The organism is Pseudarthrobacter sp. NCCP-2145 (assembly GCF_023708005.1).
Classification (GTDB): Bacteria; Actinomycetota; Actinomycetes; order Actinomycetales; family Micrococcaceae; genus Arthrobacter; species Arthrobacter oxydans.
Genome location: NZ_BRCG01000003.1, coordinates 113,824 through 168,889 on the forward strand (window position 1 = coordinate 113,824; position 55,066 = coordinate 168,889).

The 55,066-nt window shown below is 67.5% G+C and carries 57 protein-coding genes (2 of these 57 running past the window's edge); 34 read left to right on the top strand and 23 right to left on the bottom strand.

What is annotated here, in order from left to right; translation table 11 throughout:
* Together NFU08_RS03475 and NFU08_RS03480 are read right to left on the bottom strand one after the other, a co-directional pair.
* On the bottom strand, positions 1–339 hold the 5' portion of the coding sequence (locus NFU08_RS03475; protein ID WP_251420769.1) for an MBL fold metallo-hydrolase. Its footprint begins 279 nt before the window's first position; 339 of the gene's 618 nt are visible here — the first part of the coding sequence; its start codon is at positions 337–339; its stop codon lies beyond the left edge, outside the window.
* Entirely contained in the window at positions 339–1,424 is a 1,086-nt protein-coding gene (locus NFU08_RS03480) for an S-(hydroxymethyl)mycothiol dehydrogenase (protein WP_251420772.1), read from the bottom strand. Before NFU08_RS03480 ends, NFU08_RS03475 begins: the two co-directional genes overlap by 1 nt.
* Before the next feature lie 497 nt (positions 1,425–1,921).
* Between NFU08_RS03480 and NFU08_RS03485 the strand changes: the two genes are divergently transcribed.
* The 3 genes from NFU08_RS03485 (at position 1,922) to NFU08_RS03495 (ending at position 5,513) form a co-directional block, all read left to right on the top strand.
* Positions 1,922–3,265 carry an MFS transporter gene (locus tag NFU08_RS03485; RefSeq protein WP_174179017.1) on the top strand — a complete coding sequence of 448 codons (1,344 nt, stop codon included), beginning with the start codon at positions 1,922–1,924 and terminating at the stop codon, positions 3,263–3,265.
* 63 nt (positions 3,266–3,328) lie between these two features.
* A complete protein-coding gene (locus NFU08_RS03490) occupies positions 3,329–4,582 on the top strand; it encodes an aminopeptidase P family protein (RefSeq protein WP_174179015.1) in 1,254 nt (417 codons plus the stop codon).
* Between the two features lie 100 nt (positions 4,583–4,682).
* A complete protein-coding gene (locus NFU08_RS03495) occupies positions 4,683–5,513 on the top strand; it encodes an IclR family transcriptional regulator (protein WP_251420775.1) in 831 nt (276 codons plus the stop codon).
* A gap of 54 nt (positions 5,514–5,567) precedes the next feature.
* On the opposite strand, the gene NFU08_RS03500 is transcribed toward NFU08_RS03495, so the two are convergent.
* Positions 5,568–6,434 carry an AraC family transcriptional regulator gene (locus tag NFU08_RS03500; protein ID WP_251420777.1) on the bottom strand — a complete coding sequence of 289 codons (867 nt, stop codon included), beginning with the start codon at positions 6,432–6,434 and terminating at the stop codon, positions 5,568–5,570.
* A 142-nt stretch (positions 6,435–6,576) separates the two neighbouring features.
* Between NFU08_RS03500 and NFU08_RS03505 the strand changes: the two genes are divergently transcribed.
* The 3 genes from NFU08_RS03505 to NFU08_RS03515 all read left to right on the top strand — a co-directional run bounded on the left by NFU08_RS03505 (position 6,577) and on the right by NFU08_RS03515 (position 8,665).
* A complete protein-coding gene (locus tag NFU08_RS03505; RefSeq protein WP_174179010.1) occupies positions 6,577–7,395 on the top strand; it encodes an HAD family hydrolase in 819 nt (272 codons plus the stop codon).
* Between the two features lie 154 nt (positions 7,396–7,549).
* A complete protein-coding gene (locus tag NFU08_RS03510) occupies positions 7,550–7,816 on the top strand; it encodes a hypothetical protein (RefSeq protein ID WP_251420779.1) in 267 nt (88 codons plus the stop codon).
* Between the two features lie 45 nt (positions 7,817–7,861).
* Positions 7,862–8,665, top strand: a complete 804-nt coding sequence (locus NFU08_RS03515; RefSeq protein WP_397425095.1) for a glycerophosphodiester phosphodiesterase — start codon at positions 7,862–7,864, stop codon at positions 8,663–8,665.
* Between the two features lie 94 nt (positions 8,666–8,759).
* On the opposite strand, the gene NFU08_RS03520 is transcribed toward NFU08_RS03515, so the two are convergent.
* Positions 8,760–9,209 (bottom strand): hypothetical protein, encoded by a 450-nt coding sequence (locus NFU08_RS03520; RefSeq protein WP_251420781.1) that lies wholly within the window; start codon positions 9,207–9,209, stop codon positions 8,760–8,762.
* A 140-nt stretch (positions 9,210–9,349) separates the two neighbouring features.
* On the opposite strand from NFU08_RS03520, the gene NFU08_RS03525 reads away from it, so the two are divergent.
* The gene (locus NFU08_RS03525; protein WP_251420783.1) at positions 9,350–9,616 is read left to right on the top strand and encodes a DUF6480 family protein; all 267 of its coding nucleotides are present in this window, start codon (positions 9,350–9,352) and stop codon (positions 9,614–9,616) included.
* A 20-nt stretch (positions 9,617–9,636) separates the two neighbouring features.
* Here NFU08_RS03525 and NFU08_RS03530 read toward each other — a convergent pair whose 3' ends face one another.
* The 3 genes from NFU08_RS03530 to NFU08_RS03540 all read right to left on the bottom strand — a co-directional run bounded on the left by NFU08_RS03530 (position 9,637) and on the right by NFU08_RS03540 (position 14,074).
* Entirely contained in the window at positions 9,637–10,701 is a 1,065-nt protein-coding gene (locus tag NFU08_RS03530) for an EAL domain-containing protein (protein ID WP_251420785.1), read from the bottom strand.
* A gap of 166 nt (positions 10,702–10,867) precedes the next feature.
* The gene (locus NFU08_RS03535; RefSeq protein ID WP_174179000.1) at positions 10,868–12,415 is read right to left on the bottom strand and encodes a bifunctional diguanylate cyclase/phosphodiesterase; all 1,548 of its coding nucleotides are present in this window, start codon (positions 12,413–12,415) and stop codon (positions 10,868–10,870) included.
* A gap of 18 nt (positions 12,416–12,433) precedes the next feature.
* Positions 12,434–14,074 carry an ATP-binding protein gene (locus tag NFU08_RS03540; protein ID WP_251420787.1) on the bottom strand — a complete coding sequence of 547 codons (1,641 nt, stop codon included), beginning with the start codon at positions 14,072–14,074 and terminating at the stop codon, positions 12,434–12,436.
* 258 nt (positions 14,075–14,332) lie between these two features.
* Here NFU08_RS03540 and NFU08_RS03545 point away from each other — a divergent pair, with 258 nt between their 5' ends.
* The 5 genes from NFU08_RS03545 to NFU08_RS03565 all read left to right on the top strand — a co-directional run bounded on the left by NFU08_RS03545 (position 14,333) and on the right by NFU08_RS03565 (position 18,037).
* Entirely contained in the window at positions 14,333–15,103 is a 771-nt protein-coding gene (locus NFU08_RS03545) for a class I SAM-dependent methyltransferase (protein ID WP_251420962.1), read from the top strand.
* A 157-nt stretch (positions 15,104–15,260) separates the two neighbouring features.
* The gene (locus tag NFU08_RS03550) at positions 15,261–15,407 is read left to right on the top strand and encodes a hypothetical protein (RefSeq protein WP_251420789.1); all 147 of its coding nucleotides are present in this window, start codon (positions 15,261–15,263) and stop codon (positions 15,405–15,407) included.
* An 89-nt stretch (positions 15,408–15,496) separates the two neighbouring features.
* Complete coding sequence (locus tag NFU08_RS03555; RefSeq protein ID WP_251420791.1) at positions 15,497–15,916, top strand: hypothetical protein; 420 nt, start codon at positions 15,497–15,499, stop codon at positions 15,914–15,916.
* A 99-nt stretch (positions 15,917–16,015) separates the two neighbouring features.
* A complete protein-coding gene (locus NFU08_RS03560) occupies positions 16,016–16,825 on the top strand; it encodes an SDR family oxidoreductase (protein WP_251420793.1) in 810 nt (269 codons plus the stop codon).
* A gap of 87 nt (positions 16,826–16,912) precedes the next feature.
* Entirely contained in the window at positions 16,913–18,037 is a 1,125-nt protein-coding gene (locus NFU08_RS03565; protein ID WP_251420795.1) for a glycerate kinase, read from the top strand.
* A gap of 81 nt (positions 18,038–18,118) precedes the next feature.
* Here NFU08_RS03565 and NFU08_RS03570 read toward each other — a convergent pair whose 3' ends face one another.
* Positions 18,119–18,781, bottom strand: coding sequence for a DUF6766 family protein (locus tag NFU08_RS03570; RefSeq protein ID WP_251420797.1), 663 nt, complete (start codon positions 18,779–18,781; stop codon positions 18,119–18,121).
* 2 nt (positions 18,782–18,783) lie between these two features.
* Complete coding sequence (locus NFU08_RS03575) at positions 18,784–19,305, bottom strand: DUF6328 family protein (RefSeq protein WP_174178986.1); 522 nt, start codon at positions 19,303–19,305, stop codon at positions 18,784–18,786.
* A gap of 204 nt (positions 19,306–19,509) precedes the next feature.
* On the opposite strand from NFU08_RS03575, the gene NFU08_RS03580 reads away from it, so the two are divergent.
* The 4 genes from NFU08_RS03580 (at position 19,510) to NFU08_RS03595 (ending at position 22,873) form a co-directional block, all read left to right on the top strand.
* Positions 19,510–20,409 (top strand): SDR family oxidoreductase, encoded by a 900-nt coding sequence (locus NFU08_RS03580; RefSeq protein ID WP_174178984.1) that lies wholly within the window; start codon positions 19,510–19,512, stop codon positions 20,407–20,409.
* A 55-nt stretch (positions 20,410–20,464) separates the two neighbouring features.
* Positions 20,465–20,818 (top strand): hypothetical protein, encoded by a 354-nt coding sequence (locus tag NFU08_RS03585; protein WP_174178982.1) that lies wholly within the window; start codon positions 20,465–20,467, stop codon positions 20,816–20,818.
* A 241-nt stretch (positions 20,819–21,059) separates the two neighbouring features.
* A complete protein-coding gene (locus tag NFU08_RS03590; RefSeq protein ID WP_251420799.1) occupies positions 21,060–21,959 on the top strand; it encodes a GAF domain-containing protein in 900 nt (299 codons plus the stop codon).
* Positions 21,960–22,006: 47 nt separating this feature from the next.
* Positions 22,007–22,873: an SGNH/GDSL hydrolase family protein gene (locus tag NFU08_RS03595; protein WP_174179058.1), complete on the top strand. Its 867-nt coding sequence runs from the start codon at positions 22,007–22,009 to the stop codon at positions 22,871–22,873.
* On the opposite strand, the gene NFU08_RS03600 is transcribed toward NFU08_RS03595, so the two are convergent.
* Positions 22,874–24,226, bottom strand: a complete 1,353-nt coding sequence (locus NFU08_RS03600) for a uracil-xanthine permease family protein (protein WP_251420801.1) — start codon at positions 24,224–24,226, stop codon at positions 22,874–22,876. It abuts the gene before it with no gap.
* A 210-nt stretch (positions 24,227–24,436) separates the two neighbouring features.
* Between NFU08_RS03600 and NFU08_RS03605 the strand changes: the two genes are divergently transcribed.
* Positions 24,437–25,042: a malonic semialdehyde reductase gene (locus NFU08_RS03605; protein WP_251420803.1), complete on the top strand. Its 606-nt coding sequence runs from the start codon at positions 24,437–24,439 to the stop codon at positions 25,040–25,042.
* Between the two features lie 135 nt (positions 25,043–25,177).
* Positions 25,178–25,675, top strand: a complete 498-nt coding sequence (locus NFU08_RS03610) for a 2'-5' RNA ligase family protein (RefSeq protein ID WP_251420804.1) — start codon at positions 25,178–25,180, stop codon at positions 25,673–25,675.
* Here NFU08_RS03610 and pgm read toward each other — a convergent pair.
* Entirely contained in the window at positions 25,665–27,338 is a 1,674-nt protein-coding gene (gene pgm / locus NFU08_RS03615; RefSeq protein WP_174178973.1) for a phosphoglucomutase (alpha-D-glucose-1,6-bisphosphate-dependent), read from the bottom strand. The genes NFU08_RS03610 and pgm overlap by 11 nt on opposite strands.
* Positions 27,339–27,585: 247 nt before the next feature.
* Between pgm and NFU08_RS03620 the strand changes: the two genes are divergently transcribed.
* Positions 27,586–28,452 (top strand): NERD domain-containing protein, encoded by an 867-nt coding sequence (locus NFU08_RS03620; protein ID WP_251420806.1) that lies wholly within the window; start codon positions 27,586–27,588, stop codon positions 28,450–28,452.
* Positions 28,453–28,503: 51 nt separating this feature from the next.
* A complete protein-coding gene (locus tag NFU08_RS03625) occupies positions 28,504–29,064 on the top strand; it encodes a DUF4190 domain-containing protein (RefSeq protein WP_251420808.1) in 561 nt (186 codons plus the stop codon).
* A gap of 32 nt (positions 29,065–29,096) precedes the next feature.
* Here the strand turns inward: NFU08_RS03625 and NFU08_RS03630 are convergent, their stop codons facing one another.
* Positions 29,097–30,524, bottom strand: coding sequence for an FAD-binding oxidoreductase (locus NFU08_RS03630; RefSeq protein WP_251420964.1), 1,428 nt, complete (start codon positions 30,522–30,524; stop codon positions 29,097–29,099).
* Positions 30,525–30,746: 222 nt separating this feature from the next.
* Complete coding sequence (locus NFU08_RS03635) at positions 30,747–30,884, bottom strand: FCD domain-containing protein (RefSeq protein ID WP_251420810.1); 138 nt, start codon at positions 30,882–30,884, stop codon at positions 30,747–30,749.
* Positions 30,885–30,907: 23 nt separating this feature from the next.
* Between NFU08_RS03635 and NFU08_RS03640 the strand changes: the two genes are divergently transcribed.
* A complete protein-coding gene (locus tag NFU08_RS03640; protein ID WP_251420812.1) occupies positions 30,908–32,416 on the top strand; it encodes an acetyl-CoA carboxylase carboxyltransferase subunit alpha/beta in 1,509 nt (502 codons plus the stop codon).
* 110 nt (positions 32,417–32,526) lie between these two features.
* Here the strand turns inward: NFU08_RS03640 and NFU08_RS03645 are convergent, their stop codons facing one another.
* The 4 genes from NFU08_RS03645 to NFU08_RS03660 all read right to left on the bottom strand — a co-directional run bounded on the left by NFU08_RS03645 (position 32,527) and on the right by NFU08_RS03660 (position 35,275).
* Positions 32,527–32,982 (bottom strand): lipopolysaccharide assembly LapA domain-containing protein, encoded by a 456-nt coding sequence (locus NFU08_RS03645; RefSeq protein WP_251420814.1) that lies wholly within the window; start codon positions 32,980–32,982, stop codon positions 32,527–32,529.
* Between the two features lie 162 nt (positions 32,983–33,144).
* Positions 33,145–33,348: a hypothetical protein gene (locus NFU08_RS03650; protein ID WP_174178965.1), complete on the bottom strand. Its 204-nt coding sequence runs from the start codon at positions 33,346–33,348 to the stop codon at positions 33,145–33,147.
* Positions 33,349–33,476: 128 nt separating this feature from the next.
* Positions 33,477–33,704 (bottom strand): hypothetical protein, encoded by a 228-nt coding sequence (locus NFU08_RS03655; RefSeq protein WP_251420816.1) that lies wholly within the window; start codon positions 33,702–33,704, stop codon positions 33,477–33,479.
* A 143-nt stretch (positions 33,705–33,847) separates the two neighbouring features.
* Positions 33,848–35,275 carry an amidase gene (locus tag NFU08_RS03660; RefSeq protein WP_251420818.1) on the bottom strand — a complete coding sequence of 476 codons (1,428 nt, stop codon included), beginning with the start codon at positions 35,273–35,275 and terminating at the stop codon, positions 33,848–33,850.
* A gap of 196 nt (positions 35,276–35,471) precedes the next feature.
* Between NFU08_RS03660 and NFU08_RS03665 the strand changes: the two genes are divergently transcribed.
* From NFU08_RS03665 to NFU08_RS03675, 3 genes are all read left to right on the top strand, one after another.
* Complete coding sequence (locus NFU08_RS03665) at positions 35,472–35,798, top strand: rhodanese-like domain-containing protein (RefSeq protein ID WP_174178959.1); 327 nt, start codon at positions 35,472–35,474, stop codon at positions 35,796–35,798.
* Between the two features lie 82 nt (positions 35,799–35,880).
* A complete protein-coding gene (gene pheA, locus NFU08_RS03670; protein WP_251420820.1) occupies positions 35,881–36,861 on the top strand; it encodes a prephenate dehydratase in 981 nt (326 codons plus the stop codon).
* Between the two features lie 94 nt (positions 36,862–36,955).
* Positions 36,956–37,159 carry a hypothetical protein gene (locus tag NFU08_RS03675; protein ID WP_251420821.1) on the top strand — a complete coding sequence of 68 codons (204 nt, stop codon included), beginning with the start codon at positions 36,956–36,958 and terminating at the stop codon, positions 37,157–37,159.
* Positions 37,160–37,162: 3 nt separating this feature from the next.
* Here NFU08_RS03675 and NFU08_RS03680 read toward each other — a convergent pair whose 3' ends face one another.
* Positions 37,163–38,218 (bottom strand): diacylglycerol kinase family protein, encoded by a 1,056-nt coding sequence (locus NFU08_RS03680; protein ID WP_251420823.1) that lies wholly within the window; start codon positions 38,216–38,218, stop codon positions 37,163–37,165.
* A gap of 90 nt (positions 38,219–38,308) precedes the next feature.
* Between NFU08_RS03680 and serS the strand changes: the two genes are divergently transcribed.
* Positions 38,309–39,589 carry a serine--tRNA ligase gene (gene serS / locus NFU08_RS03685; RefSeq protein ID WP_251420825.1) on the top strand — a complete coding sequence of 427 codons (1,281 nt, stop codon included), beginning with the start codon at positions 38,309–38,311 and terminating at the stop codon, positions 39,587–39,589.
* Between the two features lie 93 nt (positions 39,590–39,682).
* Here serS and NFU08_RS03690 read toward each other — a convergent pair whose 3' ends face one another.
* Entirely contained in the window at positions 39,683–40,678 is a 996-nt protein-coding gene (locus NFU08_RS03690) for a hypothetical protein (RefSeq protein ID WP_251420827.1), read from the bottom strand.
* Positions 40,679–40,927: 249 nt separating this feature from the next.
* Here NFU08_RS03690 and NFU08_RS03695 point away from each other — a divergent pair, with 249 nt between their 5' ends.
* Positions 40,928–41,788, top strand: a complete 861-nt coding sequence (locus tag NFU08_RS03695) for an HAD family hydrolase (protein WP_251420829.1) — start codon at positions 40,928–40,930, stop codon at positions 41,786–41,788.
* A gap of 25 nt (positions 41,789–41,813) precedes the next feature.
* Entirely contained in the window at positions 41,814–42,398 is a 585-nt protein-coding gene (locus tag NFU08_RS03700; protein ID WP_251420831.1) for a histidine phosphatase family protein, read from the top strand.
* 12 nt (positions 42,399–42,410) lie between these two features.
* Here the strand turns inward: NFU08_RS03700 and NFU08_RS03705 are convergent, their stop codons facing one another.
* Positions 42,411–43,010, bottom strand: a complete 600-nt coding sequence (locus tag NFU08_RS03705) for a hypothetical protein (protein ID WP_066273089.1) — start codon at positions 43,008–43,010, stop codon at positions 42,411–42,413.
* A 137-nt stretch (positions 43,011–43,147) separates the two neighbouring features.
* Here NFU08_RS03705 and NFU08_RS03710 point away from each other — a divergent pair, with 137 nt between their 5' ends.
* Positions 43,148–45,535 carry a phosphoketolase gene (locus tag NFU08_RS03710; protein ID WP_251420833.1) on the top strand — a complete coding sequence of 796 codons (2,388 nt, stop codon included), beginning with the start codon at positions 43,148–43,150 and terminating at the stop codon, positions 45,533–45,535.
* Positions 45,536–45,541: 6 nt separating this feature from the next.
* Here NFU08_RS03710 and NFU08_RS03715 read toward each other — a convergent pair whose 3' ends face one another.
* On the bottom strand, positions 45,542–46,294 hold the full coding sequence (locus NFU08_RS03715; RefSeq protein WP_251420835.1) for a DUF429 domain-containing protein: 753 nt from the start codon (positions 46,292–46,294) through the stop codon (positions 45,542–45,544).
* Positions 46,295–46,439: 145 nt separating this feature from the next.
* Here NFU08_RS03715 and NFU08_RS03720 point away from each other — a divergent pair, with 145 nt between their 5' ends.
* Positions 46,440–47,288, top strand: coding sequence for an alpha/beta fold hydrolase (locus NFU08_RS03720; protein WP_251420836.1), 849 nt, complete (start codon positions 46,440–46,442; stop codon positions 47,286–47,288).
* Here NFU08_RS03720 and NFU08_RS03725 read toward each other — a convergent pair.
* Together NFU08_RS03725 and NFU08_RS03730 are read right to left on the bottom strand one after the other, a co-directional pair.
* On the bottom strand, positions 47,210–48,631 hold the full coding sequence (locus tag NFU08_RS03725) for a carboxylesterase family protein (protein ID WP_251420838.1): 1,422 nt from the start codon (positions 48,629–48,631) through the stop codon (positions 47,210–47,212). The two genes, NFU08_RS03720 and NFU08_RS03725, sit on opposite strands and share 79 nt — an antisense overlap.
* 194 nt (positions 48,632–48,825) lie before the next feature.
* A complete protein-coding gene (locus NFU08_RS03730) occupies positions 48,826–49,314 on the bottom strand; it encodes an inorganic diphosphatase (protein ID WP_104185712.1) in 489 nt (162 codons plus the stop codon).
* A gap of 153 nt (positions 49,315–49,467) precedes the next feature.
* Here NFU08_RS03730 and dacB point away from each other — a divergent pair, with 153 nt between their 5' ends.
* The 5 genes from dacB to ftsH all read left to right on the top strand — a co-directional run.
* On the top strand, positions 49,468–51,003 hold the full coding sequence (gene dacB, locus NFU08_RS03735) for a D-alanyl-D-alanine carboxypeptidase/D-alanyl-D-alanine-endopeptidase (protein ID WP_251420841.1): 1,536 nt from the start codon (positions 49,468–49,470) through the stop codon (positions 51,001–51,003).
* A gap of 203 nt (positions 51,004–51,206) precedes the next feature.
* Positions 51,207–52,340 carry a zinc-dependent metalloprotease gene (locus NFU08_RS03740; RefSeq protein WP_251420966.1) on the top strand — a complete coding sequence of 378 codons (1,134 nt, stop codon included), beginning with the start codon at positions 51,207–51,209 and terminating at the stop codon, positions 52,338–52,340.
* Positions 52,341–52,496: 156 nt separating this feature from the next.
* Positions 52,497–53,552, top strand: coding sequence for a tRNA lysidine(34) synthetase TilS (gene tilS / locus NFU08_RS03745; RefSeq protein WP_251420968.1), 1,056 nt, complete (start codon positions 52,497–52,499; stop codon positions 53,550–53,552).
* Between the two features lie 31 nt (positions 53,553–53,583).
* Positions 53,584–54,135: a hypoxanthine phosphoribosyltransferase gene (gene hpt, locus NFU08_RS03750; RefSeq protein ID WP_041651844.1), complete on the top strand. Its 552-nt coding sequence runs from the start codon at positions 53,584–53,586 to the stop codon at positions 54,133–54,135.
* 233 nt (positions 54,136–54,368) lie between these two features.
* Positions 54,369–55,066, top strand: partial view of an ATP-dependent zinc metalloprotease FtsH gene (gene ftsH / locus NFU08_RS03755; RefSeq protein WP_251420843.1) — the 5' portion only. Its footprint extends 1,366 nt past the window's final position; 698 of the gene's 2,064 nt are visible here — the first part of the coding sequence; its start codon is at positions 54,369–54,371; the stop codon falls past the right edge of the window.

Below are 55,066 nucleotides of genomic sequence, written 5' to 3' on the forward strand. Positions count from 1 at the left end.
TTCGAACACGTCGCCGTCGGCCAGTGCCCGGTCCGGGTGCGCGTCCGGGTACACCTGTTCCCAGAGGACCAGGTCCTCGGGGTTCAGGTAGATCGGGGCGCCCACGGCGTCGGCAACGTCGCGGGCAGCACCGATGTGGTCGTTGTGCGCATGCGTGAGCAGGATGGCCTTGACCTTCCGGCTGCGGACCTGGTTGATGATCGCAGCGGCGTCGTGCGGGGAGTCGATGATCACGCACTCCTCGTCATTGCCTACGATCCAGACGTTGTTGTCCACGTCCCAGGTGCCGCCGTCGAGCGAAAATGTCCCCGAGGTGACCAGGTTCTCGATGGCGACCATTAGAGCTCCACCACCGAACGCAGGACCTTGCCCTCGTGCATCTTGTCGAAGGCTTCCTCCACCTGGTCGATGGTGATCCGTTCGGTCACGAACGCGTCCAGGTCCAGGTTGCCCTGCTTGTAGTGCGCCACCAGCATGGGGAAGTCGCGGGAGGGCAGGCAGTCGCCGTACCAGGAGGACTTGAGCGAGCCGCCGCGGCCAAAGACGTCCAGCAGCGGCAGTTCAAGCTGCATGGCCGGCGTCGGGACGCCCACCAGGACCACGCGTCCGGCGAGGTCGCGGGCGTAGAACGCCTGCTTGTACGTTTCAGGACGGCCGACGGCGTCAATCACCACGTCCGCCCCGTTGCCTCCGGTGAGGGCGCGGATGGCCTCGACGGGGTCCTCTTTGCTGGAGTCGATGCCGTGCGTGGCGCCGAGGGATGTGGCCATGTCCACCTTGTTGGCGTCGATGTCCACGGCGATGATCGTGGTGGCGCCGGCGAGCTTGGCGCCGGCGATCGCGGCGATGCCCACACCGCCGCAGCCGATCACCGCCACGGACTCGCCGCGCTTGACCTCACCGGTGTTGATGGCGGCGCCGATGCCGGCCATTATCCCGCAGCCCAGCAGGCCGACGGCGGCCGCATCAGCCTCGGGATCCACCTTGGTGCACTGTCCCGCAGCGACGAGGGTTTTTTCGGCGAAGGCCCCGATCCCCAGTGCGGGGGAGAGCTCCGTGCCGTCCTCCAGGGTCATCTTCCGGGTGGCGTTGGCGGTGTTGAAACAGTACTGGGGCTGTCCCTTGGCGCACGCGCGGCATTCACCGCACACGGCGCGCCAGTTCAGGATGACGCGGTCGCCGGGGGCGACGGAGGTAACGCCGTCACCCACAGCGCTGACCACACCGGTGGCTTCATGGCCCAGCAGGAAGGGGAAGCCGTCGTTGATGGCGCCCTGCTTGTAGTGCAGGTCCGTGTGGCAGACACCGCACGTCAGGATGTCCACCAGGGCCTCGCCCGGGCCCGGATCCGGCACCAGGATGGTCTCCACTGACACCGGAGCGTTCTTTTCCTTGGCGATGACTGCCTTGACTTTATGAACCATTTCCTGTGTTCCTTTCGTTGGCCGGACAAAGATCCCGGCCCGACTCCCAAGTCTAGAAGCTGCGACGCTTCCGGACGGCTACCCAAAGGGACGGGTGGCAGGCACCCGAAAGGGTGGTCGTGCCTCCCAGACCTTCCGCCCGGGCCTCTCCAATTGCGTAATGCACAACACGTTGCGTATAGCGCTTACTCGAAATATGTCAGCAGGCGTAGGGCGTGTCAATAGAGCCGCCCAGTTCGACGTGCATTGGCGCCAGGCGGTTGAGGTCCGCGCGCAAGCTATCCGCAACACTATTGCATTCGAAGCAACTCTTGGGGTTTCAATCTCCCCAGCCTACAAGTGTGGCCCAAGCGCTGGGCTTGATTTGGCGCTCCTCAAACTGGCCTTTTCCGGAACTGTAATTCGCCGCCTCGAAACCATTGACTGTGGCGGCCATCACGCCTTAGTCTGTTGCAACAGCGTTGCGCTGAATGCAACCACAACACTTTGGTGGACATATGAGTAACGAAACTTCCTCCCCGGGCAGCATCGTGAGCGACCCGCGTCCCGCACCTGCCGACAGTGCCGTCAGCAAGGAAACGCGGCGCCGGGTCATCGCTGCCAGCTTCATCGGCAACTTCGTTGAATGGTTCGACTACGCCGTCTACGGCTACCTGGCCGTCACTATCGCAACGGTCTTCTTCCCGGAATCCGATCCGCAGACCGGGCTGCTGCTGACCTTCGCCCTTTTTGCCATCTCCTTCCTGGTGCGCCCGCTCGGCGGCTTCGTCTGGGGCCACATCGGCGACAGGGTGGGACGGCGGACAGCTCTCTCCCTGTCCATCCTCATCATGTCCGGAGCCACGTTCTGCATAGCGCTGATTCCGGGCTACGACACCATCGGCATCTGGGCGCCCGTCCTGCTCCTGATCATCAGGGTGGTCCAGGGCTTCTCTGCCTCCGGTGAATACGCAGGAGCCTCGGCCTTCCTGGTGGAGTACGCCCCAGCCAACCGGCGTGGCCTGTACGCCGCCGTCGTCCCCGCGAGCACCGCCGCCGGCCTGCTCCTGGGCTCACTCATGGCCGGCCTGCTGACCACCCTGCTCTCCACCGAGGCGATGCAGAGCTGGGGCTGGCGGCTGCCTTTCCTGCTGGCAGCCCCCATGGGCCTGATCGGCCGGTACATCCGGACCAAGCTTGAGGACACCCCCGTATTCCGTGAACTGGCCGCCGAGGACCACGCCGTCAAGGCCCCTGTCTCCAGCCTCTTCCGCAACCACTGGCGGCAGCTGCTGCAGGCCGTCGGCGCCGTGCTGCTCAACGCCGTCGGCTTCTACGTGATCCTCAGCTACATGCCCACCTACCTGTCCTCGGAACTGGGCCTGGGCGAAACCGAATCATTCCTTGCCACCACCATCGCGCTGATCACCTACATCGGCTTCATCTTCCTCACCGGCATGCTCTCGGACCGGTACGGGCGCAAGAAGGTGCTGATCAGCGCATCGGTTGCCTTCATTGTCCTGACCGTCCCCGCCTTCGCACTGCTCGGCACCGGCAACTTCCTGGTCATCGTCCTGGTCCAGATCCTGCTGGGCGCCATGCTCACCCTCAACGACGGCACACTCCCCAGCTTCCTGGCGGAAATGTTCCCCACCCGGGTGCGCTACAGCGGCTTTGCGGTCAGCTTCAACCTCTCCAACGCCCTGTTCGGCGGCACCGCCCCGTTCATGGCGACACTCCTCATCGCCGCAACCGCAAGCGACCTGGCTCCGGCCTGGTACCTGGTGGCTGCCGCCGTCGTCTCCCTCATTGCCGTGTCGCTCTCCAGGGAAACCTGCAAAGAGCCCCTGCGGCACGAATAGCTTCCCCCCCACACCAAAACCAACTGCACCTCAACAAATGCACGAGAGAAAGGCATCGCCACGATGACCATCACCACCGAAAACGCCACCACTGTCGCCGAACTCGAGCGCACCAAGATCCTCAAGAACGGCGAGAAGGTGAGCCTCACGTTCTCCGACACCGAGTTTGAGCGCCGCCTGGCCGGCCTGCGCCGCATCATGGCCGAGAAGGACCTGGACGCCGTCGTCCTCACCAGCTACCACTCCATCAAGTACTACTCAGACTTCCTCTTCACCACCTTCGGCCGCTCCTACGGCATGGTGGTCACCAAGGATGACACCGTCACCGTCACCGCCAATATCGACGCCGGAATGCCCTGGCGCCGCAGCTACGGCGACAACATCGTCTACACGGACTGGCGCCGCGACAACTACATCTTCGCCATCCAGGAAGTCCTGCGGACCCGCGGCATCAACCCGCGCCGCCTCGGCGTCGAGGACGACTCGCTGCCGCTGGACAACCGGAACAAGATCCAGGCGGCCTTCCCGTCCGCCACCCTGGTGGACGTGGCCCAGGCCGCCATGCGCCAGCGCATGATCAAGTCCGCCGAGGAAATCGAGGTCATCAAGCACGGCGCACGCATCGGCGACCTCGGCGGCGAAGCTATCCGCAACGCCATCACCGCCGGGATCACCGAGTACGAGGTTGCCCTGATCGGCACCGAGGCCATGGTCCATGAAATCGCCAGGACCTTCCCCGACTCCGAAATCCGCGACACCTGGGTGTGGTTCCAGTCCGGCATCAACACCGACGGCGCCCACAACTGGGCCACCACCCGCAAGATCCAGGAACACGACATCCTGTCCCTGAACTGCTTCCCCATGACCTCGGGCTACTACACGGCGCTGGAGCGCACCCTGTTCTACGGTGAACCGGATGCCCGCTCACTGGAGCTGTGGAACATCAACGTGGAAGTCCACAAGCGCGGCCTGGAACTCATCAAGCCCGGCGCCGTCTGCAAGGACATCGCCGCCGAGCTCAACGAGATCTACGTGGGCTACGGGCTCCTGGCCAACCGCACCTTCGGCTACGGCCACTCGTTCGGCGTCCTGAGCCACTACTACGGCCGCGAAGCCGGACTCGAGCTCCGCGAGGACATCGACACGGTGCTGGAACCGGGCATGGTGGTCTCCATGGAACCGATGATCACCGTCCTCGAGGGCCAGCCGGGTGCCGGCGGGTACCGCGAGCACGACATCCTGGTGGTGGGCGAGGACGGCGCGGAGAACATCACCAAGTTCCCGTTCGGACCCGAGTACAACATCATCGGCGCCTAACGTCCCCAACGGGCTCCACCAGGCCCGGCGAACACCCGGAAGCGGCGTCATCCCCATGGCGCCGCTTCCGGCCCTCCCTTAGGGAATGATGGGTAACACCATGAGTGCAACAGAATCCGAGACCACAGGCAACGGCGACAGCAAGGGCGCTTCCGTCATCGTCAACGCGATTGCGGTCCTCCGGACATTCTCGGCGGACGAGCCCCTGCTTGGCGTCACCGAGATCGCCAACCGCGTGGGGCTGCACAAGAGCACGGTCTCTCGGATCCTGGCAACCTTCGAGCAGGAGCACCTGGTGGAGCGGGACGCCGAAACGCGGCGGTTCCGGCTCGGGCTGGGGCTGATTGCCGTGGCCGGGCCGCTCCTCGCCGAGCTTGAGGAGCGCCGCGTTGCCTATCCCGTACTCCGCGAGCTCTCGGAGCAGACCGGCGAAACAAGCGCACTGATGGTGTGGAGCGGCGATGAATCCATCTGCGTGGAGCAGATTGCCAGCCACCACCAGATTAAGCACACCACCCCGCTGGGGGCACGGTACAACGACGCCCTCAGCGCCTCGGTGCAGGTCTTCCTGGCCCAAGAACCTGAACCCCGGGTCCGGTCCCTGCTCAGCAGCGGGGCCATCAGCTACCCGGGCCTGGATGACTCCAGCCTGGACGCCTACCTGGTCCGGCTCAAGGACGACATCCGGCGCGGCTGGGCCGTCAACTACGGCGAAACCTCCATTGATGAGGTGGGACTGGCGGCACCCGTCTTCGACCACCGGGGCGAGGTGGTGGCGGCCGTCCTGATCCCCGCACCCCGGTTCCGGGTGTCCCAAGACAGGCTGCAGGCGTTGGGGGAGGCCTGCGCCGGCGCCGCAGCGAAGGTCACCGCCCGGCTGGGCGGAAGGTCCCGGCGGGTCGGCCCTGAAGCGGCCAAAGACACCAAGTGATCCGGGCCTGGCTGTACCGGTTGGCCAGCGCCTCCGGCGAGCGGGGCTGATCCGTCAGGCACGTTCTACCGGGAGCCACAATTCGCAGCTTGCTGTGCTGAAGTCGGCGCTGCGATCCAGGACTGCCACCATCGAGGGGCCCGGGCGCAGCCGCCACGGGTTCGACGGGAACCAGTCGGTGGCTGTGGATGCCCAGGTGGATTGCAGAACCGCAGGGTACGCCCCTTCGGCGCGGAAGACCGCCCACGTGCCCGCGGGGACCTCGATCGCGTCGAGATCCCCGGGCACCGGCGTCGTTGGGGTTACGGCCACGCCATGGAGGTACGTGAGCTCGCTGCCCTCCGTGTAGTCCGGGTCGACGTCGGCGCTCACCTGGAGCAGGCCCCTGGGGTCGGTGTTGCCCAGTGCTTTGAGCCGGTCGTGCTCTGCTGCCGGCAGTGAGGCGATGTGCGCCTGGATGTGCGGGTTTGGACCGTGGTGGATAAGCGGTACACGGGCCGAATGGCCGATGAGCCGGAATGCCGGCCGGTCTGCGATGCGGGTGTCCATCGGGGTGTTCCCTTCTACGGTCAGGCGGAACCTGAGCTGCGGTTGCGTGCGAAGGGGCCCGCCGTCCCGGCGCACGTCGCCGGGTCCGGCGCCGTGAACTGACCGGAATGCCCGGCTGAAAGCTTCGGTAGAGCCGTAGCCATACCGCACAGCGATTGCCAGCAGCTCGCCGCCGTCGAGGACCTCCGTTGCCGCCACCGTCATGCGGCGCCTTCGGACGTACTCGGAGAGCGGCATGCCGGCCAGTGATGAGAACATGCGGCGGAGGTGGTACTCGGTCATGCCGAGGCTGACCGCCAGGTCATCAACGGCGATCTCCTCGGTGAGGTGACCGTCGATGTAATCGACGAGTTGGTTGAGCGCTGAGATCACGGTTCCCCCTTCACCTACAAGCCTGCGCGCATGTGCCACCCCGCACCCAACTATTGCGGTTCGATTCGATCGCGTTCACCCGGAGCGCAGTAAACCGGTCCCCACGGGTTTTCCGGCCCATACCTCAACGTAGACTGGCAGGATGCGGTTGGTAGCAAGCGATATAGACGGAACGATCCTCGGCCACGATGGCAAAATCAGCGACCGCACCGTCCGGGCCTTCCACGCCTGCCGGGACGCCGGCGTCGAACTCGTTTTCGTCACCGGGCGCCCGCCGCGCTGGCTGCACCCCCTGCAGGACCAGCTCGGCCACACCGGCACCGTCATCTGCTCCAACGGCGCCGTCGTCTGGGACCTTGAGGCGGACAAGCTCGTTTCCGCCCGGACGCTGACCCTCGACGCGGTCCTGGAAGTCCGCCGCGTCATCAAACGGCTGCGTCCCGCCGCGCTGTTCGCCGCCGAAACGCTCGGGGGGTTCCACCTCGAACCCGGCTTCATCGAAAACGGCTCCAGTGAGCTGCTCTCCGAATTCACGCCGGCGCCGCTGGCCGAAACGCTGGCAGCGGACGACGCCGTGGTGAAGTTCCTGGCCATCGTCCGCGAAGGCACTGCCGACGACTTCCTCGCCGAGGTGGCCCCCGCCGTCGAACATCTTGCCTCTGCAACGCATTCCTCGCCGGGGGTGTCGATGCTCGAGCTCGCCCTGCCCGGGGTTAACAAGGCCGTCACCCTCGCCGAATACGCCGCCGCCCTGGGCATCGGCGCCGAGGACGTCGTGGCGTTCGGGGACATGCCCAACGACATCGAGATGCTCCGCTGGGCCGGGCACGGTTACGCCATGGCGAGCGGGCACCCGGAGGCGATCCGCGCGGCCGGGCAGCAGGCGCCCCATTTTGACGACGACGGCGTGGCCCAGGTTCTGGAGTCCCGGCTGGCCTCGCTGGGCGTACAGATTTCCTGATTCCGGGCCGGCCGGACTTCCTCCCCGGACCGCCGGACGCAGCGCCGTTTTCACAGCTGGCGCTCACCTCGCGTTCACCTTTGCTCCCTAACGTTGGGGATGGAGGGCCCAACCCCTCCATCCCGGCTCCGGGTAACAGGCTCAAGGGGTAACAATGGCAAGAAAAACGAAGCTTGGAACCGCCGACGCGCTGCCGCGCCAGGCAACGCCCGCACCGCACTGGAAGAAACTCACGACGGGTGACCGCGTCCGCGTGCTCCTCGCCCCGGGATTCGAGGCCGGCGGCCTGGTCGACGCAGTCACTGCCGACCACTCCGCGGTGTGGATCGATTTCGACGGCGGCCGCGGCCGGACGCTGCTGCACTGCAGCGACGGTGTGGACATCGTCCTCCAGGAAGACGCAGCCGCCTACGAGGACTGACGCTGCCTGGCCGGGCAGCCGGCGCTCCTGGAGTACGCTCGCAGTGTGACGCTCCCGTTCTTCGACCATGCCGCCGCGGACGGGTCCCCGATACCCATCGCGATGGCGCATCGCGGCTTTTCCCGGGACGGCCTGGAAAACTCCATGGCCGCGTTCCGCGCCGCCGTCGACCTCGGCTACCGTTACCTTGAGACGGACGTCCACACCACAGCCGACGGCGTGGTGCTCCTCTTCCACGATGAAAACCTGGACCGGGTGACCGACGGCAGCGGCCGGGTGTCCGAGCTCCCCGCCCATGAGGTAGCCAAGGCGCGGATCGGCGGGCGTGAGCCCATCCCGCGGTGGGACGAGCTGCTTGCGGAGTTGCCCGGGGTCCGGCTCAACGTGGACGTCAAGGACTGGAACTCGGTCCGCAGCATCGCAGCCGCAATCGAAGAGCACCAGGTGCACCACAGGGTACTGCTGACCAGCTTCTCGGACCGCCGGCGGCGGGCGGTGCTGAAGCTGCTGAGCCAGCCCGTGGCGGCTTCGGCAGGTGTTGTGTCCGTGGGTTTGTTCACTGTGCTGGGCCGCCTGCTTCCCGGGCCGGTCTTCAGGTGGAGCATGCGCTGGAACCTTCGCGGAGTCCACGCCCTGCAGGTGCCGGTGCGCTATGGCCGGGTGCACGTGGTGACGCCGGGCTTTGTCCGGCGCGCGCACTCCCTGGGCCTCGTGGTGCATGCCTGGACCATCAACGACCCGGACGAGATGCGCCGGCTCCTGGAGCTGGGCGTGGACGGACTGGTCACGGACCGCGCGGACCTGCTCCGGGAAGTGCTGCTTGAACGCGGGGAATGGCCGCACGGCTGACTGCGCCGGCAGCCCTGTCCGGGCAGCATTGCCCAGGACCCCCGCTGGCCTCGGGCCGGCCGCGGCCCGTGCCGCTACCCGCCGGACTGAGCTGCTAGCCGCGGCCAGTGCTGGTGGACGGGTCCTGGTCGCCTTCTGAAGGGTCGGCCCGCAGCTCGTCCGGGTTGGGCTCCGGAAGGCCGCCCGGCCCGGGGACGGCGCGTTGGGACGCAGGCGATCCGCCCGCCGGTGCAGCCGCTTCATCCGCCGGTGCGGACGCACTGCCAGCCGGCCCGCCGTCGTCGTCCGACTCATCCGGCTCCAGGTCCCCGCCAAAGGGGGATTCCGAGGCCGGGGCCGGAGCCGCTCCGGCATTGGGCCCCGGGGCCTTTTGCTTCTCCGCCTCCAGGGCGTTGGAGCCTTCGCTGATGGAGGAGTGGACCTCCACGTCATCGTTCGGGTCCGTGGGCTCGGGAACATGCGCTGTCTCAGTGGGCTTTGATGTCCCTGCCAGATCCTCCATGGCGTTCTCTGCTGCCTTGCCGATGCTGTCGCCGATACCCATGTGACTGCTCCTTCCGACCTTGCGTGCCGGGCACCCCATCGGATGCCCGGAGCATTACCCCTCCAGAATTATCAGCATGCTTACAATTAGTCCAGAGCCGGGGCAAGGAACCGCGGCCCGGCAGGAAGGACGCAAGCACCATGAGCAGCTACCATCCCGAAAACGATCCCGCTAACCCGGACCAGCCGGGCAAGACCCCGCCGGCCGACGCCAGGGAAGGCGCTGGCCAGCCACCTGCCGGCCAGCCGGGCGGCACCGGGCAAGGCGGGAAGGACTCTGCCGGCTCGTCGAATCCTGATCCCGCTGAAGGCAACATCACGGGGCTGGAACCGGGCGGGGGAGTGCCTCCGGGCGAGACTCCGCCTGCGGAAGACCAGATGAGCGGCGACCAGGGCCACAGCGAATAGCACCGGCGGAGCAGGGGCCCTCAGGACCCCGTCCCGAGGGCCCCTGCGCCGCCGCCGGCCTGCTCGCGTCCGGCAAAGTGGCGGTTGAGCCCGTCCAGGTCCAGGCGGCCGTTCCAGCTGGCCCAGTCCTTGGGCCGGACAGAGGGCCGGCCCAGCAGGTAGCCCTGCCCGGCGCTGATTCCGAGTTCGGTGAGGACCTTGAGTTCCCCTACGGTCTCCACCCCCTCAGCCACAAGCGTGGTGCCGATCTGTTCCGCGAAATCCACCAGGCAGGCGGCCAGGGCACGCTGGATGCCGTCCTTGTCCACATCGCCAATGACATTCCGGCCCAGCTTCAGGAAGTCCGGCCGCAGGTGCACCATCCGGCTCAGCGCCCCCGCCCCTGAATGGGTGTCGTCCACGGCGATCCTCAGTCCCCTGTCACGCAGCGGATTGATGGCGGAAATGAACTGCGGGTATTCCTCGTCCTTGACGGTCTCCGTCATTTCGAGCACCACACGGTTGATGGGGAGATCGATGTGGTCAAACAATTCAGGCAGCCGGGGATCCAGGCAGGAAGCGGGCGAAATGTTAAGGGATACGAACAGATTCCCGGGAAGCGACTTCGCCGCAGCGGCGGCGGATCCCAGCGCGGCGAATTCCAGGTTGGCGCCGAGGCCGACGGCGGCGGCCTCGGCAAACCACAGTTCCGCGGCGGCACCGTCATCGCTGACGAACCGGGACAATGCCTCGACTCCCACCACGCTCTTTTCCTCCAGCCCGTAGATGGGCTGGAAGGCGGTCATCAGCATCTGGCTTTCGAGCAGCGCGCTGATGCGTGACATGCTGCGGATCGCGTCGATTTGCTCCGCCACTTTCGGCGGGACCTCGGGGGTAAGCCGCATTTCCCGGGCGCTCTCCAGCGTTTCCGCGGTGTTGGCATCGCTGCGCCGTGTATCGAGGAGATATTCGAGCAGCGCCCGTTCGGGCACTCCCGGATTCTCATCCAGGCTGTTGCTCAGCCGCTGCCGGACAGCCGCTCCGGACGGATCAGTATCCGCCAGCACAGCAGCAATAATTCCCCATGCCTGTATTCGAACCGACATTAGCTACGCCCCCAGTTGACGAAGTAATGACCCATTGGCCCCGATGTTGTTCAATTTCCAAACGCCTTTAAAATTCGGTGTCCATGCTGAAACCTGATTTTCGCGGCGACGAAAACCCAGACACCGCACGATGATCGTATATCGCGGGAAACAAAAGCGCAGTACTTTACCCTTGCCGGGCTGCGCTTTCCGCCTGGCCCGCCAATAATGCCGGAATTTGTTCAGGCGGGACCGGCCTGCTGAAGAAATAGCCCTGGGCGCTGAGGCAGCCCAGGCCGCGCAGCAACTCGGCCTGCTCTGCCGTTTCCACACCTTCCCACACGGCTTCCAGCCCACAGGCCCTGATGAGCTGCAGGACCGCTGACACCAGTGCCGGCTGGGTGGGGTCGCTTCCCAGGCCGGTGATGAGGGACCGGTCTACTTTGACCCGGTCCACCGGCAGCCGGCGCAAATAACTGATGGACGAGTACCCGGTGCCGAAATCGTCGATCTCGATGCCGACGCCCAGGCCCCGCAGCCCGCCCAGCGAGTAGCGGTCCAGCTCGTTCCCTTTGACGATTGCCACTTCCGTCAGCTCCAGGACCACCTGTTCGGGCCTGACGCCGGTTTCCTTCAGGACGTTCCTGACGTCCTCGATGAACTGCAGGCTCTGCAGGTCTGTGGCCGAGATATTGATCCGGACGGAGAACCGGCTGTCCACCAAAGACGCGTTGATCCATTCGCGGAGCTGGTGCACCGCGGCCCGGAGCACCCACAGTCCCAGCTCGGAGATCAGCCCGGCCTCTTCGGCGAGGGGAATGAACTCGTCGGGCATGATGAAGCCGCGTGTCGGGTGGTTCCAGCGGACCAGGGCCTCCACGCCTTCGATCCGCCCGGTGGCCAGCTCCACCACGGGCTGGTAGTAGAGCGTGAGGCCGCCGTCCTTGAGGGTGGCACGCAGGTCCTCCACCAGCTGGCTGCGGAGCCTGCGGACCAGCAGGAGCCCGGGTTCAAAGCGGTGCAGCCGGTTCTGGCCTTCAGCCTTGGAGGCGTACATGGCGACGTCGGCCTCCATCAGCATGTCCTCCGGGGTCTTGCCGGCGCCGCCGGCGCTGAGTCCGATGCTCGCACCGCAGCGCACGCTGCGGCCGGGCAGCTCCACCGGCTGGCCCAGGGCCGCCAGGATGCGGTGCCCCACGATGCCTGCCTGGTCCGGGGACGCCGCGGGCAGGACGATGGCGAACTCGTCACCGCCCAGGCGGGCAACGACGTCGGACTCACGGACCGCGCTGCGGATCCTTTCGCCCACGGTCACCAGGACGTGGTCGCCGGCGGTGTGGCCCAGGCTGTCGTTGATGGACTTGAAGGCGTCCAGGTCCATCAGCAGGAGGGCCGGGCCCTCCCCGGAAGGGGACGCGGCGTCCGCCTCCAGCGCATCCTTTAGTGCGTCGATCAGGGCGGAACGGTTTGCCAGGCCCGTGAGCGGGTCCTGCATGGCCATCTTCTGCATTTCCAGGTGGGCCTCGTGGAGGAGCTGGGTGCGCACCTGCACGCGCTGCTCGAGCTCCTCATAGATGATCTGCAGGTCCTCGGCCAGCAGGTTGGTGCCCATGATGATCGCGTCGAGCTCGTCGCGCGCAGGGGACACCTCGATCCGGGAGGTGAGGTCGCCGGACGCCAGCCGCACAATGCCTTCCAGCAGCTGGGAGAGCCGCGGGTCGTTATCCGCAAACATCGTGTTCCTGCATTGTGCTCAGTTTTCCTGGCTGCGGGTATCAAGGGGCAGGCTGACGGTGACGGTGGTGCCGCTGCCCAGGGTGGACGACACGTCGATCCGGCCGCCGTGGCGGGACACGATGTCCTTGGTGATCGCCAGCCCCAGGCCGGTCCCGGGAATGGCTCCGGTCATGGCGTTGGAGGCCCGGTAGAACCGCGTGAAGACGTGGTCGATCTCGTCGCTCGAAATGCCGATGCCGGTGTCCGCGACGCTGACGGTGGCCCAGCGGGAGCCGTCCGAGGCCGCGTGCGACTCGCTGCCCACCTCGATCCGCCCACCGCTCGGGGTGAACTTGATGGCGTTGGAAACCAGGTTGGTGAAGACCTGCTGCAGCTGCACCTCATCGGCGAGGATCTCCGGATCCTCCGGGACCGGGTCCACGGCGATGGTGACGTTTTGCTGCGTGGCCAGGGGCCGAAGTGCCGCCGCGACCAGGTCCAGGGTGTGTCCCAGCCGTACGGGAGTGAGGTGCATCAGGCTGTCGTCAAGGCCATTGCGGGAGACGCTCAGCATGTCCTCGATCAGGATCCGGAGCCGCTCCGTGTTCCGGACCACGATGTCCAGCATCTGGTGGACCTCGGGGGAGACAGGCTGTTCGGTGCTCTCCTGGATCATGTCCAGGTACGCCATGATGGACGTCAGCGGCGTCCGCAGCTCATGGTTCACCGTGGCCAGGAAGTCGGTTTTGGCCTTATCGAGCTGCTGCAGCTGCTTCACCACCTGCTGCTGGCTGCTGATCAGGTGGCTCTGGATGAGTCCGTGCGCCGCATTGCCGGCCACGTGCTGCAAGAGCCCGAGCTCGGTGCCGGACCATGTCCGCGGCCCGTCAAGCATCGCGATCCAGATGATGCCCAGCGATGAGCTTCCCTCGCCCATGGGCACCGCCAGCGAGGAGACCGCGTTGGCGATCCCCGGTGCAGGGGCGTCTCCCGCCGCATGCTCCTCCGTCCCGGCGGTGGACATTGTCTCGGCGCCGGCCCACAGCCGGTCCGCCGTCTGCCGCGAGTACTGTTCATCCGGAAGCGCCTGTTCCGGGAGGGGTTCCAGCCCCAGCCTGTTCCATGCGGCCTGGATGCGGGGAACCCGGCTGTCCTCGAAGGTGGCCAGCCAGACGTGGTCGGCCTTGAACGTCCGGCCGAAGCCGGCCACCACGAGTCGGGCTATTTCCTCCGGATCGTTTGTTGCCCGGACAGCGGCGGATACTTCCCGGAGCTGTTCGCGGAGGGCTTCGGTTTCCTGCCGTGCGGCCTTGCGGCGTGCCACCTGGTCGATCAGTGCGGTGGCTCGGTGGACCAGTTCCCGGGGCGGCGGCGGCTTGGCGATGCAGTCGTGGATGCCGGCGGGACTCATGGCTGCGAGCTCAGCCGGATTGTCCAGGTCCACCACCACCAGGACCGGCGCGGCCGTTTCCACGGCGCAGAGTGAGGCGTCGACAACCACCACGGAGGGCTGGCCTGAATCCACTGCAGCGGTGAGTTCGTCAGCGTTCCCCGCGCACAGGACGCTGTAGCCGGCGTCCCGCAACGTCCGGGCGTAAAATTCCAGCCGCCCGCCGTCGGGATCTGCCACGACGGCGGTGCGCGGCGCACGCAGGTCACTCGGCGATTCAGCCGCCACAGTGCCCCCTTCCCTCCCAGTTGAGTACATTGTATGGCGACGCCGGACGGGCGGCTCGGTGAAAGCCGCACGTTAAGTGGGAGGTGGGCTTTCCCCGGCCCCGCGCGGGCGGGTAAGTGCCGGAATTGCGGACATGCGGCCTGCAACATTCCGGCAGGTCGCGTCCGGGAGTGGCGGGGCACCTATATTTGTTCCGTGTCCTCCCCAGCGAAGTCCCCAGCCGCAAAGTCTGTGCGTTCCGTCCTGCAGAAGTACCTGATGCTCCCCAAGCTCATCAGGCTGTCCCGCTCTGCCCCCAAGGACCGGCCGGTGGCGTGGGACACGTACTGGGCGGGCATCCGGGGGAAGGGTGCCGGCAGCGAAATTCTCTGGGACCCGGGTACGGACAACGAATTCCTTGGTTACAGGGACGTCCTGCTCCGATACCTGGACCGGGAACTTCCCGTCATTGACGTGGGCTGCGGGCATGGCCGTTTCACCAGGGCGCTGGCGGGCGTTTTTACCGAGGCCGTGGGCGTGGACGTGTCCGGGCACGCCGTAGCCCATGCCGACGCGGAGACCCAGGCCGGCAGGGGTGCAGCCAAGGTCCGTTACCAGGCCCTGGACATGACCGGGACCGGAGCGGCGCGGGCACTCAGCGTCCAAGGCGACGCGAACGTCTTCATCAGGGGCGTCCTTCACGTCCTGGATGCAGCGGACCAGGCGGCAATGGTGGACAACCTGCGGCTCCTGGCCGGACGCCGCGGCACGGTGTTCCTGGCGGAGACCAATTTCCAAGGCAACCCGGTGCAGTATGTTTCCCACCTCGGCGCCACAACCCGCAGCATCCCTGCCCCGCTGGAACGGGCCATCCGCGGGTTGCCCATGCCCGGCCGCTTCGGCCCGGACGAGCGCTCGCGGGCCTTTCCGCCGGAGGCCTGGGAACTCCTGGCCGACGGTGAGGTGGCCATCGAAACGAACCCAACGACCGGGGTGGACGGGCAAAGCCGGGTTCCGGGCTATTTCGCTGTGCTGCGCCCGCGGGGTTAGGCAGGGGTTCACGCCCCGGGGGCTGTCGGGTTCCTGTTGGTGATCCCCACAGTTGTTCCACAAGAGAGATCCAAAGCCCTTGACACGAGGGAGGATCCGGAGGCTACATGGTAAGTAGTCTTACTAGTTAGAGCTTCCGGGGGAAAGGCTGGCTACCGTGGAACAGGGCAAGGGCAAGGGCAAGAGGATCAGCGACCCTGCATCAGGCTGGCATGGCGAGGGCCTGGGTGCCGGCCCCCGCGACGGCAGGGCCCGCAGCGGTCCGCTCTTCCGCCCGAAAAACGCCGGCCGCGACCACGCCTAAGCCACCCCGCCCGCCGAGCGCTGCCCGGCACCGGCTTCCAGGCCGGCGCCGCTTCGCCAACGTCGGCCCCAGAACCTACAGGAACCACGATGCGCAAACTCATTCCCTCCGGCGGCCTTCGGGGGATGCTGCTGCCGCCGACCTACGGCCAGCACGTCACCCACCGCACGGAGTTCACCATCCTTTCGGTCGAAATCTGGGCCACCGGGCTGGTGGTCAACATCCAGTTGGCCTCCGCCGACGGCCCCGAGCCGCGCCTTATCCTGCAGGACCACTTCGGCACCGAGTATTCCTTCCGGGACTCGGCCACGCTGGAGTCCCGGAACCTGCAGGCCTTCACCCCTTCGGTGCCCCCGGGCACCAGGAGCCTGACCATCCGGTCGGCCGATGATCCGGAAGGCCGCCCGGTGGTGACGTTCGCAGTCCCGCTGATGGCCGTGCCGGAAGAGCCGGAAGCTCCGCGGAACGGCGAGTACCCGCCGTCGCCGGAGCTCCGCCGCCCGGCCTGAGCCGCTGGAGCCATCTCCCGCTGAGGCTTCGTCCACCGAATGCCCCACCACCCGAATGCTCCACGCGTTGGATGCATGACCGACTGAAAGGCTGCCGCCATGCATGACACCGCAGGATTCACTCCACGTACCGCCATTGTGACCGGATCGGACTCCGGCATAGGCAAGGCTGCCGCCGTCGCCCTGGCCCGGGCAGGAATGGACGTGGGCGTCACCTGGCACTCGGACAAGGCCGGGGCCGAAGGTGCCGCGGAAGAGATCCGCGGCCTGGGCCGCAAGGCCGTGGTGCGGCAGCTTGATACCACTGACCTCCATGCCGCCGCGGCCGTCGTCGACGAGCTGGCGGAGGGGCTGGGCGGAGTGGACGTTTTCGTCAACAATGCCGGAACCGGCGACGGGACCAAGTTCCTGGACCTCGATGTCGACACCTGGATGCGCACCCTGGACACCAACCTCAACGGCGCGTTTGTGTGCCTCCAGGCCGCTGCCCGCCGGATGGTAAAGGCGGGCCGGGGCGGGCGCCTCATTGCCGTCACCAGCGTCCATGAATTCCAGCCGAGGGTAGGGGCCGCCGCCTATGACGCGTCCAAGCACGGCCTCGGCGGACTCATGAAGACCCTGGCGCTTGAGCTTGCCGAGCACGGCATTACTGCCAACAGTGTGGCGCCGGGGGAGATCGCCACACCTATGACCGGACAGGAAAATGAGGACCCCGCCACCAAGGACCGGCCGGGTGTCCCGCTGGGCAGGCCCGGTGACGCGCGGGAAGTTGCCGCCGTTATTGCCTTCCTGGCCTCGCCTGCTTCCAGCTACGTGAACGGCGCCTCCTGGGCGGTGGATGGCGGGATGCTGCAGATGGGGCCGCAGGCCGGATCCCACATCACCAGCCAGGAGTGGCGCGAAGGGTAGGCCGTACGGCTGCGGTGTGGTGGGCGTGCTGTCCGGATGACGGATTCGGCAAGCGCTTTCCCGGCGACTGCTGGCATGATGGAGCGCATGCGCATTCTTATTGCTCCGGACAAGTTCAAGGGTTCCCTGACGGCGGCTGAAGCCGCTGCAGCCATCGCGGAAGGCGCGCTGCGCGTGTACCCGGAGGCCGTTGCCACCCAGTTCCCCATTGCCGACGGCGGCGAGGGAACACTGGAGGCGGCAGTGGCCGCCGGCTTCGAGGAGCGGCTCAACGCCGTGGTCGGTCCCATCCTGGCCCCCCTCGGAGCCGCGTGGGCCATCAACAAGGCCGACGACGGCAAGGTCACCGCTGTCATCGAAACGGCCCAGGCCTCCGGCCTTGCGGAGATGGAGCCCACCCCGGCCAACGCGCTCCGGGCCCACAGCTACGGCTGCGGACAGCTCATTGCGGCTGCCTTGGACGCCGGAGCCACGGAGATCGTGCTTGGCCTGGGCGGATCGGCCATGACGGACGGCGGCAGTGGCGCCCTCCGCGCCCTGGGTCTCAAGCCGCTCGACTCCGCCGGGAACGTGGTGCCCCTGGGTGGCGGGTCACTTGCCGATGTCGCGGCACTGGACACCAGCGGGCTGGATCCCCGGCTTGCCGCCACCACCTTCAGGATCGCCGTGGACGTCAGGAATCCGCTCTATGGAACGTCCGGCGCCGCGCACGTCTTCTCGCCGCAAAAGGGCGCGGACGCCGACACCGTGGAACTGCTCGACGCCGGCCTCCGCAACTGGGCGTCCATCCTCCGTGAGGCCACCGGCCGGGACGTGAACGTCCCAGGCGCCGGCGCCGCCGGCGGCTTCCCGGCGTCGTTCCTTGCCTTCACCGGTGCCACGCTGGAAGGCGGCTTCGCGCTGGTGGCGGGACTCACCGGCCTGGCCGGGCAACTGGGTGACGCGGACCTGGTGATCACCGGGGAAGGCTCCATGGACTCGCAGTCCCTGACCGGAAAAGCGCCCATCGCGCTCGCGGACGCGGCACGGGAGCGCGGGATTCCCGTCATCGTCGTGGCCGGCCGCATCCTGGTGACGCCCGAGGAGCTTGCTGAACACGGGGTGGTGGCTGCCGCGCAGCTGCTGGACGTGGCTCCCAGCCCCCAGGACGCCGTCGCCCATGCCGCCAAGTACCTGGCGTGGGCAACAAGCCAGGTCCTCGAGGGCGCTTAGCAGCGCGGCGGAAACCTGGGCGGGTCAGCGGGGCGCTCCCGCCAATGACCCGCGGCGCGACAGTGACCCTGGAACATCGGTTCAGGTGCCGGTGTCGTGATGGGGTTCCGCAACGGGCTTGGATTCCGGCGACCCCTTCTCGCGAAGGTAAACGGACGCCCCCACGAGGACGGCGACGGCCAGGAATTCGCTTTGCCAGTTCTGGAAGGACTCGAACCAGAACCGGCTGGTGCCCATGTACTGGAGGGCGGTGACAGAGGGCTGCCCGTGGCTTTGCTGTTCCTCGTTGTACGCCTGCGCGCCGCCCAGCGCATGCGCGGCGAACGATCCCAGGAAGAGGGCAAACAGGAGTATCGACAGCGAATGCTCATACACCTTCAGCACGGCGCCGCCCCGCTTCACGGGCCACGGGGTGGCCTTGCTGATGGCGGCCTGGCGGGAATCCTCATCCTGGGGCGCGGCTGTGCCGACCGGCTTGGATTCGGAGGAGCCCTTCTGGAACAGGAACACCGTCAGGACCACGTACATGGCCATCTGCAGGAACTCGCTCTCCCAGTTTTCAAAGGTGGCTTCAACGAATTCCCCGGTGGCCATAAACTGCAGGACTGACACGGCGGAGCCCCCGTGCGCCTGTTGTTCCTCGCTGTAGTTGGCTGCCCCCGTCAGGATCATCCCGGCCAGGAAAGCCAGGAACAGCCCGGCATTGACCAGGAGCAGCCCGTGCTCCTTGATCCACCTGGCCATGGCTATTCCCCGTTCGGGTGGGGCGATCCCTGCCCCGCGGCGGCGCGCCTGTTCAGGTGTACGGGGACGTAGACCAGCAGGACCACCATCACCGCCATCAGCGCTCCGCCGGCTGTGAGGCCGGCCGTACGTCCGGCGGTCACGTCGAAAACCAGCGCAGCGGTACCCGCACTCAACAGCGCGATTCCCGCAAGGGTGATTTTTGCGATGGTGTCCCCGCTGGCTACCAGGGTTTCCTTGAGCCGCTTCCGGAAGAGCCTCCGGTGCACGCTGACCGGAAGGAGGATGAGCGCGGTGGTGAGCGCAGCAATCACCACGTTGGTGAGGTAGAGGCCAACCTGGAAATCGTCAAGTATTTCAAAGCGCTCCTGGAAGGGGAGCGTGAGCAGGAATCCGGCCAGGATCTGGACGCCCATCTGCAGCACCCGCATCTCCTGCAGCAGTTCGGCCCAGTTGCGGTCCAGCTGCTCCTCACGGGTTTCGTTCCTGCCCGTCCTGCCCGTGTAATCCTCCACCTCGGACATTGCCTCTCCTTCCTCCGCCTGCCCGCTCCCTTTCTGCTCTTCCCGTGCCCGGAAACACGGCAGGCGTTGCACCGCGACCTACATTTGATAAGTTTACTGATTATTCGCTCCGATCGGTGGACTTTGTTCCTCCGGCCGGGATAGCTTCGAAGAGCAGGTGCACGGCGGAGCTCTTCGAAAACCGACACAGTGAGCAGGCGGACTATGAGCGACACAGACAAGCAGAAGGACCAGCCAAAGGATCCCCGGGGCGGCTACCACTCCGGACCGTTCCCGGAGCAGGAGCAGAAGCAGCCCGGGCTCACGGCGCCGATGGACCCGAAGCCTGACCACGGGGAACTGAGCTACGAGGGGCACGGCAAACTCCAGGGCAAGGCCGCCCTCATCACGGGCGGTGATTCCGGAATCGGCAAGGCCGCCGCGATCGCCTTCGCGCGTGAGGGCGCCGACGTAGCCATCTCCTACCTTCCGGAAGAGGAAGAGGACGCGCAGGACACCGCGGACTGGATCCGCAAGGCCGGCCAGCGGGTCCTGCTGTTTGCGGGAGACGGCCGGGAAGAGGATTTCAGCACCCGCATCGCTGAGGAAACCGCGTCCGGATTCGGCCGGCTGGACGTGGTGGTCCTGAACGCCGCGTACCAAAAGAACCGCGAAAGCCTGGAGTCGCTGCCCACCGAGGAATTCGACCGGGTCTTCAAGACCAACCTCTACTCCCTGCTGTGGACGGCGCGGGCCGCGGTACCCCATTTGAAGCCGGGCGCGTCCATCATCACCACGGCATCGATCCAGGCTTTCAACCCGTCCCCGGCGCTGATCGACTACGCCATGACCAAGGCCGCACAGGTAGCGTTCACCAAGGCGCTGGCACAGGAACTCGGGCCCAAGGGCATCAGGGTCAACGCCGTAGCCCCCGGGCCCATCTGGACCCCGCTGATCCCGGCAACGGAATGGCCGGACAAACTCCCCACGTTCGGCCAGGACACGCCACTGGAACGGGCCGGCCAGCCGGCCGAGCTCGCGGCCGCCTATGTGCTGCTGGCCTCCGAGGACGGCTCCTACATTTCCGGGGCAGTGCTGCCGGTAACCGGCGGCAAGGGCCTCTAACGCTGTATCCACGCCAGCAGGACAGCTTCATCCGAACCGACAACAGGAGGAAATCATGACGCAGGAAAACCAGCATGCCCAGCCCGAATCGGACCCGGGCGGCTACGGCACTCCCACCGCCGAGCAGGAGATGGGCGGATCCCAGGCGCCAGTGAACGGTTCCGGCGCGGGCGGCGCCGACACCAACGAGCCGCAGTCCGATCCGGAGGCGGATCCCGTGCCCCGCGACGTTGATCTTCCCTCCAGCGCCGCCGAGATTGATGAGTCCAACGACGACTCTCAGGGCTCGGCCCCGGTCTCGTCCGAGTCCGGCCAGGAAGCCGCCGGCCTTCCGGACGGCAGCGGCAACGACCTGCCCGAGGAGAAATCACCGAACGACGACGGCGGCGAGAGCTTCGACGCCGGGTAACGGGACGGCTGCCGCTCCCTGGGAGCGGTAACCGCCGTCCCTGAAGGCCTCCGCGGCGTGGTTCCCTGCGAACCACGCCGCGGAGGCCTTTTTCATGTCGGGGGGCGCCTGCGATGCCGTGTGTCCACGGTGTGAACCCCTCAGGCCGGAACGCACTGCCCCTCCCTTGAAACGCGCTGGAGACGTATTCTTAGAAAGAGGTTTTGCAGTAGGCCGGAGCGCTTCAACCAAGGCGTAAATCATGGCGGCTGAACCCGCAGCGCAGCTCGGCTGGGGACCCCTTCCAGTACCCCCGGAACAGGTGTTCGACAGCAAGGACGTCGAAACGTACCTCTGGGAAGTCACCCGTGACTTCATGGCGGACATCAGGGGCGAGCAGCGCGGCATCAGCTGGGCGGCCACGCTCTTCCGCCTGGGACAGGCACACACCGTCGCCGCCAGCACCGAGAGAGCACTCGAAGCAAACCAGGAACAGTGCTCCTTCGCTGACGGACCGGCCCTCGAAGCCCTCCGTACCGGCGAATTCGTGCTGCTGTCCGACGTCAGCCGGGACCGGCGCTGGCCCGGGTACGCCAGCGCGGCCGCCGGCCATGGGGTCCAGTCGCTCCTGTCCATGCCGATCGCCTCCGAAGGCGCGACGAGCGCCGCCATCAACCTCTACGCCGCCGTCCCGCACGCCTTCAGCAGCGACGACCTACTCCGAAGCCGCAGCTACGCGCACCATGTGGCCCGGGCCCTGCGTGTTGTGGTGCGCACGGCCGAACGCGCCGAGGCCAAAGCGGGCATCGCCGTCGTGCAAAGCTCCCTTGTCCTGGTGGACCTGGCGGTGCGCAGCCTCATGGACGAGTACGGCCTCAGCCGCGAGGGGGCACTGCGGTTCCTGCAGACACAGGCGGTGCACCACGAACTCGACCTGCGCGATGCCGCGCTGAACGTTGTTGCGCCTGGTCCCGGGAGGGAGAACCCCATGCCCGGGGAGCCCGGCAGGGAGCCCTCCGGGCTCAGGCAAGGAACGCCCGACGGCGTCGCGGACTTCCGCCTGCTGCCCCCAGCCGAGCTGGAGCAGGAGGAACAGCCCCGCCGGCGGAGGGCCGGGCGGGGCAAGGACGCATCCCGCACCGCGGAAGGGAGGACGGCATGACAACGCCGAAGCAGGAGCAGTCGCCCGGCCGGCCGGTTGGCCTGGATATGGCAAGCCCGGCGGAACAGGCTCCTGGACCAGGGCATCACCCGTGGCACCGCTATGTGGCACTCGGCGACTCCTTCACGGAGGGGGTGGGGGATCCCGAGCCCAAGAACCAGGGCGGGCTGCGGGGCTGGGCTGACAGGGTGGCCGAGGAACTCAGCGCGGGACAGCCGGATTTCGCCTATGCCAACCTCGCGATCCGGGGCCTGCGGCTGCAGCAGATCCTGGATCAGCAGGTGGGGCCGGCGCTCGCCGCACAGCCTGACCTGGTGACGCTCTCCGCCGGCGGCAACGACATTGTGTTCCGCCGCAGCGATCCGGACAAGCTGGCCGAGAAGATCGACGCCGGGGTAGAGCAGCTCACCCGTTCCGGGGCCACTGTGGTCCTCTTCGCCGGTCCCGACTGGGGCGCCACACCGGTCTTCGGCCAGATACGCGGCAAAGTGGCCATCCTCAACGAAAACCTGCACGTGGTGGCCGCCCGGCATAACGCTGTGATGGTTGACCTGTGGTGCCTGCGTGACCTCACCAGGCCCGGCATGTGGGACCCTGACCGCCTGCACTTCTCCCCGCTGGGCCACCACACCATAGCCTTGGGAGTGCTGCAGGCGCTGGCCGTTCCCCACAGCCTTGAACCCTTGCAGCCCAAGGCGCTCCCGCCCCGCAACTGGAAGGAAGCCCGGGCCAAGGACATCGCCTGGGCCCGCGAATACCTCGTACCCTGGGCAATCCGCCAGGTCAGGCACCCCGCGGAGGCCCCGCTGGTTCCCAAACGTCCCCGTCCCGGGCCCGTCTTCGGGCATGGGCATCTGCAGGCAGTCCATCCTCCGGGACTGCCTGCCGAGCCCTTGTCCCTGAAGGAGGCCTAGCTAGCGCTTTTTTGGGGCGCGCCGGGCGGCAGCGTTCCCCGCTGCCTTGGCCTGGGGAGGAAGCCCCGCCGGCTCGGTTTCGGGCTCGGCTGCCGTGCCCCGGGCCTTCGCGATGGCCTTCATGCCGTGGTAGATCACCAGGGCCGCTGCTGATCCCAGTGCGATGCCGGTGAACTTCAGGTCACCGATGGTCCAGGTGTAGTCCGCGATGCCGATGATGAGTGCCACGGCGGCGGTGGTCAGGTTCACCGGGTTCGAGAAGTTCACCCTGTTCTGCACCCAGATCTTCACGCCGAGGATACCGATCATGCCGTACAGCATGGTGGCCGCGCCGCCCAGCACACCGGGCGGGACGGTGGCGATGAGTTCGCCGAACTTGGGGGAAAAGCTCAGGACGATGGCGAAGACGCCTGCCACCCAGTAGGCCGCCGTCGAGTAAACCTTGGTGGCGGCCATGACGCCGATGTTTTCTGCGTACGTGGTGGTGCCGGAGCCGCCGCCGAAGCCGGCCAACACCGTGGCGGCGCCGTCAGCCATCAGCGCCCGGCCGGACACGCCGTCGAGGTTCTGGCCGGTCATGGCGGCTACGGACTTGACGTGGCCGATGTTCTCCGCAACCAGGACCAGCACCACGGGCACGAACAGGCCCAGGACACCCACATGGAACTCGGGAGTCTGGAACTGTGGCAGGCCCACCCAGGCCGCAGCCTCCATCTTGTCGTAGCTCACTTCGCCGCGCAGCATCGCCACAAGGTAGCCCACCACCACGCCCACCAGGATGCTGAGGCGGCCCAGGATCCCCCGGAACAGCACGCTGACCAGGATGATGGTGGCCAGGGTGACCACGGCGGTGACGGGGGCGGCGTCGAAATTCTGCTTGGCCGCCGGTGCGAGGTTGAGCCCGATCAGCGCCACGATGGCACCGGTGACGATGGGCGGCATCAGCCGGTTGATCCAGCCCGCGCCGAACTTCTGGACGATGGCGCCCACCAGGGCCAGGGCCGCGCCGGCCAGGACCACGCCGCCCAGGGCGCCCGGCACGCCGAACTGCTGCTGGGACGCCATGATGGGTGCGATGAACGCGAAGCTCGAGCCGAGGTAACTGGGAACCCGGCCTTTGGTGATCACCAGGAAGAGCAGCGTCCCGATGCCGGAGAAGAACAAAGTGGTGGCAGGGGGCATGCCGGTGATGATGGGCACCAGGAACGTGGCGCCGAACATGGCCACCACGTGCTGCATGCCCACGCCGATGGTCAGCGGCCAGGCCAGGCGCTCATCGGGGGCCACCACGTGCCCTGGCTTGATGGACTTGCCTGTGCCGTGCAGCTTCCATTTGATTCCGAGCATGCTCATGGGCGGAGGCCTTTCGGGGGCTTTCGGGGGATGCCGCGGAGGGCGGAGATTAACTGGGACAAGGATACCGCCCGCGCCCTGCCCACGGACCGTTGTGTCCGATGTCACGGGCCGTCACGGGAAGAGGACACCGCTGGTTGAAGTTGCAACCATGGAAAGCAACGACGCCGGCCCCGACGCAAACGGGGAGGCACAGCGAAAGGTACGCCAATGACCATTGCCCATGAAGAAGCGGTTATCGATCCGGCCGCCGTCGACGCTATTTTCGCGCAGGCCCGCACCGCCAACTCGTTCACCGGAGAGGTGACCGACGAGCAGGCGCAGGCCATCTACGAGCTCACCAAGTTCGGCCCCACCGCTTTCAACTCCCAGCCGCTGCGCGTCACCTATGTCCGCTCGGACGAAGCCCGCGCCAAGCTTGTTGACGCCCTCATGCCAGGCAACCGCGCCAAGACCGCCTCCGCCCCGCTGGTGGCCATCCTCAGCTATGACACCAACTGGGCGGGCCAGTGGGACACCTTCCTCCCCGGCTACAACGCCCCCAAGGCCATGTACGACGCCAACCCGGAACTCGCCGCCGCCACGGGCAACAACAACGCGCACCTGCAGGCCGGCTACTTCATCCTGGCCGTACGCTCCCTCGGGTTCTCCGCGGGCCCCATGACCGGAGCCGACTTCGGTGCCATCGATGAGGCGTTCTTCCCTGCGGGCGGCCAGAAGAGCTTCCTGGTGGTCAACATCGGCCAGCCCGCCGCAGATGCGTGGGGCGAAGCCAAACCCAAGTTCTCCTACGAGGACGTCGTCCGCACCGTCTAACCCCCAACCCCCGGGACGCTCTCTCACTTAATGCAGCTTTTTGGCCATCGCTCTCTCATGCGTGAGAGAGCGATGGCGGTTAATGGGCATTAAGTGAGAGAGCGTTGGGCCGCGGGGGAGTGGCACACTGGGCGGATGCGGAACTTCGTCCTCGTCGCGTTTGTGGAGCCGGTGACTGAAGGCCAGGTCTTTCCGCGGACGCAGTGGCCCCTGCACATCACACTGCTGCGGTTCGACGTCGACAACGCCGTCGCCGAACAGCTTGCGGCGCTCGCCGGGCCACCTGCGGAGACGGCACTGGGCGCCGCACTGACAGTGGGGGAGGACGCGGGGTTCGGCCGGAACGGCTCCGTGCCCGTCAGCCTTGTCCGGCCGCAGCCGGACCTGCAGGCACTGCACGGGCAGTTGGCCACGGCAGTCGAAAGCGCCGGCGGCAGGATCCTCACTCCGGCCCACACCAGGTCCGGCTACCGGCCGCACATCTCCCACCTGCACGGCCGCCGCCTGCGCCCGGGCGACACCCTGGTGCTTGACCGGGTGGCGCTGGTGGACATGGCGCCGGACGGTAACCGCACCGTCCGGCGCATCCTGCAGCTCTGGAGCCTGCCGGAAACCGGGGCAGCTAGGCGATAACGCTGTCCACGAGGGCCTTGGCTTCCGCCTGGACCTGCTTAAGGTGCTCCTCGCCCTTGAACGACTCGGCGTAGATCTTGTAGACGTCCTCGGTGCCGGACGGGCGGGCGGCGAACCAGGCGTTCTCCGTAACCACCTTCAGCCCGCCGATGGACGCGCCGTTGCCGGGCGCCTCGGTCAGCTTGGCCAGGATGGGTTCCCCGGCCAGGCTGGTGGCGGTGACGTCCGACGGCGACAGCTTGCCGAGTGCCGACTTCTGCTCCCGCGTGGCTGCTGCGTCAATGCGCGCGTAGACGGGGGCGCCGAACTGGTCCGTCAGGCCCTTGTAGAGCTGGGACGGGGACTTGCCGGTGACCGCCGTGATTTCCGAGGCGAGCAGGGCCAGCAGGATGCCGTCCTTGTCCGTGGTCCAGACGCTGCCGTCCAGCTTGTTGAAGGAAGCGCCGGCCGATTCCTCGCCGCCGAAGGCGCCCTCCCCGGAGAGCAGGCCGGGCACGAACCACTTGAAGCCGACCGGGACCTCCACGAGCTTGCGGCCCAGGCTCTGGGCCACCCGGTCGATGATGGAGGACGACACCAGGGTCTTTCCCACCACGGAGGCCGGGTTCCAGCCGCTGCGGTTGCGGTAGAGGTAATCGATGGCGACGGCGAGGTAGTGGTTGGGGTTCATCAAACCACCCACTCCATCGACAAGGGGCGTGACGATGCCGTGACGGTCGGCGTCGGCATCGTTGCCGGTGGCGACGTCGTAGGCTGCCGTCCCGTCCGCACCGGCAGCCATCCGCTGGATCAGCGAGGCCATGGCGGCCGGGGAGGAGCAGTCCATCCGGATCTTCTCGTCCCAGTCCAGTGTCATGAAAGCCCACTGCGGATCCACCGTGGGGTTCACCACGGTGAGGTCCAGGTGGTGGCGCTCGCCGATCTCGCCCCAGTAGTCCACGGAGGCACCGCCCATGGGGTCGGCGCCAATCCGCACGCCGGCGTTGCGGATGGCATCTAGGTTCAGGACGGAGGGAAGGTCGTCCACGTAGCTGCTGAGGAAGTCGAACTTGCCGGTGGTGTCCGCAGCCAGGGCGTCGGCCAGCGGGATCCGCTTCACCCCGCGCAGGCCGTTCTCCAGGAGTTCGTTGGCGCGGTTGGCGATCCAGCCGGTGGCATCGGAATCGGCAGGCCCGCCGTGTGGGGGGTTGTACTTGAAGCCGCCGTCGGCCGGCGGGTTGTGGCTTGGCGTGACAACGATGCCGTCTGCCTGCGGGGCGCCGGCGCCGGCATTCCGGTTGTAGGTGAGGATTGCGTGGCTGAGCGCCGGCGTGGGGGTGTAGCCGTGGCGGGCGTCAACGAGGACCTGGACGCCGTTGGCTGCCAGGACCTCGAGCGCGGAGTTCTGCGCGGGCTCGCTGAGGGCGTGCGTGTCCTTTGCCAGGAACAGCGGCCCGGTGATGCCCTGCCCCGCCCGGTACTCCACGATGGCCTGGGTGATGGCAACGATGTGTTGCTCGTTGAATGACGCCTTCAGGCTGGAGCCGCGGTGTCCGGACGTGCCGAACGCCACGCGCTGGCCGGGATCACCCAGATCCGGCGTGATGTCGTAGTACGCGTCAAGGAGCGCAGTGATGTCAACAAGGTCCTGGGGTTGGGCAACTGTGCCCGCGCGGCTAGCCATGCCACCAGCATGCCAGACAGGGACCTGAGTCAAAACGATCCGTCCGGAATGCGGCCACTGTGTCCGGCCTGTGACGGAAGATCGTCATCAAACGAGTAGTCAACCTGAGTACAGACCCCACCAAAGTACTTATATACCGGCCGCTGCACGCCCTGTTACTTTCGAAAAAGTCGGGGAATTCATCCGAGAGCAAGGCACGACGGCGGCCCCCCGCCGTCGTCCTTCCGGCAGGGAAGCAGGGGCGGCCATGGGGGCAGGAGACGGGAAAGCCGAGCAGTCCAAGCTGGCCGCAGAAAGGGTGGCCAGGCTCAAGCGCCGGCTGGACGAGGCCGAAGGCGCCACAAAGCCCTGGGATGCGGATGCCGTCAGCGAGAAGGTGGTTGCGGACAAGCTTGGCGAGCTGGTCCCGCGGGGCTGGTACGTGCTCCATGACGTGCACTGGCCCGGCCGGCCGAAGGCCAGCCTGGACCACGTCCTCGTGGGGCCTGGCGGTGTAGTGGTGGTCGACTGCAAGAACTGGACCGGCGAGGTGCGGGTGTTGTCCGGGGTGCTCTGGCAGGGCCGGTACGCACGGACGCAGGCGGTGGAAGGCGCCCTGGCCCAGTGTGCCGCGGTGTCGTCCGTGGTGTCGCCGCCGTACCGGCGGCTGGTCCGCCCGCTGATCTGCATGGCCGCCCAACCGGACCTGTTTGGGGTGACCGCGTCGGACGTGGCCGTGGCCGGCACGCAGCGTGTGGTGGGTGCCATCGAGGCACTGCCCCAGGTGCTGGACCAGCAGACCGTGGCAGGGCTGTACGCACAGCTGGGCCAGGACCTCACCCATGAACAGGAACCGGGCATCATGGCGTTCCGGCACGTCCGCCCGGGCACGGTGGTTCCGCCCGCGGCGCCACCGGCGAATGCCGGAGCTCCCGCCGCCAGGTCGGGTTCGTCAGTGCGGCCGGCAGTCCGGGGCAACCCTTCGGCCGCCGGGACGGGGGAAGGCTACCGTCCAGCGGGCCACCGCGCGGCTCCAAAGGCCCGCCGGCACGGTACCGGCGGCGCCGGACGATTGGCCCTGCTTGCGGCGTTCGTCATCTTTGCGGTGTACATCCTGCCCTATTGGGGGCAATAGATCCGCCCCTGGGCCGGGGGTAGGCTGGAACCACAATTCCTAGGGGGAACCATGTCTGACCAGCCCAGCCAGCGGCCTGAATCCGGCCAGCCCGACTCCAGCACGCCGTCCGGCCTTGAACCGCCCCGGTTCGCGCCGCCCTACGGCAGCCAGTCGCCCTCCGCGCCGCCCTTCGGGCAGGGCAGCTACGGGCAGGATGGCCGTGGAAGTGGCTACGGGCAAGGCACACATAACGAACCCGGCCAGTACGGCGGTGCCTACGGCCAGCCGCCGAGCCCGTACAACCAGCAGCCCGCCCCCTATGGCCAGCCGGCAGGCCCGTACGCCCCGCAGGGGTATTACGGCATGCAGGCGGAGCCCAAGACGCTGAGCATCGCCAGCATGGTGTGCGGCATCGCCTCGGTGATCATGGGCTGGCTCCTGCTCCCGCAGATTGCAGCAATCATCACCGGCCACATGGCGCTCAAACGCGAACCGGCCGGCAGGGGCATGTCCATTGCCGGGCTGGTCCTGGGCTACCTGTGCCTCCTGGGCTACGGCGCGTTCTGGCTGCTGGCCATCATCGGCCTGGCGATCGCCAGTTCCACCAGCGGACCCACGTACACGTTCTAGGGCCGCTCACCCCATCACATGGGCGCCTGTGATCACATGAACGCCTGTGTTGGCGGGATGTTGTGATTGAGGCGGAAGAGGTTGTGGGGATCATAGCGGTCCTTGAGGGCTGCCAGGCGCCGGAACTTCTCCGGCCCGTAGGCCGCGCGGGCGGCGTCCGCGTCCCTGGGCCCCGCCTCGGCGCCCAGGAAGTTGACGTACTCGCCGTGCTCCGCGAACGGCTGCATAAGCCCGTAGGCCGTGCGGGCGAACGCGGTCAGCCGCTCGTCCTCGCTGGGGTCCCGCCAGAAGCCGTAGACATTGAGCCAGTAGCGGGCAGAACGGTTGGGGAACGCCGTTGCATCCTCCGGCACCCGTCCGAACGCTCCCTCCATGTGGTGGATGTCAATGCCGGTACCTTCCCATGCCAGCTCGGAGGCGAAGCCCAGCAGGACATCCACTGACTCCCCGTCGAGGCGGGAGAAGGAGACGTTCTTCCAGTAGCCGCGGGAACCTTTGGGAAACACGCTGTCCATGGCGCTCTGCCAGTCAAGCCAGGAGGTAGGGCCGATTTCCTCTTGGTCGGGCGGCGCGGCGGCCCGGAGCTGGTCAACCAGGGCGAGCCCTGCCTGCTGGTCCTCTGCCACCCACGCGAATCCTATGATCATCCACGGGTCGCTGCCCATCCCGAACTCTTCCGGGAAGACCAGGAACGAGGTGATGGGGTTCATCCCGTCCGGCAGGTCCCGGGTCCAGCCGGCAAAAGCCAGGAGGGCGTTGCGCCAGTGTTCGGGCCGGTAGAACAGGTTCCCTCCCAGCGGCTGGGGCGGCAGGGGCCGGGCGCGGAAGGTGAAGGAGGACGCCACCCCGAAGTTTCCGCCGCCGCCGCGCAGCCCCCAGAACAGCTCAGGATTCTCCTGCATGCTGGCGCGCAGGTGTTCCCCGGTGGCGGTGACCACGTCCACGGATTCCAGGTTGTCCAGGGTCAGGCCGTTGGAGCGTGTCAGCCAGCCCACGCCGCCGCCGAGGGCAAGTCCCGCCACGCCTGTTCCGCTGATCACTCCGAGCGGAACGGCAAGGTTGTATGCGGCGGTTGCGTGGTCGACGTCGGCCAGGGTGGCTCCGGGTTCCACGGTCACCAGCCTCCTCCCGGCGTCCACGTGCACGTGCTTGAGCGGTCCCAGGTCCAGTACCAGCCCGCCTTCAACACTGCCGTGTCCGGCGATGTTGTGCCCCCCGCCACGGACGGCCAGCGCCAGGCCGCTGCGCCGGACGGCATCCAGCACGGCGTCAATGTCGGCTATCGCTCCGGCGCGGACGACGGCGCGTGGCCGGAGATCGATCATGCCGTTCCATACCCGCCGGGCTTCGTCGTACAACGGATCATCCGGCTCGATCAGGGAACCCGACAGCCTGGCGCGCAGCCCGTGCAGCGCCTGCTGTATTTCCGGTTCCCGGTTGGTGTCATGGACTGTGGACATCATCAGTGCTTCCGCTAAGGGTCTGGGCCCTGTGCAATATGAGGGGAAGTGAGAGGCGCCGGGGCACCTCGCTGGAAGGAATACTCGCTGGAAGGAATACCTGCAAGCACCAGGGGGCAGGCTCAGGTGATGTCCAGATTTTAGGATCGCCGGAGGGCCCGGTCAACAGCTTTTTGGCGGCCTGGCCCGGTGACCGGTCGGCCGCCTGCCAGGGGAGTGCCGTTAGCGGAGCAGCTCCACGTCCGAGACCAGCTCGATGTGGGCCAGCATGGCCTCCGCCGCCCCCTCAGCGTCCTGGCTCCGGATGGCATCGGCGATCTTGCGGTGCGAGGCGAGCGACTGCCCGGGCCTTGCAGCCACCGTGACCGCCGGGGCGAAGTAGCATGCCGACGACGGAAAAGGTGCGGCACCTGGGCGCGGCTGAACTGCTGGACAACGTGGTGGACCGCGGTTCCTTCGTTTCCTGGGATGCGTCGGCACGGGAACCCGAGGTCTCCGCAGAGTACTTCCGCGACCTGGCAATAGCCCGGGAGCGGAGCGGGACCGACGAGTCCGTGATCACGGGCGCCGGGCTCATCAGGGGGCGCCGGGTGGCGGTGATCGTCAGCGAATTCTCCTTCCTGGCCGGCTCCATCGGCCACGCCGCGGCGGAGCGGATCGTAGCCGCCGTCGAACGGGCCACCGCCGAGGGGCTGCCGCTGCTCGCCGGGCCCGCCTCCGGCGGCACCCGCATGCAGGAAGGGACACTGGCCTTCCTGTCCATGGTGAAGATCACCGGGGCCGTCCGGGCCCACCGCCAGGCCGGGCTGCCGTACCTCGTCTACCTGCGGCACCCCACCACCGGCGGCGTCATGGCCTCCTGGGGATCCCTGGGCCACATCAACGTGGCCGAACCCGGGGCACTGCTGGGGTTCCTCGGCCCCCGGGTTTACGAGGCGCTGTACGGGGAGGCTTTCCCTGCAGACGTGCAAACTTCGGAGAACCTGTTCAGCAAGGGACTGATCGACGGCGTTGTGGAGCCCGGCCAGCTTGCCGGCCTGGTGGCCCGGGCCCTGGACATCCTGTGCGGGGAGAAGGCCGCCCTTCCGCAGGCGCCTGCCACGCTCGCGGTGCGGCCCGCTGCTGCGGACGCCTGGACCTCCATCGGCATTTCCCGGCATCCCCGGCGTCCCGACCTGAGGCAGCTCCTGAAATTTGGTGCCGTCGATGCGCTGCCGCTCAACGGGACGGGCCAGGGGGAGAAGGACCCCGGGCTGCTGCTGGCCCTGGCGCGCTTCGGCGGGCAGTCCTGCATCGTCCTGGGCCACGCCCGCCCGCTGCGCAAGGCCGCCGCCGGCATGGGCCCCGGTTCACTGCGGGAAGCCCGGCGCGGCATGAAACTTGCGGAGGAGCTGAGGCTGCCGCTGCTCACCGTCATCGATACTGCGGGTGCGGCGCTCTCGCAGGAGGCGGAGGAAGGCGGACTGGCAGGAGAGATTGCGCGGTCCCTGCACGAACTCATCGGGCTGGCCGCGCCGTCAGTCTCGGTGCTGCTGGGCCAGGGGTCCGGGGGAGGGGCGCTGGCGCTGCTGCCCGCGGACAGGACCATCGCGGCACAGCACAGCTGGCTGTCCCCCCTGCCTCCCGAGGGTGCCAGTGCCATCGTGCACCGCACCGTGGAGCATGCACCCGCGATGGCCCAGGCGCAGGGGGTGAATGTGGCGTCCCTTTATGCCCACGGCCTGGTGGACCACATCGTGGACGAGCGCGATGACGCCTCGCTGGAACCCCGTGAGTTCTGCGTGCGGATGGCCCGGGCCATCGAATACGAGCTGGCGTCGATCGCCGGTCTTCCCGTGGATGGGCTCATCGCCGCGCGGTCAGCGAAGTACCGCAACCTCGGCGCGCGGTGAGCTGACCGCGCACCGCGGAGGCCGCCGTCGGACTCAAGACCGGCTGCGCTCTACGGGAGGAATCGCTGTGCCCGGCTGCGCTGCACCCGCCTTCTTCCGGTTCCGCCGCCCTACTTCCGTTGCCGCAGCCGTGCGCGGTGGGCGTTCCTGCGGAGCTGGAGGATGCGGGCGCCGCCGGCCATGGCAACCAGGACCCCTCCGGTCACGCTGGCAATAAACAGCGCCATGCCCAGCGGCACAAGACCTTCCAGGCCGAAGTACCGGACGGCCACCTGGTCCTGGTTCTGGAGGATGAAGATGATCAGCAGGATCAGGAGCACCAGGGCCGCTACGACTGCCGCCCACACAACCCCCGCCCGGGTCACCCTTGGCTGGTCTGCAGCGGCCGATGGCTGTGGCGCAGGCGTGCCCGTGCTTGCCGGCGGGGCCGCGTCCGGACGGGCCAGGGCGGAGTCCGCGGTGGAATCCGCGGGGGTGGGCGTGCGGGCCGGCGCGGAGGGGATGCCGGCGTGGTTCCCGGTTCCCGGTTCCGGCTGTCCTGCGGATGGGTAGTTTCCGGTACTCATGCTGGTTCCCTTCGTCACGTGCAGATAATAAGCATGCTTATGGTTCAACCATAGTGGGAGGGTTTGCCGCAGCACAATGCGGGACGCGCTCCGGCCTGCCGCCGGCTAGGAAAGATGGGAAGGGCCTTCAGCGAAGACCCTTCCGTTGACCTTGACGCGGCCTCAGACCCTCTCCTTGCTCCGTTCAGCTGAACGGGTGCCCGGCGTCCGTGTCTTCCGCCAGTCCGGGAATGCCCAGAACGTGAAGTCCTGTGCCTTGACCGGCTTCTCCGGAGTTTCCGCCGGGGCTTCGTGCTTTGCCTCGGGCTTGCTGTCGGATTCTTTCCTGATGCCCCACCCGAAGTCCTTGCTGGATGAATAGCACATCACAGACCTCCTCACAGTGACTGCCCTTTAATCGTCCTCCTGATCCGCGGCGGAGTCGACACTTTTGCGCAACGCACGGCCCGGCTTCCTGTGCCCATGCCCGCCGGCGCTCATGCCCGCCGGAACGGTCACCCGCCGGCGACGACGTCGTCGGCCTCCTGGGGACGGTGGAACTCGCACGGTCCATGGTGCCGGAGCTGCAGGAGGCAGGTCCGTCCGGTGGGGAGATGGACCAGGGCGCAGCGGCCCCGCCCGGCCAGGTCCTCCCTGATCGTTGCGTTGCTGAGGTCTGGCCTGGCGCCGTCCGGTTGAGGAAGCACCCCGCCGGCAGGCGTGCTGGGATTTTCAGCTTTCATAAGGGAACTCCTCGTCGAGCAGTGGCTGGCGGAAGGGTGCCGCGGCCTGGCACCGGCATAAGTCTGCTCCCCGCGGGTTACAGGCGCATTAAGCGGGCGTAAGGAGGAGGTCAACAACTGGCCCGGCTGGACAAACATGCTGGTCAGAAGCCCAGCTGGCGCGCCACCTGCAGCAGGAGGGACTCTGATCCCGGAGGTCCCACAAGCTGGATTCCCATCGGCAGCCCCAGCCCGGGCGCCCCGCCGGTCCAGTGCACGGGGATCGTGATGGCCGGCAGCCCGCAGACGTTCACCATGGAGGACCAGGGCGCGTATTCGCACTGTCTGCGGTAATCGCCGTCGGCATCTCCCGGCCACTGCGCGGCGGGCCAGCGGTCAGTGCCGTGCATGGCACCGGTAAACCAGCCCACAGGGCGCGGTGCCTGGGCGAGCGACGGCATGAGCATCAGGTCCCACTGCGCGTACTGGGCCACGGTGTCATGCTGGAACTGGCGCAGGAATGCGAGGGACTCGGCGAGTTTGGCCGGGCTCCGCTGCTGGGCGCGGCGCCGGAAGGTGCGGGTGAGGGGCGCCAGCAGGGCCTCGCGGTGGGGGCTGATCCTGGCCGCGCCCACTGCGGCTGTCCATGCCGACGTGAAGGCGTCCGGGTACCGGTTGTCGTACCGGATGGAAGCGTCGCTGAGGGCATGCCCGGCATGTTCCAGCAGGTCCCCGCCCACCCGGAGGGCATCCAGCGCATCCTGCTCCGGGATGAAGGGGAAGGTGCCGGACCACGGGCTGTCCAGGCTGATGCCGATCCGCAGCCGCGGAGGCTCCTGGCCTACCGCTGCAAGGTAGCCGCCATCCGGCCTGCCTGCCGCGCCAGGTGCCGCCAGGGCGTCCATCATGAGCGCCGCATCCACGGAGTCCCGGGCGATGGGACCGGCCACCACCAGCCGCGCGGGATCACCAGCGCTTTCACCGGCCGGGACCACACCGCGGCCCGGCTTGAGCCCTACCAGCCCGCAGGCGGCTGCGGGGATCCGGACCGAGCCGCCGCCGTCGGTGCCTGGGGCGAAAGGCAGGAGTCCCGCTGCCACGGCTGCAGCGCTGCCGCCGGAAGAGCCCCCTGAGCTTCGGCTCAGGGCATGGGGATTGCGCGACGGCGGCGCAATCCGGTTTTCGCTGTAGGCCGTCAGCCCGAATTCGGGAACCTGGGTCTTGCCCAGCGGGGTCACGCCCGCTTCCTTGAGCAGGGCAACCAGGGGGCCGTCCGCGGGTGCCGGCTTATGGTCCAGGGCCGCACTGCCGTGGGTGGTCACCACACCCGCCACGTCGGTGAGGTCCTTGAAAGCCAGGGGCATGCCGTGGAGCAGGGGCAGTTCCCCGGAAGGGGTGTGGGAACGCACCGAGTCAGCGGTGCGGGCGTCCGCCATCGCCTGTTCCGCCGCCACCGTAATGAAAGCGCCCAGCAGCGGGTTCTGCTGTTCGATCCTGGCGAGGAAATGCGCCGCGGCCTCCGCCGCTGACACCTGCCCCTTCCGCAGGAGATCCCGGAGGGCGACGGCCGGCAGTTCGTGAAGTTCAGGCAAGGCCGCACGCCTCCACGCCAGGGCAGTGCCGTGGCGGGAAGCTTCGGCTTCCGGCAGTGGCCGGGGCGGGCTGCGCAGGGAACAACGGTTCCTCCTAGGGTCACTCAGAAGCTTAACGTGGGCCGGGCCTGCCGCCAGGTGGAGGCGGAAGCACTAGGCTTTAATCCGACACCGATCCGCGAAGGCAGGACCCTCCATGAGCGATTTCGACAACGTCCCCGTCGGCGACATCCCCGATGACGCCGTCATCCTAGACGTCCGCGAGGACTACGAGTGGGTGGCAGGCCATGCAGATGGTGCCCTCCACATTCCCATGGACCAGCTCCCGGCGAGGCTGGATGAACTTGATCCGGACGAGGATGTCTACGTCATCTGCCGCACCGGCGGGCGCTCCTTCCGCGCTGCGCAGTGGCTTACCGGCCAGGGCTATACCGCCATCAACGTTTCCGGCGGGATGGACATGTGGCTGGAGGCCGGCAAGCCGCTCGTCTCGGACAACGGCCTGAAGCCGATGGTGCTCTAGCAGGGAGGCTTGGACCCGGGCATGTCCCCGCTGCAGCTTCTGCCGGCGCTCCCGTCGGCGCTGATCCCGTAAAGGAATGTTTATGTCCGCGTCCTCCCCGACCTATGCCTTCCTGGGGCCACAGGGTACCTTCACCGAGGCAGCCCTCCTGCAGGTGCCGGACGCCGGGCAGGCCACCCGCGTCCCGGCGTCGAACGTCAACGCTGCACTGGACTGGGTGCGCGACGGATCAGTCCACGCCGCGATGGTCCCGATCGAAAACTCCGTTGAAGGCGGCGTCACCGCCACGCTCGACGCGATCGCCGGGGGCGGCGAGCTGCGGATCATCCGCGAAGTCCTGGTGCCCATCAGCTTTGTGCTGGTCGCAAGGCCCGGAGTCCGCCTGGCTGACGTGCGGCGGGTATCAACCCACGGCCATGCCTGGGCACAGTGCCGCCTGTGGATGGACGCAAATATTCCGTCAGCCGAATATGTTCCCGGCCCGTCCACGGCTGCCTCGGCCCTGGGGCTCCTTGAAGAGGACTGCCATTATGACGCCGCCATTTGCGCTCCGTTGGTGGCCCGGGAGCAGCCCGGACTCTCGGTGCTGGCTGAGGATATCGGCGACAACCCGGACGCCGTGACCCGTTTTATCCTGGTCAGCCGGCCGGGTGTCCTGCCCGCGCGCACAGGTGCGGACAAGACCACGCTGGTGGTCCCGCTCCCCGAGGACCGGCCCGGCGCCCTCATGGAAATCCTCGATCAGTTCGCCAGCCGGGGCGTGAACCTCAGCCGCATCGAGTCCCGGCCCACCGGTCAGTACCTCGGGGACTACTTCTTCAGCATCGACGCCGACGGGCACGTGGGCGACGAACGGATGGCCGACGCCCTGGCCGGGCTCCACCGCATCAGTCCCGCCACCCGCTTCCTGGGGTCATATCCGCGAGCCGACATGCAGGCAGCATCGGTTGAACCGCACACTGCTGACCAGGCCTTCCAATTGGCACGGGCGTGGGTGGCGGGCATTCTCCGGCCTGCAGGAGAGCCCGCCGAAAACGGTTCCTCCGCTTCGCCCAAAGCGTAGGTGAATGCCGTTCCAGGTACTTCCGCGGGTTGTGGACAATGCGTATGCTTACTTGATCCACACGGGGGATGGCCCCTAGCGAAGGGAGCGCGTCATGACTGCCAGCGGCACCGACAACGACGGCCAGGGGATGATCGTCAACCCCCGGCCCACTGCCGACAACCAGGATTGGGACGGGGACGACGCCGACCGTGCTGACCGCCTGCGCTTTGAAGAAGAGCAGGCCATGATCCGTGAGCAGTCCGAAGCCCACGCGGCGGCTAAGGCGGCCGAGGAGAAGAAGCGCAAAAGCGAATAGCCGCTAATCCTGGCCCTTGACCCGGATCAGCAGGGAGCGCGGCTCCACCTGGACGGTGAGCCTGGTGGCTTCACCGGCCGTATCACCGTCCAGCTGGATGGCCATCGGTTCGGGACATTTGATGACCACCCTTCCGGACCGGTAGACGGTCATGACGGGCAGTTTCCCGCTGTGCTTGAACATGATCTTGACGTACATCAGCAGCCAGCCGAGGGCACTGCGGGGGCTCATCACCACCACGTCCAGCATGCCGTCGTCAATCATGGCCTGCGGAATGAAATCGATGCCGCCCGGGATCAGGCCGCAGTTCGCGAACAGGACGCTGCGGATGTTCCGGACCTGCTCCGGGCTGCCGTCCAGGGAGATCGAGACCTTCTTCCGGCGTCCGGGCAAATGCCGCATGCCTGCCTCGGTATACGCCAGCCAGCCCACCGCTTTTTTCAGGCCGGCGTTGGTGTCGGCGAGGATTTCAGCGTCCATGCCGATACCGGCGATCACCAGGAACACGTGCTCGGAGGAGGTGCCGGTGCGTGAGTTTTCGATGCCCATCCGGGCAGTATCGATATGGCGCTGCCGGCCGAACAGGGCGGTGTTGACGTTGGCGTGCAGGTCGTTCAGGTCCAGGTCCACGTTCCGCGCCAGGAGGTTGCCCGTGCCCAGCGGAATCAGGCCCATGGCCACGTTGGTGTGCACCAGGGACTCGGCCACCACGCGGACGGTCCCGTCGCCGCCGCCCACCAGGACGACGTCGGGCCTGGAGGCGAGGGCGGCCGCCACCTGCGAGTAGCCGGGGTCCTCCGCCGTCGTCTCGAAAAAGACGGGGTCCTCCCAGCCTGCCGCAAGGCAGCCTCGCTGGATGAGGCGTTTCGCTTCGCCCGACTGTGCCTTGATGGGGTTGAGGATCACCGCGACACGCTGTTCCGTGAGGCCCGGATCCTGGGCATCGCCGCCCACGGTACTCCGGATGTGCAGGGCCTTGAGCCTGCGCACGCCCCACCAGCTGGAGATGGCAAACGCAAGGGCCACCCCGGTCAGCAGGTACAGGATCCAGTCGCTCATGGTGCCTCAACAGTAGCCCGGCGGAAGCCGGGCGGGCCCGCCCGTCCGCTGCCGCCCGCCGTCGCGCGCGGGATTGGATACCCTTGTGTGGTGATCGACGTAAAAGACCTCAGCGAAAACCCGGACAAATACCGTGCCAGCCAGCGTGCCCGCCGCGCGGACGAGTCAGTGGTGGACGCGATCATCTCCGCGGATTCCGCCCGCCGGGCGGCGCTGATCCGCTTCGAGAACCTCCGGGCCGAGCAGAACGCGTTCGGCAAGAAGGTAGCCCAGGCGAAGGGCGACGAAAAGAAGGCCCTGCTGGCGGAAGTCAAGGAGCTGGCCAACGCGGTCAAGGCTGCCTCCGCCGAGGCCGATGCCGCGCAGGGCAAGCAGGATGAGCTGCTTCGCACCATCCCCAATGTCATTGAGGACGGCGTACCCGAGGGCGGCGAGGACGACTACGTGGTGGTCAAGACGGTGGGCACCCCGCGTGAATTCCCCGACTTTGAGCCCAGGGACCACCTTGAAATCGGTGAACTGATCGGCGCCATTGACATGGAGCGCGGCGCGAAGGTTTCCGGTGCCCGCTTCTACTTCCTCCGCGGCGTTGGTGCCCGGCTGGAGATGGCGCTGCTGCAGATGGCCATGGACCAGGCCATCGAAGCCGGCTTCGTCCCGATGATCACGCCCACGCTGGTGCGCCCGGAGACCATGCAGGGCACGGGCTTCGACGTAAAGCACGACGCCGAGATCTATCGTCTTGCCGAAGACGACCTTTACCTGGTGGGCACCTCGGAAGTCGCGCTGGCCGGGTACCACGCGGACGAGATTCTGGACTTCTCCGCCGGCCCCATCCGCTACGCGGGCCAGAGCTCCTGCTATCGCCGCGAAGCCGGCTCGCACGGCAAGGACACCCGCGGCATCATCCGGGTCCACCAGTTCAACAAGGTGGAAATGTTTATCTACACAACGGTGGAAGAGGCCGCCGCCGAGCACCAGCGGCTGCTGGCGTGGGAAGAGGAAATGCTGGCCAAGTGCGAGCTGCCCTACCGGGTGATCGACACTGCAGCCGGTGACCTTGGCACCTCCGCCGCACGGAAGTACGACTGCGAGGCCTGGGTCCCCACCCAGGGCGCGTACCGTGAGCTGACCTCCACGTCCAACTGCACCACCTTCCAGGCCCGCCGCCTGAACATCCGCGAACGCGCGGTGAATCCGGAGGGGGTTGCCAAGGGCACCCGCGCTGTGGCCACCCTGAACGGCACGCTGGCCACCACCCGCTGGATTGTGGCGCTGCTGGAGCACCACCAGAACGCGGACGGCTCGGTCAACGTGCCCACGGCGCTGCAGAAGTACCTGGGTGGCCTTGAGGTCCTCCCGGTCCTGTAGCTTCCGCTCCTCCTGCGCCCGGGTTGCACCCGCGTATGGACGTGGCACCCGCGATTGGACGTTGCACCCGCGAAACCGCGGGTGCAACGTCCGTTAGCGGGTGCTTCCTGTATTTCCGGGCGTGTTCGCTAAGCCCGCCTGCCGCAGGCATGCTTCAAACCGCGCAGGATCAGCGGCTGTCGCCCAATCCCATCGGACGACCCGGAACCCCGCCGCCCGGAGTTTGTCCTCGCGTTTCTTCTCCGCAAGGACGGCCTGGCGCGCCGTTTGAACTCCCAGGAACTCGTCGCGCAGATACTTGGCGTCGCCGTCGAACTCCCCAATCAACCGGTGGCGGGGCCAGAGGAAGTCAGTTCGAGCAATGAGGACCCCTCCCACATGCACTTTTGCCTGCAGGAGGGGAGCCGGGAACCCGAGAACATGCATCTGCGCCCTGCTCAGTGACTCGCCCGGCGACTCCGCGTCCGTCCCCGCGAAATCGAGGACCTGCGTGACCCACCTGCGCCTTGCCTCCGAGGTGAGCAGGGAGGCCTGCCTGAGCAGATCCTCTCTGCCCAGGTAGGGGCCGGAAGCACGCCGCCGGCTCATGGCGTGGTCGGCCAGGACCACTCCGGCCGCGAAGTTTTCCCTGGCAATGACGCCCACCACTGTTTCCGGTAAGGGCGTCACCAAAAGGTTCTTGTGGCGGACTGCCGCTGTTGGTCCGGGGTGCCGGCGGACGCCGTAGGAGGTGATCCGTTCCAGTCCGGTTTCTCCCGAGTACCGCCGGGCAGCGGACGTTGTTGGGACGCAGCGGCCGACGTGCCCCCTCGATGCTCCTGACAGGTGGACGAAGCCCGGCACTTCCAGCAGATTCAGGTCCCACACAACAGCAGCCGTATGCAGGCAGAACGTTGACTGCGGCAATTCAAGGTCCACTGCCAGGACTGTCTGGCGGTACCTTTCCCAGGGCGGCAGCGAAATCCACTCTTCTTTTGATGCGTAGATGCCCTTCCTGACGCGGACCAGCTCGCCGCGGGCATAACGGCGGCTGAGCGAGCGGACGTCTCCAGTGCTGCGGCGGACGCTGCCGGCGTGAATCAGGTGCATGCGACTATCGTCTGGCTGACTGCAGGACCGTTGAAGCGTGGAGCCGGTGCATGTGGATAAGTGCACGTGGCGGTGCGCACCCCGGAACAGTCAAAGCACCCGCGAACGCCGGGGTGCGGGGTCCGGAACGCGGTGTCCCGCAGGGTGTGTCCGCATGGCCGCAGCAAACCAGCGAGTGTTAATGCGGTGTTCAACATATCTGTGGCCTGCGTCCTAGCGCCGTGGTGGGTCGTCTGGTTCACTATGTGAATGACAACGCTGACTGAAACCTCAGTCGCCGGCAACGATGACCGGCGAGACAACCACAACAACACTAACGGGCACAAGCTCATGGTCGCCCTGGACGTGGACGGCACGCTGGTGGACCACGACGGCCACATGTCCCCGGGCGTCCGCGAATCGGCGCAGGCCGTGGTGGCTGCCGGGCACGAGGTCATGATCGCCACGGGCCGGTCCCTCAACGCCACCTTGCCCATCATCGAAAAGATCGGGATCGAGCGCGGCTACGCTGTCTGCTGCAACGGCGGTGTCACCCTGCGCCTGCACCCCGGGCTGGAGGGCGGCTATGAGGTCATCCACAAAGCCACCTTCGATCCCGGACCCGCCCTCCGCGCGCTCCGGGAACGGCTCCCCTCGGCCAAGTACGCGCTGGAGGATGCTGACGGGAACTTCCTGTCCACCGAACGCTTCCAGGACCCCAGTTTCGGCGTCGAGGCTGTCGGCGTCGATTTCCACACCATGCTCGAAGCCACGGCCGTGCGCGTAGTGGTCTTCAGCACGGAGAACACCCCGGAAGAGTTCAACGAAGCGATCGAACACGTGGGCCTCGCCGGAGTCACCTACTCCGTGGGCTGGACGGCCTGGCTGGACATCGCCGCGGCCGGCGTGACCAAAGCGAGTGCACTGGAGAACCTCCGTGGGAGGCTCGGCATTGAGCAGCACCTCACGGTGGCCATCGGCGACGGCCGCAACGACATCGAGATGCTCACCTGGGCCGGGCGTGGCGTGGCCATGGGGCAGGCGCCCGAGGAAGTCATCGCCGCCGCGGACGAGGTCACACACTCAGTGTTCGACGACGGCGCCGCCCACGTGCTGCGCAGCCTGCTCTAACGCAGCACAAGGCAGAATGGACAGCATGACCCTCACCACGTTCGCCCTCATCCGCCACGGCCAGACAGACTGGAATGCGCAGCGCCGGCTGCAGGGATCCACCGACATTCCCCTGAACGACGTCGGCCGGGCCCAGGCGCAGGATGCCGTCGCTGTGCTGTCCGCCTACGAATGGGACGCGATCGTATCCTCGCCCCTGAGCAGGGCCGCCGAAACCGCGGACCTGATCGCGGCCGGGCTGGGCCTCAGCGATGTCCGCCGCGTCCCGGAACTGACGGAGCGCAGCTTTGGCCCGGCCGAGGGCATGCAGGCCGGTCCCGAGCTGGAGGCGTTGCGCATTCCCGGCGGCTTCCGCGGCGCCGAAAGCGAGGACGAGGCTGCGGACCGGGGACTGGCAGCCCTGGAGGCACTCGCCGAGGAATTCCGCGGCAGCCGGCTCCTCGTCGTCGCCCACGGGACGCTCCTGCGGGTCAGCCTCAGCCGCGCCGTGGGGAGCACCCTGACCAGCATCGACAACGCGGTCCTGAACCTGGCGCACCACCATGCCATCGACGGCTGGCAGCTGGAGTACTTCAACGGCGAACCGGTGATGGCCGCAACGCAGCACTAAGGCAGGCAGCCGCTAGCGCACCTCAAGGATCAGGGCCAGAAGCCTTGCCGCCGCAGGCCGGGCCGCGTGCTCCTCATTCCACTGCGCCCGCGCCACGGCCTTGCTGACGGCCTGCGTGGTGATGCCCAGCTCCTGGGCCACCGCCTTCTGCTGGCCGCGGACGCCGGGGGTCATCAGGTCCAGCACCCGCCACTCGGCCCCGGACCGGTCCCGCACAATATGCCCCAGCAGCCGCAGCACGGCCTCGGCGTCGTGGGCTATGTCCGCCAGCGGGCCCTCCACCGCAACGGGCACCCGCTCCTTGCTGTTGCGGAGCCGGTCCACGGCACGCCGCGCGTACACCAGCCCGTGGCCCGAGGCGTCCTTGATCTGGTTGGGCAACGGCTCGTTGACGGGCCCGACGCCGATCCCCACGTACCAGGAACCGCACCGCAGCGCGATCATCGCTGCCTCCACGGCCTGGTGGGGGCAGTCCACAATGCCCTGGACCTCGTCCTCCACCGACCGGTCGAAGTCGAGGCGCGCAGGAATGTGCCGCAGGTCCTTGAGCAGCTGCGGCACGCGGTCGCCATCGCGCCGGCTATCCGTCTGGTTGATTGTCAGCGTGAACATTTGAATCCAAAGACTACCGGTTGGTAGCAGCCCCAAGGCAAGCGGGGTTGCCTCGGGCTGGCCCTTCTGGTGCGATGGGGGAACGGCCGCACCTGCCGGATGGCGACAGCGGGGGAGCACGCTACGTGAGGACGGTTATGACCAGCAGCATGGGGCCCGACGAACTTGAACTTGTGGACAGCTGGTGGCGCGCCGCCAACTACCTTTCCGTCGGGCAGATCTACCTCCGCTCCAACCCGCTGCTGCGCGAACCGCTGAAGGCCGAGCACACGAAATCCCGGCTGCTGGGCCACTGGGGCACCACCCCCGGGTTGAACTTCGTCTATGCCCACCTGAACCGCGTCATCCGCCGCGACTCCGCCGAGATGCTCTTCGTGGCAGGTCCCGGCCATGGCGGCCCCGCCGTCGTCGCCAACGCCTGGCTGGAAGGCACCTACTCCGAGATCTACGGTCATGTGGGCAACGACGCCGACGGCATGGCAGAACTCTTCCGGCAGTTTTCCTACCCGGGCGGCATCCCCAGCCACGCGGCCCCCGAAACCCCCGGCTCCATCAGCGAAGGCGGCGAACTGGGGTACTCCCTGGCCCACGCGTACGGATCGGTACTGGACAATCCCCAGCTGGTCACCGCCGTCGTCATTGGCGACGGCGAAGCCGAAACCGGCCCGCTCGCCGCCAGCTGGCACTCGCACAACTTCCTGGACCCGGCCGCGGACGGTGCCGTGCTGCCCATCCTGCACCTGAACGGCTACAAGATCGCCAACCCCACCATCCTGGCCCGGATGCCGGAAGAGCAGCTGGAACAGCTCCTGCGCGGGTACGGCCACGAGCCGTATTTCGTCACGGTGAAGGACCCGGACAACACCGAACAGGCGCACCGCGACTTCGCCGAAGCGCTGGACCGGAGCCTGGCCGGCATCCGCGCCATCCAGGAATCCCGCCGTGCGCCGGCGGCCGGAACGGACGGGGCAGCGGATGTGGACGGTGCGCCGCGCTGGCCCATGATCGTCCTGCGCTCACCGAAAGGCTGGACGGGACCGCGCACAGTGGACGGGCTGCCGGTGGAAGGGACGTGGCGGAGCCACCAGGTGCCCCTCTCGGAGGTCCGCACCAACGGGGAGCATCTGAAGCAGCTGGAAGAGTGGCTCCAGTCCTACCGGCCTGCGGAATTGTTCGACGGCGACGGCCGGCTCCGGCCCGACGTCGCCGTGGCAGCGCCCGCCGGCTCCTTGAGGATGAGCGCCACGCCGCATGCCAACGGCGGGCTGCTCCGCAAGGCGCTGAAGCTGCCCGCGTACCGGGACCACGCCGTCGAGGTCCCGGAGCCCGGAACGGACCGCGTCAGCCCGATGATCACGCTCGGCTCGTGGATGCGGGACGTCATCTCGCTGAACATGGAGACCTTCCGGCTCTTCGGCCCGGACGAGACCGCGTCCAACCGCCTGCAGAACGTCTACGAGGTCACCGACAAGGTGTGGCAGTACCGGATTGACGACGTCGACGAGAACCTCGCGCGGTCCGGCAGAGTGATGGAGGTGCTCAGCGAACACCTGTGCCAGGGCTGGCTGGAGGGCTACCTCCTCACCGGCCGGCACGGCGTCTTCAGCTGCTACGAGGCCTTCATCCACATTGTCGACTCCATGTTCAACCAGCACGCCAAGTGGCTGAAGGTGCACCGGCAGCTGCCGTGGCGCCAGCCGGTGCCCTCGCTGAACTACCTGCTGTCCTCCCACGTCTGGCAGCAGGACCATAACGGGTTCTCGCACCAGGACCCAGGGTTCATTGACCACGCCGTGAACAAAAAGGCAGAGGTCATCCGGGTGTACCTGCCGGCCGACGCCAACACCCTGCTGTGCGTCATGGCCCACTGCCTGGCCTCCACGGACTACGTGAACATCGTGGTCAGCGGCAAACAGCCCTCGCCCACGTGGCTGGGCCCGGCCGACGCCGCCAACCACTGCCGCAGGGGGCTGGGCATCTGGGACTTCGCGGGGTCCGAGGTGCCCGGCGAGGAGCCCGACGTCGTGATGGCCTGCGCGGGCGACGTCCCCACGGTGGAGACCGTAGCCGCGGCGGAACTGCTAAAAGAGGGTGCGCCCGGGCTGAAAGTCCGGGTGGTGAACGTGGTGGACCTGATGCGGCTGCAGGACGAGAGCGAGCACCCCCACGGGCTTCCGGCGCGGGACTTCGACGGGATCTTCACGGCGGACAAGCCCATTATTTTCGCGTACCACGGCTATCCCGCGCTGATCCACCGGCTTGCCTACCGCCGCAACAACCAGGACGGGCTGCACGTGCGGGGCTACAAGGAAGAGGGAACCACCACCACGCCGTTCGACATGGCGATGCTGAACGGTATTGACCGATTCCAGCTGGCCATCGACGCCATCGACCGCGTGCCCGGGTTGGCCGAGCGGCATTCATCCCTCCGCCAGAGCCTCCAGGACCGGCGGATGCGGGCGCGCGAACACACCCGCACGCACGGCGAGGACCCGGAGGAGATCCGGAACTGGACCCTCGGCTAGTTCCCCCTAGGCAACCAGCCCGTCGAGGCCGCAAGTCGGCAGGTGGATCCAGCCCTCCGTGCGGGCGGCTGCGGCGTGCGCCTCGTCCGGACCGGCCGTCAGTCCAAGGGCAACGGCGCGGGCCGTGAGCGCGGCGATGACGGCGTCGAACATGTCGTCCGAGCCGGCCAACCGGTCCCCGTAGCCGTTCAGGTCCAGCCAGGGGGCCTGTTCCCTGAGGGTTCCGAGGAGCACGGCAAGCCGTTCCGCCTCGGAGCTGCCGCGTCCCTTGTAGCCGCGGGCGTTCAGGCCCCAGATTTTCAGCGACGCGGCCGGATAGACCTCCGCAAGGCGTCCGGAACCGTCCCGGAGCTGCGGCCCGTGGAGTGCTGCGATCTTTGCCTGGATCACGGCGCACCGCATGGCCGGATGTGCCAGCCTGTCAGCGGAAACACTGAGCGGAATCAGGCGTGTCCGGCCCGTGACGAAGCGGTCCGTGTCCCGGTAGGCCAGCAGCCGCCGTCCCTCAATCCCGTCGTACTCCAGCACGGGTCCGGCGTCGAAGGCAAGGTGCCCGGCCAGGAAGGGAATGAGGGCGTCCGGCCAGCCAACCGGGCAGTCCACGCCGGTCATGTCGCTGGCACCGAAGAGGGAAACGATCTCCTCGTCCTGCACATCCAGCCCGAGGTGCACCAGCCGGGCTGATCCGCGGCTCCATTCGATGACGGCCACGGCCGTCTTCTTGGCAGCCGCGGCGAGGTCCACTCCGAGCGTCTTCACGTGACCAGACTCTACCGCCGGCCGCCCCGGCCTGTACCGGCGCGCGCCGGCCCGTACTGGACAGCGGATGACGCCCCGCCCCGGTTCTGCAAGGCTGGGGCGTGGTGGGCCGCCCCGGCTGACCAGGCCCGAAAGGAACATCCCCATGCCCTGGCTCGATCTGCTCGGCAACGACATCCACTACACGGACTCCGGCCGCGGCCGGCCGGTGGTGCTGCTGCATGGCCATGCCTCGGCCGCGGCGTGCTGGGAACCGATCATCCAGGACCTCGAGCGGGACTTCCGGGTGCTGGCGTACGACACCTACGATCACGGCTGGTCATCGAACTCCCCGCGGCAGGGACCGCTGGTTGACCGGGCTGCGGAGCTGGAGCACTTCATAGGTTCCCTGGGCCTGGAAGACCCGGTCATTGTGGGGCAGTCCATGGGTGGCATGACCACGCTTCGCTGGGCGGTCCGCCACCCCGGCAGCGCGGCTGCCCTGGTGGTCTGCGGGATGGGCTGGCCCCTGGTGGTGCCGCCTCCCGGGCAGGCGGGCACGCCGGAAAAGTTCCAGGTGTTCAGCTCCCTCGACCAGGACGAGGGGATCTGGCTTGGCGTGGGAAACTCCTTCACGGAGCAGTGGATCGAGGACAACCCGAAGGACTTTGCCCGCTATATCAGGGTCCGATCAACCGCCACAGCCATTGAAGCGGCCAGGTACCCGCGCAGCCTCGAACAGAGCCAGGGGGAGTTCCTCAGCGCTGACCCACGGGACGTCGAAGCCTTCCAGCAGGGACTGGAATCCGTAACCAGCCCGCTGGTGGTGCTGATCGGGGAGGAAGAAAGGCCGCGAATCCGCCGCGGAGCGGAGCACGTTGCCGCCACGGTGCCCGGCGCCCGTCTCCTGGTTGTCGGGGACGCCGGCCACAATGCCTACTTCCAGCGCCAGGACATCCTGGTGGACGTTGTCCGCAGCACGGTTTCCACCACCCGGGGCCGCCGGCGGGGCTGATGCGGCCGCTCCGACGTGTAGTCCAGGGCGCCCGGAATGCCGCCCTCTTCGCCAAGGCTGTCACCGCGCGCAAAACGTGACCACAGTGCACGCAGTTCCCGTCCCACGGCGTCCACTTCCTCCCAGCCCGCCCCGGCAACCAGTCCTGCTCCCTCCCACGTGCTCCGCTTTCCGAAGAGCAGCGGCAGGTCAATGGTGTGCGCGGCGCCGAGGACGTTCCCGGGGGCATGCCAGTGCAGCACGTAACGGTGGGCGCTGCCGCCGGCCAGGACGTGCCGGCGGGCGAACTTACGGGCTGCCCGGCCATAAACAGTCTCCGTGACCACCCAGTTGATGGCCCGGAGGAGGGTGGGGCCGGCGACGGGAACACGGTCCAGGCGGCTGAGGTAGGGGCTGCGGGGAAGGAACAGCCTCGCCTCCTCGGAGGTGTGGCCTATCAGGATCTCGACGCCGGGCGCAGAGCGGTTCCAGGCGGCCTCGATCCCGGTTTCCTCCGGCAGGGGCGCGTGACCGTACTGGGTGCCGAACGGCATCGCAGCCAGCATCCCGAACTTCCGCGCCACCTGCGCCACGTGGTCCTCCCGTTCCACCACTTCCATGGCGGGAGTCTCCTCGGTGACGGCCTCGGCGGCGATGCCCATGGCGTGGTTCATCCTGGCCCGCCCGCGCGAAATGCCCAAGGGGGCGCTTTGGATAATGGCGCGCTGGAACAGTGCCGGGGCTTCGGGCGTCGCCATCAAGTGGGCGATCGCGTCACCGCCTGCGGACTGGCCGAAGGCCGTGACCCGGCGGGGATCGCCGCCGAATGCGGCGATGTTGCGCTGCACCCAGCGGAAGGCTTCGAGCTGGTCCAGCAGGCCCAGGTTGGCAGGCCGGCCCGAGCGGGTTGCCAGGAAGCCGAACAGCCCCAGCCGGTAGGTCACCGAGACCACCACCACGCGGTTCTCGGCTACCAGTACCGCCGGGTCGAAGATGGCGAGGTCGCCCGATCCGGTGGTGTAGGAACCGCCGTGGATCCACACCATCACGGGCAGCCGCGCGCTTGCCGGGCTGAACAGGTCCACGTCCGCGGGCATGGTGATGGACAGGTTCTGGCAGTCCTCGCTCCCGGGCAGTTCGCCGTACCGGGTGCCCAGGATGTCGTCCAGGAAGGGCACGGGCCCTTGCGGGCAGGCGGGAGCAGGGGAGGTTGCGGCATACGGCCGGGTCCAGTCGGGGGCCGGAGCAGGCGGCTGGAAACGTCCGGCGGTGGCGTACGGGATCCCGGTGGCGCGGAGGACGTCGCCGTCCCGCCAGCCTGTGACGGGACCGCAGGGGGGACTAAACAGGGGCTCGGAACTCACAGGGCAACGATTCCACAAATTCCTGGGAGTTCTTGCCCAGATATGCAGGCTTTGAAGTCGTTGAAGCCTGCATATCTGGACAAAAGTTCCGGGGATGACGACGGCGGGTGGTGCGGTTCCTGAAGAACCGCGCCACCCGCCGTCGGGCGTCAGCTGGCGCCCTCACCGGGAGACGGTGGGTGGGCCGGTGGGGACTAGTGGCCCGTGGGCACGTACCGCTTGATGGAGGCTTCGAGCTCGGCTTCGGCGGCGGCGCGGTCGCCCCAGCCCTCGGCCTTGACCCACTTGCCCGGCTCCAGGTCCTTGTAACGGGTGAAGAAGTGCTCGATTTCCTTGATCAGGAAGTCGCTGACGTCGGTGACTTCCTGGATGTGGTCAAAGCGGGCATCCACGGGGACGCAGAGGATCTTGGCATCTCCGCCGCCGTCGTCGGTCATATTGAACACGCCGATGGGGCGGGACTCAACGATGACGCCGGGGTGCAGGTCGAAGTCCTGGAGCAGCACCAGTGCGTCCAACGGGTCGCCGTCTTCACCGAGGGTGTTCTCGAAGTATCCGTAGTGCGTGGGGTACTGCATGGAGGTGAAGAGGACGCGGTCCAGGCGGACGCGGCCGGTCTCGTGGTCGACTTCGTACTTGACGCGCGATCCCTTGGGGATCTCGATGGTCACGTCATGCTTCATGGAATGCTCCTCGGCAAGTCAGGGGGTTCGCGGCACTTCTGACGGGCAACAAAAAGGACTGTCAGTGCCGCCGACTATTATCGAGGATATAGCGAGAGGCCCTGGAATCAGGAACTTGTGGGGAAATTTCAGGACTTGAGGACCGGCACGGGCATGACCAAAACACGCAGTACGGATCAGGGGCTTGGCCGTGCCCGGCAGGCGGCGGGGAACGGCTCCGGTGGCATGCGGAGGCCATGGCCGCTGGTCCTGCTCTCAGCGCTTCTGGTGGCCCTCGCCGTCCCGGCAGCGCTGCTGGTGGCGCCGGGCTTCCTCGGTCCCGAACCACCAGCACCCGCTCCGCCTGCGCCCGCCTGGCAGCAGGTTCCAACCGCGCTTTCTACCGTGCCGGGGCTCGCCCCGCCGGACGGCTCCGCTCCCGTCCCGCTCCCGTCCGCCGTCAGTGCCCAGCTGGAACCGCTGCTGACGGCCGACGGCGGCGGAACCTTCACCGCCGTGGTGCAGGATGCGCTCACCGGCCAGGTCCTGTTTGACCGCGGCGGTTCCGAAGGCCGGGTGCCGGCGTCCAACATGAAGCTGCTGGCGGCGGTCGCTGCCCTGCGGGTCCTGGGCCCGGAGCACACGTTCGCCACCCGGGTTGTCGCCGGGCCGGCGCCTGGCCAGGTGGTGCTGGTTGGCGGCGGCGACGTCCTTCTTGGACCCGGCGGGTCCAAGAAGGACCAGGTGATGGGCCACGCAGGCCTGGCAACGCTGGCCGCCCAGGCCGTGGAGGCGCTGCAAACGGGCGGCGCCACAGGGGAGATCAAGGTCCTGGTGGATGATTCCCTCTTCTCCGGCCCAGCCCTGAACCCGGCGTGGGAACCAGGGGACGTGGCTGCCGGTGAAGTCGCTCCCGTATATTCCATGGCATTAAATTCCGCCCGCTACGATCCTGCCGTTACAACCGGACCGCGCCCGCAGGACGCGGCAATGACGGCAGCTGAGGAATTCGCCGCCGGGCTGCGCAGCGCAGGCGCGGCCGCGGGACTCACCGTGGCAGCCGCCGTCGAACGCCTGCCCCAGCCGGCAGCCGGCACAACGGCGCCGGCACGCCCGGAGGGGGAGGGGACCAGCCAGCCTGTCGTGCTGGGCGAAGTCCAGTCCGCCACCGTTGCGGAGCAGGTGAACCTGATGCTCCAGGACTCAGACAACTACCTGGCGGAGGCATTGGGCCGGCTGACAGCGCTGGCCGACGGGCTGCCGGGCAGCTACGACGGCGCCACGGCAGCGGTGGGCGCGCAGCTTGCCGCTGCCGGACTGGCTGCGGAGGGGATGAAACTGGTGGACGTGTGCGGCCTGGCCATGGGCAACCAGGTCCCGGCCCGGCAGTTTTCCGAGGTGGTGCGGGCCATCACGTCCGGAACGGACACCAGGCTCCGGTCGGCGCTGGACGGCTTCCCGGTGGCCGGCCTCTCCGGAACCCTGGACACCCGGTACGGCGATGCCGCCACCGCCCGGGGTGCGGGCCTGGTGCGCGCCAAGACGGGCACCCTAAACACAGTGCTGGCACTGAGCGGCTACGTGGTGGACGCGGACGGCCGGCTCCTGGCCTTTTCCTTCATCGGAAACGGGCTGACCCCCGGTGCCGCGGGGAACAAGGAGGCGCTGGACCGGGCCGCCACCGCGCTGGCCGCTTGCGGCTGCCGCTGAGCTTCGGGCCAGGGCGGACCCCGCCACACTGCCTGCCAGCCCTGCCACCTGAGCGGCCCCTCCCCGCCTGAACGCTGCTGGCCAACCCTTCAGGCGGTCCAGGGCCGTTCCTGGCGGACCGGATGCCTCCGGATGCCCCCGGAAGGTTCGCCGGTGAGCGAACTTAAGGACTATCCCCAGCCTGCTGTGTTCTGATGGGAACCATGGAGCCCACCGCACGTGAGTCGTCAGCCCAGACGTTGTCCGCCACGGCACAGTCCCTGATCAACTGGGACCTCGCCGCCTCCACCGCCGCGCGCCTGGTCCCGGCCGGGCCTGTGCTGGACCAGGCCGCCATCAGCGAGGCCGTGGACAGCCTGCGGCGCCTGGCGGACGTGTCCGTTGACCATGTCCACGAGATCACCGGGCTGGAAGCCGCGCGCGACCTCCGCGACTCCTCCGTGCTGGTGGTGGACCGCGCCTCCTGGGCCAAGGCCAACACGCAGAGCTTCGCCGTGATGCTCAAACCCGCCATGGAAAAGATGCTGGAAAACAGGCAGGGCACGCTGAGCCCGGGCGCCGCCAGCGTCAGCGGGGCCATCACCGGAAGCCAGCTCGGCGCCGTCCTGGCTTTCCTCGCCAGCAAGGTCCTTGGCCAGTACGATCCCTTCGCCGCCCTCGCCGAAGGCTCCACCGCGCCTCCGGCCGGCAGGCTCCTGCTCGTGGCCCCGAACATTGTGGCCGTGGAACGCGAACTCAACGTCACCCCGGAGGATTTCCGGCTCTGGGTGTGCCTGCACGAACAGACCCACCGCGTGCAGTTTGCCGCCGCACCGTGGCTCCGGCACCACATGCTGGAGCAGATCGACGAACTCAGCGTGCACCTGCTGGGCAACGTCGATTCCCTCATGGAGCGTGCCACCGCTGCTGCCCGTTCGTTGAAGGACCGTACCGCCTCGGGGAACACTCCCGGCCGGGGCGCCATCCTGGACCTCCTCCAGGACCCGGAGGAGAAGGCCGCCATCTCGCACCTCACCGCTGTGATGAGCCTCCTGGAAGGCCACGCCAACGTGGTGATGGACGCCGTGGACGCCAGCATCATCCCGTCCGTGAAGACCATCCGGCAGAGGTTCAACGACCGCGGCAAGGACCGCGGCGTGATCGAAAAGTTCATCCGCAGCCTCCTGGGCCTGGACGCGAAGATGCGCCAGTATTCGGACGGCGCCAGGTTCGTCCGCGCCGTGGTGGACGCCGCCGGCATGGAAGGCTTCAACAGGGTCTGGGAGTCTGCGGACCACCTGCCCACCGAACCCGAGATCCACGACGCCAAGCTGTGGCTTGAGCGGATGGGACTCTGATTGCCGCGCAGCCAGCCTGAAGCCGCTTCCAACGCCGAAGCCACCGCCGGGGGCCGCACTGGGGGCACCGCCGCGGGCGCCATGAGCGGCGGTTTCAGCAGTGGACGACGACGGCCCGGCAGGCTGGCGCCCGTCGTCGGCACAGCGCGCAAGGCGCTGGGAGACGCCCTCGCCCAGGCCGGCTATCCGCGGCACGTCCTGGTTGCCTGCAGCGGCGGCCCGGACTCCCTGGCCCTGGCAGCCGTGGCCGCGTACTTTGCCCGGCGCGGGCATGTGGACGGCCACCCGGTAACAGTCGGGGCGGCCGTGGTTGACCACCAGCTGCAGGAAGGGTCCGCGCGGGTCGCCGCCAGGACCGCGGAAATGCTGCAGGAGCTGGGCCTGTCCCCGGTGGAAATCCGGACCGTAACGGTGGACGGCACCGGCATGGGCCCCGAGGCCGCTGCCCGGGAGGCCCGGCACGCCGCACTGGAAGCGGCAGCGGCAAGCCAGGGAGCGGCAGCAATCCTGCTGGGCCACACCCTGGACGACCAGGCCGAGCAGGTGCTCCTGGGCCTGGCGCGCGGCTCCGGCACGCGCTCGCTGGCAGGCATGAGGCCGGCGAGGGGTGCCCTGCTGCGGCCGTTCCTACGGCTTCGCCGGGCGGACACTGAAGAGATCTGCGAGGTGGAGGAACTCGAGCCGTGGCACGACCCCACCAACTCGGACCCGTCCTATGCCCGGTCCCGGACGCGCGTGGAGGTCCTGCCGCACCTGGAGGAAAAGCTCGGTCCCGGCGTCGCGGAATCCCTTGCCCGCACAGCCTCCATCCTGCAGCTCGACGCCGACTACCTCGAGGATGTGGCGGAAGCCACCTTCGCGTCGCTCGTGGAGCGGAACGGTCCGGAGGTGAGCCTTCCGGAGGAGGCGTTGCGCGCCCTGCCCGCTGCCATCAGGTACCGCGTGATCGCCAAGGCCGCGGCCGACGTCGGCGGGCAGCAGCCCAGCTACCAGCGCCTTCTGGCGGCGGAGGCGCTGCTGCGGCGGCACGGCTCGGCCGGGCCCGTGGAACTCCCCGGCGGAGTGAGCGCCTACCGCCTGTCCCTCGCGCAGCTGGCCGGCGCGGAACCCGCGGACAGCCCGGCTGCCGGCGGTAAAGGCAAACCCGTTCCCCGCGAAGCCGCACGCTGTGGGAAGCTAGTACTCCGGCCTCAAAAGCCCCCCGCAAAATAGTCGCACCCCCGCATCTACACAGGAGCCATTGGTGGATTCAAACGACGTCCAGGCAGACCTCAAGCACGTTCTCTACACCAAGGAACAGATCCAGCAGCGGATCACCGAACTCGCTGCCCAGATCGACAAGGACTACGAGGGCCGCGAAATCCTCATCGTGGGCGTGCTCAAGGGCGCGGTGATGGTCATGGCTGACCTGGCCCGGGCGCTGCACAGCCACATTTCCATGGACTGGATGGCTGTGTCCTCCTACGGCTCCGGCACCCAGTCCTCCGGGGTTGTCCGCATCCTGAAGGACCTTGACACGGACCTCATGGGCAAGGACGTCCTGATCGTCGAGGACATCATCGACTCCGGCCTCACCCTCTCCTGGCTGAAGACCAATTTAGAATCTCGCGGCACGGCATCCGTGGAGATCTGCACCGCCTTCCGCAAGCCCACCGCCGCCAAGGTGGAGATCGACGTCAAGTACGTCGGCTACGACATCCCCAACGAATTCGTGGTCGGCTACGGCCTGGACTACGCCGAGAAGTACCGCAACCTGGACTTCGTGGGCACCCTGGCGCCGCACGTTTACGAGTAGGCTGCCCGCCCGGACCGCCGTCCGCGCCGCCGTCGGCAATGACCTGCAGAACCCCGCCCTTGACCAGGCCCGCCGCCGTCCTGGCGGCGCTACGCCCACAGGGAACTTTTGCCGTTCATCATGCGTGATCTACTCCGGACGGTGTATAGCTAGAAGCTGACGCAGCACCATCACGCGCGCAGACTACTCGCCGTGAAGCACTACCAGAAGGGACGGGGCCAGCCCCCGAACAGATGAAAGCTAAGAACTTCTTCAAAGGCCCGGGCATCTGGATCGTCGTCGTGGTCGGTCTGCTCCTGGTGGCCTTTGCAACGCTTGCCCCCGGTGGTGCGGCACGGATCGACACGGACAAGGGCCTTGAACTGCTCTCCGGGGACCAGGTGGAGCAGGCCAAGATCTTCGACGGCGAAAACCGCGTTGACCTGACTTTGAAGGACAACCTGCAGCTTGACGGGCAGGACAAGGGCAAGAGCGTCCAGTTCTTCTTCGTGGACGCCCGCGCCGAGGACGTAGTCAAGGCCGTCACCGATGCCAGGCCGGCCCAGGGCTACACGGACCAGCCGATTGAGAGCAACTGGTTCTCCGGCCTGCTCTCCCTGCTGATTCCCGTCATCCTCCTGGGCGCCCTTTTCTGGTTCCTCATGACCCGCATGCAGGGCGGCGGCTCCAAGATCATGCAGTTCGGCAAGTCCAAGGCCAAGATGGTCAGCAAGGACATGCCGCAGGTGACCTTCGCCGACGTCGCCGGATCCGACGAAGCCGTCGAAGAGCTCCAGGAGATCAAGGAATTCCTCCAGGAACCCGCCAAGTTCCAGGCCGTCGGCGCCAAGATCCCCAAGGGCGTGCTGCTGTACGGCCCTCCGGGTACCGGTAAGACCCTCCTGGCCCGCGCCGTCGCAGGCGAGGCCGGCGTTCCCTTCTTCTCCATCTC

Excerpts from the sequence above, each read along its gene's own strand:
- NFU08_RS03480 (WP_251420772.1), bottom strand. The coding sequence starts at position 1,424 with ATGGTTCATAAAGTCAAGGCAGTCATCGCCAAGGAAAAGAACGCTCCG.
- NFU08_RS03485 (WP_174179017.1), top strand. The coding sequence starts at position 1,922 with ATGAGTAACGAAACTTCCTCCCCGGGCAGCATCGTGAGCGACCCGCGT.
- NFU08_RS03490 (WP_174179015.1), top strand. The coding sequence starts at position 3,329 with ATGACCATCACCACCGAAAACGCCACCACTGTCGCCGAACTCGAGCGC.
- NFU08_RS03495 (WP_251420775.1), top strand. The coding sequence starts at position 4,683 with ATGAGTGCAACAGAATCCGAGACCACAGGCAACGGCGACAGCAAGGGC.
- NFU08_RS03505 (WP_174179010.1), top strand. The coding sequence starts at position 6,577 with ATGCGGTTGGTAGCAAGCGATATAGACGGAACGATCCTCGGCCACGAT.
- NFU08_RS03510 (WP_251420779.1), top strand. The coding sequence starts at position 7,550 with ATGGCAAGAAAAACGAAGCTTGGAACCGCCGACGCGCTGCCGCGCCAG.
- NFU08_RS03520 (WP_251420781.1), bottom strand. The coding sequence starts at position 9,209 with ATGGGTATCGGCGACAGCATCGGCAAGGCAGCAGAGAACGCCATGGAG.
- NFU08_RS03525 (WP_251420783.1), top strand. The coding sequence starts at position 9,350 with ATGAGCAGCTACCATCCCGAAAACGATCCCGCTAACCCGGACCAGCCG.
- NFU08_RS03530 (WP_251420785.1), bottom strand. The coding sequence starts at position 10,701 with ATGTCGGTTCGAATACAGGCATGGGGAATTATTGCTGCTGTGCTGGCG.
- NFU08_RS03535 (WP_174179000.1), bottom strand. The coding sequence starts at position 12,415 with ATGTTTGCGGATAACGACCCGCGGCTCTCCCAGCTGCTGGAAGGCATT.
- NFU08_RS03545 (WP_251420962.1), top strand. The coding sequence starts at position 14,333 with ATGCTCCCCAAGCTCATCAGGCTGTCCCGCTCTGCCCCCAAGGACCGG.
- NFU08_RS03555 (WP_251420791.1), top strand. The coding sequence starts at position 15,497 with ATGCGCAAACTCATTCCCTCCGGCGGCCTTCGGGGGATGCTGCTGCCG.
- NFU08_RS03560 (WP_251420793.1), top strand. The coding sequence starts at position 16,016 with ATGCATGACACCGCAGGATTCACTCCACGTACCGCCATTGTGACCGGA.
- NFU08_RS03565 (WP_251420795.1), top strand. The coding sequence starts at position 16,913 with ATGCGCATTCTTATTGCTCCGGACAAGTTCAAGGGTTCCCTGACGGCG.
- NFU08_RS03570 (WP_251420797.1), bottom strand. The coding sequence starts at position 18,781 with ATGGCCAGGTGGATCAAGGAGCACGGGCTGCTCCTGGTCAATGCCGGG.
- NFU08_RS03575 (WP_174178986.1), bottom strand. The coding sequence starts at position 19,305 with ATGTCCGAGGTGGAGGATTACACGGGCAGGACGGGCAGGAACGAAACC.
- NFU08_RS03580 (WP_174178984.1), top strand. The coding sequence starts at position 19,510 with ATGAGCGACACAGACAAGCAGAAGGACCAGCCAAAGGATCCCCGGGGC.
- NFU08_RS03585 (WP_174178982.1), top strand. The coding sequence starts at position 20,465 with ATGACGCAGGAAAACCAGCATGCCCAGCCCGAATCGGACCCGGGCGGC.
- NFU08_RS03590 (WP_251420799.1), top strand. The coding sequence starts at position 21,060 with ATGGCGGCTGAACCCGCAGCGCAGCTCGGCTGGGGACCCCTTCCAGTA.
- NFU08_RS03595 (WP_174179058.1), top strand. The coding sequence starts at position 22,007 with ATGGCAAGCCCGGCGGAACAGGCTCCTGGACCAGGGCATCACCCGTGG.
- NFU08_RS03600 (WP_251420801.1), bottom strand. The coding sequence starts at position 24,226 with ATGAGCATGCTCGGAATCAAATGGAAGCTGCACGGCACAGGCAAGTCC.
- NFU08_RS03605 (WP_251420803.1), top strand. The coding sequence starts at position 24,437 with ATGACCATTGCCCATGAAGAAGCGGTTATCGATCCGGCCGCCGTCGAC.
- NFU08_RS03610 (WP_251420804.1), top strand. The coding sequence starts at position 25,178 with ATGCGGAACTTCGTCCTCGTCGCGTTTGTGGAGCCGGTGACTGAAGGC.
- pgm (WP_174178973.1), bottom strand. The coding sequence starts at position 27,338 with ATGGCTAGCCGCGCGGGCACAGTTGCCCAACCCCAGGACCTTGTTGAC.
- NFU08_RS03620 (WP_251420806.1), top strand. The coding sequence starts at position 27,586 with ATGGGGGCAGGAGACGGGAAAGCCGAGCAGTCCAAGCTGGCCGCAGAA.
- NFU08_RS03625 (WP_251420808.1), top strand. The coding sequence starts at position 28,504 with ATGTCTGACCAGCCCAGCCAGCGGCCTGAATCCGGCCAGCCCGACTCC.
- NFU08_RS03630 (WP_251420964.1), bottom strand. The coding sequence starts at position 30,524 with ATGTCCACAGTCCATGACACCAACCGGGAACCGGAAATACAGCAGGCG.
- NFU08_RS03640 (WP_251420812.1), top strand. The coding sequence starts at position 30,908 with ATGCCGACGACGGAAAAGGTGCGGCACCTGGGCGCGGCTGAACTGCTG.
- NFU08_RS03645 (WP_251420814.1), bottom strand. The coding sequence starts at position 32,982 with ATGAGTACCGGAAACTACCCATCCGCAGGACAGCCGGAACCGGGAACC.
- NFU08_RS03650 (WP_174178965.1), bottom strand. The coding sequence starts at position 33,348 with ATGTGCTATTCATCCAGCAAGGACTTCGGGTGGGGCATCAGGAAAGAA.
- NFU08_RS03655 (WP_251420816.1), bottom strand. The coding sequence starts at position 33,704 with ATGAAAGCTGAAAATCCCAGCACGCCTGCCGGCGGGGTGCTTCCTCAA.
- NFU08_RS03665 (WP_174178959.1), top strand. The coding sequence starts at position 35,472 with ATGAGCGATTTCGACAACGTCCCCGTCGGCGACATCCCCGATGACGCC.
- pheA (WP_251420820.1), top strand. The coding sequence starts at position 35,881 with ATGTCCGCGTCCTCCCCGACCTATGCCTTCCTGGGGCCACAGGGTACC.
- NFU08_RS03675 (WP_251420821.1), top strand. The coding sequence starts at position 36,956 with ATGACTGCCAGCGGCACCGACAACGACGGCCAGGGGATGATCGTCAAC.
- NFU08_RS03680 (WP_251420823.1), bottom strand. The coding sequence starts at position 38,218 with ATGAGCGACTGGATCCTGTACCTGCTGACCGGGGTGGCCCTTGCGTTT.
- NFU08_RS03690 (WP_251420827.1), bottom strand. The coding sequence starts at position 40,678 with ATGCACCTGATTCACGCCGGCAGCGTCCGCCGCAGCACTGGAGACGTC.
- NFU08_RS03695 (WP_251420829.1), top strand. The coding sequence starts at position 40,928 with ATGACAACGCTGACTGAAACCTCAGTCGCCGGCAACGATGACCGGCGA.
- NFU08_RS03700 (WP_251420831.1), top strand. The coding sequence starts at position 41,814 with ATGACCCTCACCACGTTCGCCCTCATCCGCCACGGCCAGACAGACTGG.
- NFU08_RS03705 (WP_066273089.1), bottom strand. The coding sequence starts at position 43,010 with ATGTTCACGCTGACAATCAACCAGACGGATAGCCGGCGCGATGGCGAC.
- NFU08_RS03710 (WP_251420833.1), top strand. The coding sequence starts at position 43,148 with ATGACCAGCAGCATGGGGCCCGACGAACTTGAACTTGTGGACAGCTGG.
- NFU08_RS03720 (WP_251420836.1), top strand. The coding sequence starts at position 46,440 with ATGCCCTGGCTCGATCTGCTCGGCAACGACATCCACTACACGGACTCC.
- NFU08_RS03730 (WP_104185712.1), bottom strand. The coding sequence starts at position 49,314 with ATGAAGCATGACGTGACCATCGAGATCCCCAAGGGATCGCGCGTCAAG.
- dacB (WP_251420841.1), top strand. The coding sequence starts at position 49,468 with ATGACCAAAACACGCAGTACGGATCAGGGGCTTGGCCGTGCCCGGCAG.
- NFU08_RS03740 (WP_251420966.1), top strand. The coding sequence starts at position 51,207 with ATGGAGCCCACCGCACGTGAGTCGTCAGCCCAGACGTTGTCCGCCACG.